Source organism: Aquimarina penaris, assembly GCF_040786285.1.
In the GTDB taxonomy this organism is placed as follows: Bacteria; Bacteroidota; Bacteroidia; order Flavobacteriales; family Flavobacteriaceae; genus Aquimarina.
This window is the reverse complement of the sequence record NZ_JBFMKQ010000001.1, coordinates 1,730,147-1,787,817: the sequence shown is the minus strand read 5'-3', so window position 1 is coordinate 1,787,817 and position 57,671 is coordinate 1,730,147. Positions and strand designations below refer to the sequence as shown.

At 35.5% G+C, this 57,671-nt stretch carries 50 protein-coding genes (2 of these 50 running past the window's edge); 24 read left to right on the top strand and 26 right to left on the bottom strand.

The window, feature by feature from the left end; all coding sequences use genetic code 11:
• The 8 genes from ABW637_RS07425 to ABW637_RS07390 form a co-directional block, all read left to right on the top strand.
• Positions 1-406, top strand: the final stretch of a protein-coding gene (locus ABW637_RS07425; RefSeq protein ID WP_367584018.1) for a bifunctional metallophosphoesterase/BamA family protein. The gene continues 3,134 nt to the left of window position 1, outside the view; 406 of the gene's 3,540 nt are visible here — the last part of the coding sequence; its start codon lies beyond the left edge, outside the window; it ends in the stop codon at positions 404-406.
• 56 nt (positions 407-462) lie between these two features.
• A complete protein-coding gene (locus ABW637_RS07420) occupies positions 463-2,073 on the top strand; it encodes a glutamate synthase-related protein (RefSeq protein WP_367584017.1) in 1,611 nt (536 codons plus the stop codon).
• Entirely contained in the window at positions 2,057-2,590 is a 534-nt protein-coding gene (locus tag ABW637_RS07415) for a putative outer membrane beta-barrel protein (RefSeq protein WP_367584016.1), read from the top strand. The genes ABW637_RS07420 and ABW637_RS07415 overlap by 17 nt, the downstream gene beginning before the upstream one ends.
• A gap of 54 nt (positions 2,591-2,644) precedes the next feature.
• Complete coding sequence (locus tag ABW637_RS07410; RefSeq protein WP_367584015.1) at positions 2,645-3,394, top strand: hypothetical protein; 750 nt, start codon at positions 2,645-2,647, stop codon at positions 3,392-3,394.
• 5 nt (positions 3,395-3,399) lie between these two features.
• The gene (locus ABW637_RS07405) at positions 3,400-3,783 is read left to right on the top strand and encodes a DUF2721 domain-containing protein (RefSeq protein ID WP_367584014.1); all 384 of its coding nucleotides are present in this window, start codon (positions 3,400-3,402) and stop codon (positions 3,781-3,783) included.
• A gap of 19 nt (positions 3,784-3,802) precedes the next feature.
• Positions 3,803-5,758: a thiamine pyrophosphate-binding protein gene (locus ABW637_RS07400; protein WP_367584013.1), complete on the top strand. Its 1,956-nt coding sequence runs from the start codon at positions 3,803-3,805 to the stop codon at positions 5,756-5,758.
• A 25-nt stretch (positions 5,759-5,783) separates the two neighbouring features.
• The gene (locus ABW637_RS07395; RefSeq protein ID WP_367584012.1) at positions 5,784-7,025 is read left to right on the top strand and encodes a cation:proton antiporter; all 1,242 of its coding nucleotides are present in this window, start codon (positions 5,784-5,786) and stop codon (positions 7,023-7,025) included.
• Positions 7,026-7,161: 136 nt separating this feature from the next.
• The gene (locus tag ABW637_RS07390; protein ID WP_367584011.1) at positions 7,162-8,052 is read left to right on the top strand and encodes a hypothetical protein; all 891 of its coding nucleotides are present in this window, start codon (positions 7,162-7,164) and stop codon (positions 8,050-8,052) included.
• A gap of 91 nt (positions 8,053-8,143) precedes the next feature.
• Here the strand turns inward: ABW637_RS07390 and ABW637_RS07385 are convergent, their stop codons facing one another.
• Positions 8,144-9,028: a carbohydrate kinase family protein gene (locus ABW637_RS07385; RefSeq protein ID WP_367584010.1), complete on the bottom strand. Its 885-nt coding sequence runs from the start codon at positions 9,026-9,028 to the stop codon at positions 8,144-8,146.
• A gap of 11 nt (positions 9,029-9,039) precedes the next feature.
• Complete coding sequence (locus ABW637_RS07380; RefSeq protein WP_367584009.1) at positions 9,040-10,887, bottom strand: glycoside hydrolase family 13 protein; 1,848 nt, start codon at positions 10,885-10,887, stop codon at positions 9,040-9,042.
• A 247-nt stretch (positions 10,888-11,134) separates the two neighbouring features.
• On the opposite strand from ABW637_RS07380, the gene ABW637_RS07375 reads away from it, so the two are divergent.
• The 3 genes from ABW637_RS07375 (at position 11,135) to ABW637_RS07365 (ending at position 14,887) form a co-directional block, all read left to right on the top strand.
• Positions 11,135-12,193 carry a sensor histidine kinase gene (locus tag ABW637_RS07375; protein WP_367584008.1) on the top strand — a complete coding sequence of 353 codons (1,059 nt, stop codon included), beginning with the start codon at positions 11,135-11,137 and terminating at the stop codon, positions 12,191-12,193.
• Complete coding sequence (locus tag ABW637_RS07370) at positions 12,177-12,905, top strand: LytR/AlgR family response regulator transcription factor (RefSeq protein WP_367584007.1); 729 nt, start codon at positions 12,177-12,179, stop codon at positions 12,903-12,905. The genes ABW637_RS07375 and ABW637_RS07370 overlap by 17 nt, the downstream gene beginning before the upstream one ends.
• Before the next feature lie 128 nt (positions 12,906-13,033).
• Positions 13,034-14,887: a T9SS type A sorting domain-containing protein gene (locus ABW637_RS07365; protein WP_367584006.1), complete on the top strand. Its 1,854-nt coding sequence runs from the start codon at positions 13,034-13,036 to the stop codon at positions 14,885-14,887.
• 62 nt (positions 14,888-14,949) lie between these two features.
• On the opposite strand, the gene ABW637_RS07360 is transcribed toward ABW637_RS07365, so the two are convergent.
• Positions 14,950-15,819 (bottom strand): bile acid:sodium symporter family protein, encoded by an 870-nt coding sequence (locus tag ABW637_RS07360; RefSeq protein ID WP_367584005.1) that lies wholly within the window; start codon positions 15,817-15,819, stop codon positions 14,950-14,952.
• A 188-nt stretch (positions 15,820-16,007) separates the two neighbouring features.
• Here ABW637_RS07360 and ABW637_RS07355 point away from each other — a divergent pair, with 188 nt between their 5' ends.
• From ABW637_RS07355 to ABW637_RS07305, 11 genes are all read left to right on the top strand, one after another.
• The gene (locus ABW637_RS07355; RefSeq protein ID WP_367584004.1) at positions 16,008-16,946 is read left to right on the top strand and encodes a hypothetical protein; all 939 of its coding nucleotides are present in this window, start codon (positions 16,008-16,010) and stop codon (positions 16,944-16,946) included.
• A 34-nt stretch (positions 16,947-16,980) separates the two neighbouring features.
• Positions 16,981-17,739, top strand: coding sequence for a glycoside hydrolase family 25 protein (locus ABW637_RS07350; RefSeq protein ID WP_367584003.1), 759 nt, complete (start codon positions 16,981-16,983; stop codon positions 17,737-17,739).
• A gap of 184 nt (positions 17,740-17,923) precedes the next feature.
• Entirely contained in the window at positions 17,924-19,516 is a 1,593-nt protein-coding gene (locus ABW637_RS07345; RefSeq protein ID WP_367584002.1) for a solute:sodium symporter family transporter, read from the top strand.
• Positions 19,517-19,536: 20 nt separating this feature from the next.
• Positions 19,537-21,348, top strand: a complete 1,812-nt coding sequence (locus tag ABW637_RS07340) for a glycoside hydrolase family 36 protein (RefSeq protein WP_367584001.1) — start codon at positions 19,537-19,539, stop codon at positions 21,346-21,348.
• A 1-nt stretch (position 21,349) separates the two neighbouring features.
• Positions 21,350-24,430 carry a beta-galactosidase, LacZ type gene (lacZ, locus tag ABW637_RS07335; protein WP_367584000.1) on the top strand — a complete coding sequence of 1,027 codons (3,081 nt, stop codon included), beginning with the start codon at positions 21,350-21,352 and terminating at the stop codon, positions 24,428-24,430.
• Between the two features lie 165 nt (positions 24,431-24,595).
• The gene (locus tag ABW637_RS07330) at positions 24,596-26,866 is read left to right on the top strand and encodes an aminotransferase class III-fold pyridoxal phosphate-dependent enzyme (RefSeq protein WP_367583999.1); all 2,271 of its coding nucleotides are present in this window, start codon (positions 24,596-24,598) and stop codon (positions 26,864-26,866) included.
• 101 nt (positions 26,867-26,967) lie between these two features.
• The gene (locus ABW637_RS07325; protein ID WP_367583998.1) at positions 26,968-27,942 is read left to right on the top strand and encodes an NAD(P)-dependent alcohol dehydrogenase; all 975 of its coding nucleotides are present in this window, start codon (positions 26,968-26,970) and stop codon (positions 27,940-27,942) included.
• Positions 27,943-27,966: 24 nt separating this feature from the next.
• Positions 27,967-28,572 (top strand): methyltransferase domain-containing protein, encoded by a 606-nt coding sequence (locus ABW637_RS07320; RefSeq protein WP_367583997.1) that lies wholly within the window; start codon positions 27,967-27,969, stop codon positions 28,570-28,572.
• Positions 28,573-28,622: 50 nt separating this feature from the next.
• Complete coding sequence (locus ABW637_RS07315) at positions 28,623-29,861, top strand: helix-turn-helix domain-containing protein (protein WP_367583996.1); 1,239 nt, start codon at positions 28,623-28,625, stop codon at positions 29,859-29,861.
• Positions 29,862-30,000: 139 nt separating this feature from the next.
• Positions 30,001-30,525, top strand: coding sequence for a DoxX family protein (locus ABW637_RS07310; protein WP_367583995.1), 525 nt, complete (start codon positions 30,001-30,003; stop codon positions 30,523-30,525).
• Positions 30,526-30,553: 28 nt separating this feature from the next.
• Complete coding sequence (locus ABW637_RS07305; protein ID WP_367583994.1) at positions 30,554-31,036, top strand: hypothetical protein; 483 nt, start codon at positions 30,554-30,556, stop codon at positions 31,034-31,036.
• Positions 31,037-31,095: 59 nt separating this feature from the next.
• Here ABW637_RS07305 and ABW637_RS07300 read toward each other — a convergent pair whose 3' ends face one another.
• The 20 genes from ABW637_RS07300 to ABW637_RS07205 all read right to left on the bottom strand — a co-directional run bounded on the left by ABW637_RS07300 (position 31,096) and on the right by ABW637_RS07205 (position 49,895).
• A complete protein-coding gene (locus tag ABW637_RS07300) occupies positions 31,096-33,159 on the bottom strand; it encodes an alpha-ketoacid dehydrogenase subunit alpha/beta (RefSeq protein WP_367583993.1) in 2,064 nt (687 codons plus the stop codon).
• 74 nt (positions 33,160-33,233) lie between these two features.
• A complete protein-coding gene (locus ABW637_RS07295) occupies positions 33,234-34,307 on the bottom strand; it encodes a branched-chain amino acid aminotransferase (RefSeq protein WP_367583992.1) in 1,074 nt (357 codons plus the stop codon).
• A gap of 213 nt (positions 34,308-34,520) precedes the next feature.
• Positions 34,521-35,804 carry a dihydrolipoamide acetyltransferase family protein gene (locus tag ABW637_RS07290; protein ID WP_445012715.1) on the bottom strand — a complete coding sequence of 428 codons (1,284 nt, stop codon included), beginning with the start codon at positions 35,802-35,804 and terminating at the stop codon, positions 34,521-34,523.
• Positions 35,805-35,919: 115 nt separating this feature from the next.
• Complete coding sequence (locus ABW637_RS07285; protein WP_367583990.1) at positions 35,920-36,516, bottom strand: acyltransferase; 597 nt, start codon at positions 36,514-36,516, stop codon at positions 35,920-35,922.
• 82 nt (positions 36,517-36,598) lie between these two features.
• Complete coding sequence (locus ABW637_RS07280) at positions 36,599-37,351, bottom strand: enoyl-CoA hydratase/isomerase family protein (RefSeq protein ID WP_367583989.1); 753 nt, start codon at positions 37,349-37,351, stop codon at positions 36,599-36,601.
• Positions 37,352-37,395: 44 nt separating this feature from the next.
• Positions 37,396-37,707, bottom strand: a complete 312-nt coding sequence (locus tag ABW637_RS07275; protein ID WP_367583988.1) for a GIY-YIG nuclease family protein — start codon at positions 37,705-37,707, stop codon at positions 37,396-37,398.
• A gap of 47 nt (positions 37,708-37,754) precedes the next feature.
• On the bottom strand, positions 37,755-40,250 hold the full coding sequence (gene paaZ / locus ABW637_RS07270) for a phenylacetic acid degradation bifunctional protein PaaZ (protein WP_367583987.1): 2,496 nt from the start codon (positions 40,248-40,250) through the stop codon (positions 37,755-37,757).
• Between the two features lie 3 nt (positions 40,251-40,253).
• Entirely contained in the window at positions 40,254-41,462 is a 1,209-nt protein-coding gene (locus tag ABW637_RS07265) for a 3-oxoadipyl-CoA thiolase (protein WP_367583986.1), read from the bottom strand.
• Between the two features lie 67 nt (positions 41,463-41,529).
• Positions 41,530-41,895, bottom strand: coding sequence for a four helix bundle protein (locus ABW637_RS07260; RefSeq protein WP_367583985.1), 366 nt, complete (start codon positions 41,893-41,895; stop codon positions 41,530-41,532).
• A gap of 69 nt (positions 41,896-41,964) precedes the next feature.
• Positions 41,965-42,513 (bottom strand): hypothetical protein, encoded by a 549-nt coding sequence (locus tag ABW637_RS07255; RefSeq protein WP_367583984.1) that lies wholly within the window; start codon positions 42,511-42,513, stop codon positions 41,965-41,967.
• 18 nt (positions 42,514-42,531) lie between these two features.
• Entirely contained in the window at positions 42,532-42,960 is a 429-nt protein-coding gene (locus ABW637_RS07250; RefSeq protein WP_367583983.1) for a PaaI family thioesterase, read from the bottom strand.
• Between the two features lie 88 nt (positions 42,961-43,048).
• Complete coding sequence (locus ABW637_RS07245; protein WP_367583982.1) at positions 43,049-44,221, bottom strand: 3-hydroxyacyl-CoA dehydrogenase NAD-binding domain-containing protein; 1,173 nt, start codon at positions 44,219-44,221, stop codon at positions 43,049-43,051.
• Positions 44,222-44,295: 74 nt separating this feature from the next.
• Positions 44,296-45,075 carry an enoyl-CoA hydratase-related protein gene (locus ABW637_RS07240; RefSeq protein ID WP_367583981.1) on the bottom strand — a complete coding sequence of 260 codons (780 nt, stop codon included), beginning with the start codon at positions 45,073-45,075 and terminating at the stop codon, positions 44,296-44,298.
• 4 nt (positions 45,076-45,079) lie between these two features.
• Entirely contained in the window at positions 45,080-45,448 is a 369-nt protein-coding gene (locus tag ABW637_RS07235) for a VOC family protein (RefSeq protein ID WP_367583980.1), read from the bottom strand.
• 1 nt (position 45,449) lies between these two features.
• Positions 45,450-45,953: a 1,2-phenylacetyl-CoA epoxidase subunit PaaD gene (gene paaD / locus ABW637_RS07230; protein WP_367583979.1), complete on the bottom strand. Its 504-nt coding sequence runs from the start codon at positions 45,951-45,953 to the stop codon at positions 45,450-45,452.
• Positions 45,954-46,006: 53 nt separating this feature from the next.
• Positions 46,007-46,762 (bottom strand): 1,2-phenylacetyl-CoA epoxidase subunit PaaC, encoded by a 756-nt coding sequence (gene paaC, locus ABW637_RS07225; protein ID WP_367584460.1) that lies wholly within the window; start codon positions 46,760-46,762, stop codon positions 46,007-46,009.
• A 72-nt stretch (positions 46,763-46,834) separates the two neighbouring features.
• Positions 46,835-47,119: a 1,2-phenylacetyl-CoA epoxidase subunit PaaB gene (gene paaB / locus ABW637_RS07220; RefSeq protein ID WP_367583978.1), complete on the bottom strand. Its 285-nt coding sequence runs from the start codon at positions 47,117-47,119 to the stop codon at positions 46,835-46,837.
• Positions 47,120-47,182: 63 nt separating this feature from the next.
• Positions 47,183-48,139, bottom strand: a complete 957-nt coding sequence (paaA, locus tag ABW637_RS07215; protein ID WP_367583977.1) for a 1,2-phenylacetyl-CoA epoxidase subunit PaaA — start codon at positions 48,137-48,139, stop codon at positions 47,183-47,185.
• Positions 48,140-48,151: 12 nt separating this feature from the next.
• Positions 48,152-49,225 carry a 1,2-phenylacetyl-CoA epoxidase subunit PaaE gene (gene paaE, locus ABW637_RS07210; RefSeq protein WP_367583976.1) on the bottom strand — a complete coding sequence of 358 codons (1,074 nt, stop codon included), beginning with the start codon at positions 49,223-49,225 and terminating at the stop codon, positions 48,152-48,154.
• A gap of 103 nt (positions 49,226-49,328) precedes the next feature.
• On the bottom strand, positions 49,329-49,895 hold the full coding sequence (locus ABW637_RS07205; protein WP_367583975.1) for a TetR/AcrR family transcriptional regulator: 567 nt from the start codon (positions 49,893-49,895) through the stop codon (positions 49,329-49,331).
• Positions 49,896-50,032: 137 nt separating this feature from the next.
• On the opposite strand from ABW637_RS07205, the gene ABW637_RS07200 reads away from it, so the two are divergent.
• Positions 50,033-50,470: an META domain-containing protein gene (locus ABW637_RS07200; RefSeq protein ID WP_367583974.1), complete on the top strand. Its 438-nt coding sequence runs from the start codon at positions 50,033-50,035 to the stop codon at positions 50,468-50,470.
• A gap of 42 nt (positions 50,471-50,512) precedes the next feature.
• Here the strand turns inward: ABW637_RS07200 and ABW637_RS07195 are convergent, their stop codons facing one another.
• Complete coding sequence (locus ABW637_RS07195) at positions 50,513-52,186, bottom strand: T9SS type A sorting domain-containing protein (protein ID WP_367583973.1); 1,674 nt, start codon at positions 52,184-52,186, stop codon at positions 50,513-50,515.
• A 116-nt stretch (positions 52,187-52,302) separates the two neighbouring features.
• On the opposite strand from ABW637_RS07195, the gene ABW637_RS07190 reads away from it, so the two are divergent.
• Positions 52,303-54,063 (top strand): aromatic amino acid hydroxylase, encoded by a 1,761-nt coding sequence (locus ABW637_RS07190; protein WP_367583972.1) that lies wholly within the window; start codon positions 52,303-52,305, stop codon positions 54,061-54,063.
• 3 nt (positions 54,064-54,066) lie between these two features.
• Here ABW637_RS07190 and ABW637_RS07185 read toward each other — a convergent pair whose 3' ends face one another.
• Both ABW637_RS07185 and alaS read right to left on the bottom strand, forming a co-directional pair.
• Positions 54,067-55,023 (bottom strand): GSCFA domain-containing protein, encoded by a 957-nt coding sequence (locus ABW637_RS07185; protein WP_367583971.1) that lies wholly within the window; start codon positions 55,021-55,023, stop codon positions 54,067-54,069.
• Positions 55,024-55,080: 57 nt separating this feature from the next.
• Positions 55,081-57,671: the 3' portion of an alanine--tRNA ligase gene (gene alaS, locus ABW637_RS07180; RefSeq protein ID WP_367583970.1), read on the bottom strand. The gene runs 43 nt beyond the window's last position; 2,591 of the gene's 2,634 nt are visible here — the last part of the coding sequence; the start codon falls outside the window, past its right edge — the gene reads right to left on this strand; it ends in the stop codon at positions 55,081-55,083.

The window sequence follows — 57,671 nt, the reverse complement described above, 5'->3', positions numbered from 1 at the left end:
CAAATTATCCAAAAATGGAAAATGGGTACTGGCGACCAAGATTGCCGGTGAAGCAATTCTAGGAGATAATTTTGAATTCTATCATGCTGCTCAAATTGGCGGAACCCAAAGTCTAAGAGGCTATAGAAATGAACGATTTACAGGTAAATATTCGGCATATCAAAATACAGACCTTCGGTTTCAAATAGGAAAATTCAAAACAAGTTTTATTCCTTTAAAATATGGAGTCACAGGAGGGTTTGATTATGGTCGTGTATGGATAGAAGATGATAACTCAGATAAATGGAACAACAGTGTAGGAGGTTCTTTTTGGGTAAGTGGCTTAGATACTTTTACCGGAAATGTGGGATATTTTTCTAGCTCAGATGGAGGCAGAATTGTCTTTGTTCTTGGTTTTGCCTTTTAATTGAAAAGAGATTCGAAAATACTTTCGATTCGCTAATAAATCATAAAAACACACAAATGAAACAACCTGTTGTAATTGCACAAATCAGTAACTTAGAAAACAAAAAACCGGCCCATGCCCTGGTAAATGGATTAGATCTGGTCATCATAAAATTCGACAAAGAAATCTCTGTATTGTACGGAAGATGCCTACATAGAGGCGCTCTAATGGCCGACGGGCATATTGATGGTGACAACCTCATTTGTGGAGTACATGGCTGGGACTATCGTTATGATACAGGAGTTTCAGAATATAACAATAATGAAGTTTTACATAAGTTTAGCTCCAAAACTGAAGGAGATAATGTATATGTAGATGAAATTGAAATCAATGACTATCTCGAAAAATATCCGCAACCTTTTAATAGAGAGGAGTACCTTGGTGCTTATGCAGATACACATCCCGAAGATACTGAGCCATATACCGGATACATTAAAGAATTGGCTAAAAATGGTCTAAAAAACCTTGGACATCATGGTTTTTCGGCATCAATGGGTGTGGATCGAAATACCTTGCCTAAATGGGGTGATATTCAGTTTTTACCCGCACAATTAGCAAGTAGACCTTTATTAGATCATGAAGAAGTAGCGAGTAAAGTAGTGATTGGTCCTAATGCTAAAAAACCACTAACCATTGATATACCTCTATTTGTAAGTGACATGAGTTTTGGAGCACTTTCTCGAGAAGCGAAAATAGCATTATCCAGAGGTGCAGAAATGGCAGGAACCGGAATCTGTTCTGGTGAAGGAGGAATGCTTCCACAAGAACAAGAAAGCAATACTAAATATTTCTATGAGTTAGCATCGGCCCAATTTGGGTTTTCTTGGGACAAGCTTGATAAAGTACAAGCCTTTCATTTTAAAGGGGGTCAAGGAGCTAAAACTGGAACCGGCGGACATTTACCTGGAAATAAAGTAAGTAAAGAAATTGCTGAAGTTAGAGGACTTAAACAAGGGCAAACCGCAATTTCTCCTGCTACTTTTCCTGATTTTCATGGCGTACAGGATTTTAAGTCTTTTGCAGAAGAAATAAGAGAACGTACAGGTGGTATTCCTATTGGATTTAAAATTGCCGCCAGTCATATCGAAAAAGATATTCAATTTGCATTAGATGTTGGTGTAGATTATATCATTTTGGATGGTCGTGGCGGAGGAACAGGCTCGGCACCCACTATTTTAAGAGATAATATCAATGTCCCTACTATTCCGGCTTTAGCAAGGGCCAGAAAGTATTTGGATAAAGTGGGTGCATCCCATGTAACTCTGGTTATAACAGGAGGACTACGTATTGCCGAAGATTATGCAAAAGCAATGATGTTGGGCGCAGATGCAATTGCTGTATCTAATGCAGCAATACAAGCTATTGGTTGCTTAGGAATGCGTGCCTGTGGCAGCAATAATTGTCCAGTGGGTATTGCTACACAAAAAGAATCTCTAAGAAGCAGATTGATTATAGAATCTTCTGCAAAACAATTATACAATTATTTCGACGCAACCAATAACCTAATAAAGGTAATTGCAAGAGCCTGTGGGTATGATGATATTTCAAAATTTAATCATAATGACCTTTCTACATTTGATCACGACATGCATCACCTAACAGGTATAAACTATGCAGGAGTTATGTAAACATATAAAACCTGGTGCCGTCCTATTATTATTTTTAATTACAATTCCTTCAACAGCACAACAGGGATGGATGTTAGGAATTGCTCCATCAATAGAATTGAATGAAAACCTATTGGGAGCGAACGTACGACTATATTATGGCCCAAATGACCATTTTTGTTTTGGCCCCGAGGTAACATTTTTTCCATACCAGGAAATTGATAACGAATATGAATTAACGGTTACAGAATTAAATCTTAATGCCCATTATATTTTTGAATTAACACACAAATTGGGGATATACCCTCTCACAGGACTCAATTATACCATTGAAAAAGAAAGGTTGGTCGAAGAATCCGACGAATTTAAAGAAGCAACCGAATTCGGCCTCAACTACGGACTAGGGATACATTATTACTTAGGAAGTCTTTATGCTTTTACAGAGTTTAAAGGAGTAACCGGTAAACTTAATGATGAATTCATTTCGATAGGTGTTATTTTTTCGCTTTCAGGAGGTAAAGAAAAACAGGAACATTAATATTCGATTAAAAAAACGTAACAAACCATATATCACTCAATAAACCAATAAAATATGACTACTCAAATGCATTTGGCAGCACAATATTTAGCAGCCGCAGGAATAAGTTTTGTAGAAAAGAAAGAAGATGACAGCCATACTAATTTAGGGTTTTCAACTTCAGAAAAAAGTATGTTCACACACCCTTTAGATAAAGAAGGCCATACACTATCTCTCAACTATCAGCACTTTACATTAGAATGGAATTCAAAAAGTTCAAAAAAATCGTTACGATTAGACGGTACCACACATTCAGAAATTTTAAAATGGATTCATGAAAGAGCCGTTGAAGCAACCCTTGAGAAACCATTTCAGTATGATTTACATTACGAGTTGCCATACACAACCATTACTGATGACTTTACTTTTAAGCTTCATGATGTAGCACGATTGCGTGAATTAACAAACTTTAGAATACTAGCGCAACTTACCCTGGAAACTTTCTTAGAAAACCAACAATTAAAATCAGGTATTAGAACCTGGCCGCATCATTTTGATACTGGTGCTTTTGTGTCTCTAGATGATAATTCAGGGTTGACTATAGGGTTAGGCCTGGCTATTCCGGATACCATGATAGACGACTATTACTTTTATATGAGTGCTTACAAAGGACATGACGGATTAGACACCTCAAATCTTAGTTCATTAACAAACGGTAAATGGTATAACGAAGGATTTAAAGGGGCTGTTTTGCCAGTAACGGGTATTGATGAAATCACAGCTTCTACTTTTTTTGAGGAAGCCCTTGCTGCGTACAAAAAATAAATACAATGGAACATTGGTATATCCCTGCAACTATTATCCCTGGTATAGGACTTTTGATATTGTCTACCTCTAATCTTTTGGTTAATCTCAGTACAGAACTTAAAACATTGATTGCAGAAGTAATTATTGATCAAGATCTTATTAAGCAAAAGCTTAAACAACTTAAATTACTAAACAGCGCTATGGTTTTTTTATATGCTGCTGTTGCCCTTTTTGTGATTTCTGCATTGATTTCGGGAGTGTATAAAAGTGTAGAAACCAATTTCGATTCAGCTATTTATATAACGATAACGGGTATTATTAGTGCTCTTTTAGGTTTGATCGCCCTAATCATGTATTCTTTTAGAGCCGTAAAAATTAGACAAGACCAATTTAATAACAAATGTTAACACCTAAAAACAACTAATCATGACTTCAAAAAAGGAAACAGTATGGTACAAAGTATTGAATAACAAAGATAAGCTTCCTGAAGGAAGGGTGCAAACCGTTACTGCAGGTCATCAAGGTGTTTGTTTAACGCATTTCGAAGGAAAATTTTCGGCTTTGGATAATCGATGTCCTCATCAAGGAGGACCATTAGGAGAAGGATCTATCGAGAATGGATTACTTCGTTGCCCATGGCATGGCTGGGATTTTCATCCTTGTACCGGATTACCACCTGGAGGTTATGATGACGGTGTAACCACTTTTGAAGTTAAAGAAGAAAATGACGCTATTTTTGTTGGTATTCCTGAAGAGCCTAAACATGAGGAAACCATTTCTGATGTAATGATACAAACCATGGTAAACTGGGGTGTAGATACTGCATTCGGGATGGTCGGACACAGTAATCTGGGGGTTGCCGACGCCATGCGGCGACAAGAAAAAAAGGGTAATTTAAAATATTTTGGTGTTCGTCATGAAGGAGCTGCCGCATTTGCTGCTTCAGGTTATGCAAAACTTACGGGTAAGCCGGCAGTTTGCTTTGGGATTGCTGGTCCCGGAGCTACCAATATGTTTACCGGTATGTGGGATGCCAAAGTGGATCGTGCTCCTTTACTTGCAATGTCTGGGCAAGTAAATACACAGGTAGTCGGTACAGGAGCATTTCAGGAGGTAGATCTGGTAAAAGCATTTAATACCGTGGCCGAATTTAATCACGCAGTACACTTAAACTCTAATCATAGTGAATTGATGTCCTTGGCGATAAAACATACGCTCATAAAAAGAGATGTTTCGCATTTAACATTTCCTGATGAAGTTGCATTCACTAAAAAGCCTTCCAAAGAAGAAGCTCAAACTCCAGAAAACAGGATTACACCTTTCAATATATCGCCACCCAGAGAAATGGTCGAAAAAGCGGCTTCGATGATTTTATCTGCTAAAAGACCTGTAATCATAGTCGGACACGGAGCTCGTTTTAATATGTCAAGCATTATTGCATATGCCAAAACATTGAATTGCCCTGTCATTACCACGTTTAAGGGTAAGGGGTTAATTGCCGATCATCACGAATTAGGATGTGGTGTTTTAGGAAGAAGTGGAACCCCCATTGCTTCATGGTTTATGAATGAGAGTGATTTACTCGTTGTTTTCGGGGCTTCTTTCTCTAACCATACGGGTATTACTCCCAAAAAGCCAATAATACAGGTTGATTTTGACCCTATGGCGTTGAGTAAATTCCATAAGGTGGATGCTGCTTTGTGGGGTGAAATTTCGGAAACACTAGAAATTTTAGAACAGAAAACTAAAGGAAAAACAAACACAATAGACCAACGCCCTGAAATTGAAGAACGCTGGAAACTTTGGAAAGAAGAAAAACAAAGTCGTCTTCAGGACAATAGTAGTAAAGGATTAAGTTCTATTGCGGTTTTTGACGCAATGAATAAGGTTACTCCTAAAAATGCGGTAATCGCAGTAGACGTAGGAAATAACACCTACTCGTTTGGAAGATATTTTGAACCAAAAAATCAATCTATATTAATGTCTGGTTACTTGGGTTCTATAGGGTTTGCATTGCCTGCCGCTATGGGTGCTTGGGCCGCGCAAGGACACGAGCGACCTATTTGGTCGGTCTCAGGAGACGGAGGTCTGGGACAATACCTAACCGAAATCACAACTTTGGTAAAATATAATATGAATATTAAACATGTTGTCCTCAATAATTCCGAATTAGGTAAAATATCCAAGGAACAACGTGCAGCAGAACTAGATGTTTGGCAGACATCATTAAAAAATCCAAGTTTTGCACAGTTTGCAGAAAATTGCGGTGCACTAGGTGTAAGAGTTGAAAAACTCGAGGATTTAATACCTGCTATGGAGAAAGTCCGGGATCATGATGGCCCGGCTCTTTTAGAAGTAATAACCGATGTGAATCTTATATAGTTTTATATCTAAAACCCTAGAAAGCATGTTACAATCCTTCAGTATAATTTTTGCTATTGCTGCTTTTTTCAACTTTGTAAATTATAAGTGGCTTAAGTTACCCACTACAATTGGATTAATGCTAATGAGTTTGACTACCATTTTAATAATAACTATTAGCAAAGGTATTATCCCCGAGTTTTATCAGTTTTTTTGTGATATAGTTACCAATTCTGATTTTAGATCGCTCCTTCTGGATGGAATTTTGAGTTTTCTTCTCTTTGCAGGAGCATTGCATGTAAATATTGATGAGTTAGCTAAAGAAAAATGGCCTATTCTCTTATTTGCCACAATTGGAGTACTATTATCTACTTTTATTGTAGGAGGATTAACTTATGGAGCTGCACAATTGATTGGTATTGAGTTACCTTTTTTACATGCCTTGTTATTTGGGGCATTAATTTCACCCACTGATCCAATTGCAGTAATGGCTATTTTAAAAAAGGCAAATATTGCCAAAAGCCTAAGCATCAAAATCGAAGGAGAATCTTTATTTAATGATGGTATTGGTGTCGTCGTTTTTTCTGGAATTTTAATTCTTGCCGGCATGGGAGAACATCATGCAGAAGGGTCTGTTAGTGTTGAAATTGGTAAATTGTTCATAGAAGAAGCCATCGGAGGAATAGTATATGGTGCTTTGCTTGGTATTATTGGATATCAATCTATCAAATCTGTAAAAGACAACCCTCAATTAGCAGTAATGATAAGTCTTGCCATTGTTATGGGTGGGTATGCATTCGCCTCTCTGATTCATGTTTCGGGTCCTTTGGCTATGGTAGTTGCAGGAATGATTATTGGCAATAAATTAAACATAGCGACTAATAAAGGCCCTACACGAAAAATGATTAATGAAATCTGGGAAGTATTGGATGACGTATTTAATGGTATCCTATTCGTACTTATTGGATTAGCAATCCACTTGCTAAAATTTGATCAGGATCATTTGACTCTGGGTGTTATAGCAATTGTAATTGTATTAGTTTCGCGATTTATCTCGGTTTTTATCCCCTATTCTTTATTAAAACATTCTGAAAGCAGTCCAATTAAAACCGTAACAGTATTAACCTGGGGAGGGTTACGAGGTGGTATTTCTATTGCATTAGCTTTGAGTTTATCCGACAACTCTTCTTCCGAAGTTATATTATATATCACCTACACCGTTGTGCTGTTTTCTATTATTGTACAAGGGCTTAGTATAGGAAAATTGGTCATGAAATTATATAACTAAAGGATAGTAACTTAAAAAAATACCGAAAGTATCTACCCTAAAAATATAACATAAATCATTCCTTATATTGACAATTAGAATATGTGCTTTCATATATTTTTTTTTACTTTTAATCGAGTAACTTTTACCGAAATCAATGACAAAATCACTTGACCTACAACACAAATTAGTTTCTATTTTAAGGCTCTCTACTTTCCTAATTTTCCTTGGCAGATCCTATCAGCATATAGTTTGGGATGCTCCATATCGAGCCTTTTTGTGGGACGAGGCTATCCTAAAAGGAGTCATTGAAAATATTCTTGATATAACCTGGAATGATTATGTTACTAGTCTCTCTGTTGACAGTTCTATTTCATTTTCTATAAAAATGATTGGTGTGTTTTATCTGCTTTGCGCTATTGTTACATTAATGATAAAACCCAATATGAAGAAACTTGGTAAAATATTTTTATTAGGAGGAAGTATTGGACTTTTCATTCTGGCATTTTTATATTGCAAAGAAAAGTTCTTTCATGTTGGTCAATTTTTTGAATACACCATTCAAATATTGAGTCCTGTGTTGCTATATATGGTAATGTTTACGTCTATTGAATTTAAAAAAATACGTTTAATCGCTCTAATTGCAATTGCACTTACATTTAGTTGTCATGGCTTGTATGCCATAGGGTATTACCCAAGACCAGGAACTTTTATTGATATGACATTAAACACGCTACATGTCAACGAACCCAGTGCTCACTTAATGCTTAAAATCGCCGGAATTCTTGATTTTATAGTGGCAATCGCTATTTTTATTCCCAGAATATCTTATGCTGCATTAATCTATGCTTTTATCTGGGGAGGGTTAACCGCTATAGCTCGTTTAGTCGGTCATTTTCATTTTGATTTCTTATGGAACACTTTTAGCCAATGGACATGGGAAGTCCTCATTAGACTCCCTCATGCATTAATCCCTTTATCAATAATTATTGTTGATCGCCCTGAAACTCTTTTTTGGAAAAAGATTTCTTTTAGAAAAAACTCATAAACCATTAACTCGCACGAGTGAAGAATAATACCAAATAAGCTGTCTAAAATTACTTTTAGACAGCTTACGCAAAAAAATGACGAATTTATTTTTAATAATATTTCAGGTATTCATTCTCTAAAAGTTCTTCAGATAAAGATTCACTCGCTATATGTTCTGATTGAATACACAAACCACCAGCAAGAGTTCCAAATTGCATACATTTCTCTATTGAATATTCTTTTGAAAAACCATAAAGAAATCCAGAGAAAAAAGCATCACCTGCCCCATTGGTATCTTTTATTTTATAATCTCTAATTGCTGAAATTTCTATCCAACCTTCTTTGGTCAAAGCACTCGCTCCTTGTTTTCCATGTGTACAAACCACTAACTTCTTTCCCTGGTCAATCATCTGCTGCATGAATGGTTTATAGTTCTTCAAATTATCAGAACTTAGAAAAATATAATCAGATGAATCAATAAAATCTTGATGATAGCTACTTTCCCCATCATAATCATGTAAATCTGTCCATATTTCTACTTCATTGGTTTTACATGATGGAAGTACATTTCGGCAATAATTGGAAATATTGACAATTACAAAATCTGAAGATTGTATATGCTCATCGAACATAGAATACTCGATTTCTGGATTGTCTGACATGGGATTCATAAAAATAGAAATGCGCTCTCCTTTCTTGTTCATCAAATTCAAATGCCTTTCGGTACCTTTTGGATCAAGATCATACATAAAATTTAGATTTGGGTGGTCTAAATATGTTTTGATCTTTTCTCCATAAATATCTTTTCCTATCATAGAGTGAAAAGTAACATCAAATCCAAGTTTTGAAAGTGTTACTGCCTTACCCGCTCCTGTATTACCCACAGTCTCCTTAAACTCACAATGATGTATCGTTGTTGGTATAGGTTCTGGAAATTCATCTAGATGAATAACCGAATTATAGGATACTCCACCAATATTGAATATTTTTTTCATATTCTAAAGTATTATTTGGATAACTCTATAATTAGGGCAGTATTTTTTGCTACGCTTATTTTATCCAGCTTATTCACCTTATTTCTGGTTATAATATCTATCCCTGTAGAATATCCATTCAAAGACTCATTGAAACGTTCTAAGCTAAATTCTTGTATATCCTTATTACTATTATTAATAATCACCATGGTACTTTCTGTTTCGGTAGATCTAAAATAAACATATATGTTATCTAATGGTTGATAATGGGTAAGTTTCCCTTGATGTATTGAAGTTGCGTTCTTTCTCCAATTCAGTATGGTTTTGATGTAGCTAAATACTTCATTTTCTTTAGCCGTTCTCCCCTCTTTGGTAAAAGCATTTCGAGTATCTCCTTGCCATCCACCAGGAAAATCTTCTCGTAATTGCCCATCAGGTTTGTCTTTCTTCATTAAGATTTCATCTCCATAGTAGAGTTGCGGAATCCCTCTAACGGTTAATGTGAATGCCATACTTAATTTTAGTTTATCGACATTTCCGTTCAACAACCCCAAAGTACGACCTTGATCATGATTGCCGTTAAAAACTTTATTATTATATGGGTTTCCATATACAAAATCCTCGGCCAAGGTTTCATATAATGTAGTAATATTTCCATCTTTCCCAAAGGCATTAATCATGGCATAATACAGAGGATAATCACTTATACTATTTACATATGAGGTATACCCATTTCGATTGGTATTTTCATTATTCCAATATGACAAATACGAGGTTTTACTTGCCCAAGTCTCGGCCACCATATAAAAATCGGGATATTCTTTGGTTAATGCCTGCATCCATCTTGCCATAGCCCCTTGATCTGGATAAGGATAGGTATCCATTCGTATACCATCTAAATTAGCATATTCAACCCACCAAATTGAATTTTGGATCATATAGGTTTCGAGATATTTATTCTCCAGGTTTAAATCCGGAAGGTTAGTGTCAAACCAACCTTTAGTCAATAGGTCAAAATCACTTTTGGATGCATGTGGATCCGAGGCTATAATCGTCGAAAAATTGCTATACGTAAACTTTTCCCATTGGTTTAGCCAATCCTTAGATGGTAAATCATTCATCCACCAGTGACCCGATCCACAATGATTAAATACTTGATCCATGATTACCTTCATTCCGTTTTTATGACTCTTATCTACCAAAGTCTTAAAATCATTATTAGTTCCAAAACGGGAATCGGTTTTGTAAAAATCAGAGATCCCATACCCATGATAAGAATATGCCGGTTGATCATTTTCTAAAAACGGATTTAACCATAACGTTGTTACTCCTAACTCCTCTATATAATCAAAATGATCTAGAACACCTTTTAAGTCTCCCCCATGTCTACCATTTTCATCTTTCCGATTTATTTTTTCAAGGGTATCTTCGGTAGAATCATTCGATGAATCTCCATTAGCAAATCGATCTGGTGTAATCAAATAGATAACATCAGACCCATTAATTGCTTGCCCTTCATGTACTCGTTTCGATCTTGACTTCAGCTCATATTTATAGCTAAAATGTTTATTGTCATCTTTAAAATTTATAGTAACCATTCCGGGTTTAGTAGCTTCAGAAATTTCAAGATTTAAGAACAAGTAATTCGGGTTTTCGACCTTGTTTACACTTTGTATGGTTACCCCAGGATGATCAATTACTACTTTGGCATTATGGATGTCATCGCTATGAATCAATACCTGTAGATTAGTGTTTTCCATTCCTACCCACCAAAATGGCGGTTCAATATGTTGTATGGTTTTAGCATTTTGTGAATTCATCTGAAACGTCCAAGCTATGGATACTATAATCAGAAGTAGTTTTTTATAAGAAAATTGCATTGTAAAAAGTATTTGTTCGAGGCACTAGTTACTTTAGACAATCGCAAATCACAAATCGATTATACATACTACTACTTACAAGGACAAACAACTCTTTTACCCACTCTTTTTGATTGTATTTCGATAAGATTACCATTTATTAATAACTTCTGTAATCCGTGATAGATTACTGGTTATTCGTCCTTAATTTTGTTATTTGACCAGAATTTTTCAGATTTTAGCTGCTCTATTCTGTTTATACATAGTAATGACGCATTTTTACATAAAAAAAATAGTTTCGAAACGAATAACAAGACATATTCTTTATTGGATTGGTCTTATTGTTTTTTTCGGAATTACCTGGGGAACCTATGACAATGATTATGTAAGATCCTTTACTATACAATCCTTCGGGTTACCTGCCAGAATGATACTTGTTTATATCTCTTTGTATGTATTGATCCCTAAATTCTTTAGTAAAAGGAAATTTTTCACGTTCACGGTTTCATATCTATTACTTTTATTAACGGTAAGTATCTGTATACAACGTCCAATTATTTTCTTTTATGTAGAGCCTGCATATTTCCCCGATTGGCATAGTTCGGGATATTTTACAATTACCGAATTGATGAATACAATTCTAGATGTAAATATTGCGGCCGTAATTCCCCTAGGGATAAACTTTTTTAAGTTTTTTTATAATGCGCAACAAAAAACATTGACTCTTGAAAAAGAGAAACTGGAAGCAGAATTAAACCAACTTCGTAATCAGGTACATCCGCATTTTCTTTTCAATACTTTGAATAATCTATATTCATTAATCATCAAAAAATCTGATAGCGCAGAGACTGCTGTTCTTACTTTATCTGGATTGATGCGCTATATGTTGTATGAGGCTAATGTTCCTAAAGTGCCTTTATCTAAAGAAATCGAATATCTTAAAAACTATGTAGGTCTCGAAAAATTGCGGTTTGAAGATCATGTTGATATTAGTTTTAATACAGAAACAGATGCAGCGTATGCGATATCCCCTTTTTTATTAATTCCTTTTGTTGAAAATGCTTTTAAACACGGCATTACTTCAAATAAAGAATCCTGGATAGTAATTAGTATCATAACAAAGAACAAAATACTAAGAATGCAGGTTGAAAACGCTAAATTACCCAATCAAAAACCAAGTTTTGAAGGAGGAATTGGATTTATTAACGTAAAAAAACGACTTGATTTATTGTATCCTGATAATTACTCATTACATACACAAGATAATGAGCTATCCTATGAAGTTATTCTAAAATTAAATCTTGAAACAAATGACACCAAGAGATAAAATAACTTGTATTATAGTCGATGATGAGCCTTTGGCCAGAGATATTATAGAGAATTATATTTCTCGAATAGATAACCTCGAACTAATAGCAAGTTGTGGTGATGCTGTAGAGGCCTTCAATCTTATTGCCAAACAAAATATCGATCTACTATTTTTAGATATCCAAATGCCAGAAATCACTGGGATTGATTTTTTAAAGGAATTAAACCCAACTCCCAAGGTTATTTTTACAACTGCCTATAGCGATTATGCTGTAGACGCTTTTAATCTCGAAGCTATCGACTATCTATTAAAACCGATAGCGTTTTCAAGATTCATGAAATCAGTACATAAGGTATTTAAAGAGCTAAACCCAATAGATACGTTACCACCAAAAAATGATCAAGAAACAGGTTATCAAGACGCTTTTATCTATCTGAAAGTTGAAAAAAAGATGTTAAAGATATTTCTGAAAGATATTCAATATATCGAAAGTCTTCGGAATTATATAAAAATCAAAACTATAGATAGAGAAGTTACAGCTCTAAAAAGCATCTCTTCTATCGAAGATATACTGCCTACTAAGAAATTTTTACGCGTTCATAGGTCATTTATAGTTGCTATAGATTTCGTCGATGCTTTTTCTCCGAGTGAAATTGAGATTAAAGGTATAAAAATACCCGTTGGCAGAAATTACAAAGAAACGGTAAAAGAAATATTAGGATACTTTTAAACATCAAAAAAATCAACATAATATCATGATATACAGATATTTATGTTAAAATCATATTAAAGTAGATTTCAGGGTTAAGAATTAAATTCTCTTTTCAAGTACCTTAGTAAGAACTTAAAACCTTAACCATGAAATATTATAAAAATGATTCTCTAAAAATGCTGTTTGTAGCATGTTTGACTTTATTAGCTAGTACCACAATGCTAAGTCAAACTGTTTTCGTAGATGTTTCTAATCAAATTCCACAAGTGCCTCCTAATGGTACCGATACAGTAGATTCTGATCTTGTCGATGTCGACGGAGATGGTGATCTGGATATTTTTCTTGCAGAAGGAACGGCTAGTATTGCCGGTCGTGCCAATCGCCTTTTATTAAATGACGGCTACGGTAACTTTGTAGATGCTTCGCAGAGTAATTTGCCTTTTTCTCCTTTTCCATTGAACAGTACGAGTGCAGATTTTGCAGATTTTGATAACGATGGTGATATGGATATCGTGGTTGCCAATCTGGGACCAACACAATTGCTACTCAATGATGGAGATGGAATTTTCACCGATGCAAGTAACACTTTGCTTCCAACACCTCCAACTAATATTCTTGATGATATTTCTACAGAAATTAGTTTTGAAGATATTGATAATGACGGTAGACTAGATATTTTTGTCACCAATGAAATTCCTCCCATACCAGACATTGGACCAGGAGGGTCACAAAACTTTCTTTACATGCAAAGTACAGACGGAACTTTTACCGATGAATCTCTTCTTCGCTTACCCAATGTAAAAAATCAAAGTGCAAGCTTTGCCTTTGGTGATATTGATGGGGATGGAAACAACGATTTAATCGTAGCCAATGTAGGACAAAATCAGGTTTTGATTAATGATGGTAATGGTTTTTTTATCAATGAAACCGAAACCCGAATTACACAAGAAATTACGGCAAGTCGGTCGGTAGTTTTATCAGATATCGATGGAGATTTTGATCTTGACCTTATCATTGCCAATAGTAACTTAGAACAAAATCAGGTTTTTATTAACGATGCTAAAGGTTTCTTTACTGAAAATACCACAAATGCACTGCCATTAAAGAACGATACCAGTAGTGATGTAAAACTTTTTGATTTTAATTTTGATAGGCAACCTGATATTATTTTTGCCAATTCAGTTCCTAATCCAATGGGACCAGCCAATGGAGGACATCCATTAGCCCCTGCTCCAAATGTTGTCTATCTTAATAATGGCGCAGGCATTTTTACAGATGCCTCTTCAGAGTTTTTACCCGAAAATGAAGGTATTAGTTTTGATATTGAAATAGCAGACATTAATGGCGATCGTCTCGAAGATATATTCGTATCAAATGCCAATGATGGTCAAGAACAATTGTACATTCGTGATATCATACCACCTACTCAATTCGAAAGAATCATACCTTTTACATCTTGTCTTGTTGAAAATGAAGATGGAACCTTGACAGCGACCTTTGGGTACTCTAACCTTAATGACACAGCAGTATACATCCCCGAAGGCACTAGAAATAAATTGATTCCTAACCTTGTCGACTCTAAAAATGATCAACCCGTTATCTTTTTACAAGGCACTATTAATGAAGTGTTTACTGCTACTTTTAATGTCGGAATGGCCTGGAAAGTAAATAATAAAATAACAATTGCCAGCAGCCGAACTCCTAAATGTAATAATGATAATGCTTCTGGAAATTCAATACTTAGTATTGGCAACTATCCTAATCCTTTCTCTACAACTACAACAATCAAATACACTTTATCTGAAATAAGTAATGTAAAAATCTTGATTTATGATCAATCAGGAAAAACAATTGAAACGATTTCAAATTTATCGGTTACCATAGGTGAACACGAGATAGAAATTGATGCTACTGCTCTACAACTTAAACCAGGTGTATATTTTTATAAAATCACTACTGGTAAACATAAAGCCGTTAAATCTTTTGTAGTCAACAGATAGGCATATTATCAGCAAGTCATACATAAACCGATAGATTTTATGGCTATCGGTTTATTTTGAACTTAGCTTTTATGTAAAGCCCTACTTTTCTTAATTCCGAAATAAATAGCAATACCACCAGTAAAAAACATTAAAAAGCTATATACCGCTGGAGCTATAGCAAACGAAGTATTCCCTATCAAAACAACGGCTATGGTTATCGCCAAGGTACCGTTTTGAATTCCAGATTCTATTGCAATTGAAATAGCACTTTCATTCCTTATTTTAAAAATCCTAGCAGAGTAATACCCTACAAGCATCGTAATACCATTTAAACATAAAGCAACTATTCCCGCTTGTTGAAAATAAGAGACAAAATTGTCTTTTTCTTTTAAAGTAATTCCTATTATTACCATGACCATCACAATACCAGAAGCAACCCGAACAGGTTTTTCCATTTTTAAAGCAAACTTTTCTTTATACCTTCTAATGGTCATACCAATACACACCGGTATAACCGTAATTATCAAAATCTGAACTATCGTATTAATAATATCCAACTTAATTATCTGCCCTTCATCTAAAAAATGTGTCAGTGCAAAATTTACAATAAAAGGTATCGTTAAAATAGAAACAAAACTACTTATCGCGGTTAAAGTAACCGATAATGCAATGTTTCCTTTTGCCAAATGACATATTAAATTAGATGTCGCACCACCCGGACATGCGGCTAAAATCATAATTCCTACTGCTACTTCTGGTTGTAGAGGGAATAAAGAAGCCAAGGCAAATCCTAATATTGGTAGGATTAGTATTTGATTTGTTAATCCTATGACTACAGCTTTCGGATATATAAATATTCTTTTAAAATCATCAATAACGAGTGACAATCCCATCCCTAACATGATGATGATGAGTGATGCTGCTAAAATAATTGTTGATATACTATCCATATGTAGTTATGATTAAACAAGCAATATAAAAAAATTCATGAGATATTCTGATACGGCTCAATTTAGTAAACCTTATTTTTTAACATTGAACTCTAAAACAGAATATGAAAATTACATTCTTCTTATCATATTTTTTTCTACTTTAGAGTTGCACAAATAACTATACCAACTTTAGAACCAACTACACAATGAATAGTACTCTAATACTCGTTAATCTTATCAAAAAAGATAAGATTTGGATCATTATCCTTACTCTAATTCTAGTCATTGTAGCTTTTAGTAATGTATTAGTAAACCCTGCAATTGATTTTTTATATGGTGTGAATAGTGATATGATGTTAAGTCTTGGCGTTGCACTTGAATTAAAAAGTATAGCCACCAGTATTGATAATTCTAATATCCCTTTAGTTGGAGGACTTGCCGTAGAACTCACCGATATATTTGCCCGAGCAATTGATTACCTTACCTTTTCTAATATCGTAATTGCGATTCAGGCCATCTTAGTAAAGATGGGGAAATCACTACTCTTCAAATTACTCCCGCTTATATTTCTTGCAGGTATATTCTTAGAAAAATATAAACAACTCGCCCTAAAACTTTTGATTGTAGCATTGTTAATCAATCCTGGGCTTTCATTATATGTTAATGGAATTCATTATGTATCTGATAGCATGGAATTAGATCTGGGTTCTTCTCTACATGAACATTTATCTGCCATTAAAAACAAATACGAAAAAAAGAGAAAAGAGGTACTATCAAAACAAGAAGCCCGAAAAAAAAGGCAATTAGAAAGAGCTAAAGAAAAAGGACGAAAAGATATTAGTACATTCAAGAAAGTTGAAGATGCCGTGGTAAATAAAGTTGAAAATGTTGGTATACGCGTTGAAGAAGGGTTTTCTGAAACTTTAGAAGTCCTAAAAGAAGGTAAAAAAGAACTGATGAAACTCATTATCAATATGGTTAGTAATCTTATTGTCCTTTTCTTGATTTTACCTTTGTTATATTTCTATCTTATGGGTTTTGTGCTTAAAAAATTCTTTCATTTTTCTGGGTTAAGCAAGCTTCAAACAACCGAAATAAAAAACTTGAAAGAACTTGGAGGCGATCTAAAAGACACTATTAAATAGCTTTAAAATACTCTTAATCAATAACCTATATCAAATGAAAAAGATTCTACCCTATGCACTACTAGCATTATTTTTAAATATTTCTTGTAAAAAAAATCATAATGTTAAAGAGAAAAAACAAGAACAACATCAAGATCAATGCTATACCGAAAAAAAAAGAATTGAGACCGAACCTTCTATTTTAGGAATAGACATTTCTCATTTTCAAAACAATATAAAATGGCATGAGATCAAAGAGGATGGCGTTAATTTTGTCTATATTAAAGCTTCTCAAGGTACTCATTTTAAAGATCCAAAATTCAAAGCGAATCATGCCGCGGCAAAAAATGAATGTCTATATCGAGGAGCATATCATTTCTATGAAACAGGTAAAGATCCTGTAAAGCAAGCACTCAATTTTGTAGAAGCTGTTAATGAATTAATTCTAGGAGACCTCCCACCAGTTTTGGATTTAGAAGAATTAGGGGTAAAAACACCTGTGACTATAGAAATGTATGAACACAATACTTTGTTATGGTTAAAAACGGTTGAAGAAAAACTCGGAGTTAAACCTATGGTATACTCCAATCCGGCTTTTGCAAATAAATATTTAAATCATCCCGAATTTGCTAAGTATAATTTATGGGTAGCAGAATATACAAAAGAAAAATCCCCTAAAGTTCCAAATACATGGAAAAACGTAGGTTGGACTATCTGGCAACGAACAGATCGTGAAAAATTAGAGGGTATTGGGAAAGTTGATTATGATATATTTCAAGGAAATGCCGAAGCATTTAAGAAGTTATTAAAATAGTAATATAGCACCTATACTTTTATAAATCAATCGAATAAAAATATTAAATGTATTTTTTACGTTAATTATTTTTTTTAAGTTTGATAGACCTATGGTATAACTACCAGTATGACCACTTTAATCCAGGTGAGTCTTTATTAAATGATTGTCTTTGGCTATCATAACCATTTAATAAATCGTGCTTATGCTTGCTGTTTCAACTTTTATACTTTTTACATTACTAGTTGCCTATATCTCCTACCGAAAAACCAAAGGCGAAGCTCTTAATACCTCTGATGGGTACTTTCTGGGAGGAAGAAGTCTGGGATGGTTCGTAATTGGCGGATCTCTTTTTCTTACTAATATGAGTGCCAACAACTTTATTGGTGAGAATGAGCAAGTGTATATTGATAGTGTAGCTGTGATGGCTTGGGGGATGACCTCTATTCTATCATTAATAATCGTTTCAGAGTTTATTTTACCAATTTATCTACGTAATGGTTCTGTAACCACCCCAGATTTTTTAGAAGATCGATTTGATCCAAGTATCAAAAAATGGATATCCATCATTTTTCTGGTAGGGTATGTAATCAATATGATGCCACCTGTCTTATATGCAGGGGCAGTGGCCTTTAATGGAATGTTTGATCTCTCTGGAGTCTTCGGTTTAAGTAATTGGGCCACTATCTGGATTTTGGTATGGTCTATTGGGATCGTAGGGAGTATCTATGCCATTTTTGGCGGTCTTAAAGCAATTGCGGTCTCAGATGCCATAAACGGAATCGGATTAGTAATCGGTGGATTATTAGTTCCTTTTTTTGGATTGCTTTATATCGGTGACGGAAGCTTTTCTGTTGGTTTGGATATGATTATGACTCAAAATACTGAACATCTTAATGCTATTGGAAAACCTGATTCCCCAGTACCATTTAGCACTTTATTTACAGGGATGCTACTCGTAAATCTAAACTATTGGGGTACCGAACAATATATTATGCAACGTGTACTAGGGGCAAAAAATCTCGCTGCAGGTCAAAAAGGTATTGCCTTGGCGAGTGTTCTTAAGGTAATCTCTCCTATTTTATTGAATATTCCCGGGCTTATTGCGCTTCATATTTATTTCAACCTAGAAAACACAGCAGAGGTATATCCAAGACTAATCGGTGATGTCATGCCCGAATATTTAACAGGATTTATGGCTGCCATTATTTTTGGTGCTGCATTGACTACGTTTAACTCAGGCCTTAATAGTTCCAGTACTTTGTTTATGCTTAATATTTATAAACCTTATCTAAAACATAAGAATAAAGAAATTGGCGATATGACATTAATTAAAAGAAGTAAATATTTACAAGTCTTTTTAGCAATGACCGCCATGTTTATTGCACCATTTATTGCCTTTGTGGACGGTGGTTTTTTTGATTATATCCAGAAGGTGGCCGGATTTTTTAGTGTACCCATTTTTACAATTTTATTTGTGGGGTTTGTAACCAAAAAAGTGCCGCCACTTGGGGCAAAAGTCGCCTTGATATTTTTTATTACCTGTTATGGCCTTACACAATTGGTTTTTGACACCGGATTGCATTTCTTACATATTATGGCGATTTTATTCGTAACAAGTACCGCGATCATGCTGCTTTTTGGGAAACTATATCCTATGGAAATTCCATACAAACCTATAGATAAAAAATTGGTAGATATCAAGCCCTGGAAGCATCGACATATGGTTTCTTTTGTTCTTGTAATTATAGTAATTGCAGCTTATATTTTCTTTTCTCCATTAGGTGTTGCAACCTAAAAAACTTATGACTTGTTATTATGGCGAACTTAACTACAAAAGGATGGAATTTTATACAGGAAGTAGGTCAAGATGAACTTCCACACGGTGGGATATCTATATATTCTAAAGAAGAAGCATTGGGTTTCAAATTATCAGGGAAAACCGAACAACTAGAAAACAGCCTTTTTAAGGTAATTATCAGATTACATGCATCGACATCTAAAAATACAAAGCCAATTAAATTGGTATGGAAAGTTCCCGCAATCAATGTAAAAGGTACCTGGACTAGTAATTATGAAAGTGACAGACGTGTGTACGCCGAATTTGATGCAGAACGCATGCTGGTATCCCGAGCGGCTTATGAAGCTCCTGTAATCTGTCTTTACGATCACAATAGTGATAACACACATACTTTTGCATGTTCTGATGCCATCAACACACTATCATTAGGTGCAGGACTTCGTGAAGAAGATGGCTGGGTATATTGCAATGTAATCGTATTCAAAGAAAGTGTACCTGATTTTACCAAATATGAACTTAGTATTCTATTAGACTATCGTAAGCAGCGTTATGAACATTCATTAGCCGAAGTCTCTAATTGGTGGGCATCTTTTTACAAACCAATGTTAGTGCCAGAAGTTGCCAAATTACCTATGTATTCTACCTGGTATTCTTATCATCAAGATATTACTACCGATGGTTTACTTCAAGAGTGTAAAGTTGCTTCAAAAATGGGCTACAAGAGTATTATTGTTGATGATGGTTGGCAAACCGATGATAGTAATCGTGGATATGGGTACACCGGTGATTGGCTCCTCAAACGATTTCCAAACATGGCCAACTTTGTAGCCCAGGTTCATGATTTGGAGATGAAAGTACTTTTATGGTATTCGGTTCCTTTTTTCGGAAAACATTCCAAAGCTTTCCAACAATTCAAAGGTAAGTTTCTTCATTTTTCTGAAGAATTTCAGGCTGCCATTATAGACCCCAGATATCCAGAAATTAGAGCATACCTCATTAACATATATATAAAAGCTCTAAAAGATTGGGATTTGGATGGTTTTAAACTCGATTTTATTGATCATTTTATTCCCTATGACGACACCATATTGACCGCCGAAGATGGTAGAGATTATGCCGCCATTGGTCCGGCAGTTGATCGATTAATGACCGATGTGATGTTAGCTTTAACAGCCATAAAACCTGACATTCTTATTGAATTCAGACAGCATTATATTGGACCAGCATTACGAAAATGTGGAAATATGTTTAGAGCCCATGACTGCCCAAATGACGCTGTGACCAATAGAAAACGAATTATTGATCTACGATTACTATCCGGTACAACGGCAGTACATTCGGATATGTTTATGTGGAACTATGATGAACCAGTCGAAATAGCAGCTTTACAGTTTGTGAATATTTTATTTTCAGTTCCTCAATTATCAGTAAGATGCAATGAAATTTCAGCAGCACATCAACAAATGATTAGTTTTTATACCGAGTATTGGATAAAAAATCGAAATGTACTACTTGATGGTGATTTAATGGCTTCGGGGCCTTCAGAAAATTATCTGTTAATTAAGGCAACTTCCAAAGAAAAGGAAATTATTACCATACATGCTAATATTGCAATCGAACTATCTGGTGAAACAGATTGTATTGATATTATTAATGCCAAAACTTCAGAGCATATTATTCTGAATGCTATAAACGATCACAAAACCTATCAAGTGTTTACTTATGATTGCCTGGGAAATGAAGTTAAGGGCAATATTAAAACACTTAAAAAAGGTTTGACTTCTGTAAAAGTGCCCATATCGGGAATGATAACTTTAGCTGCGATCTAAAATGAAAACCGAAATCAATTTTGATAGTACTAATTTTTGGGAAAACCCAAAAGTCTTTAATATTGGTCAGGAAACGCCTCATGTCAATATGTTTCCTTACACAGATATCACATTTTTGCTTCAAAATAAAAAAGAAAACTCTCCTTGGTACAAACCTCTTAACGGAAGTTGGAAATTTAAGTATGCCGATACTCCTAATAAACGACCGAAAGGTTTTCAAGAAGCTGATTATGACACCTCATCCTGGGGTGACATTAAAGTACCGGCAAATTGGGAACTAGAAGGTCACGGAGTTCCGATTTACGTAAATGATCGCTATCCTTTTCCTAAAAACCCTCCTTTCATTCCTCATACTAATAATCCCGTTGGTTCTTATAAAAAAACGTTTGCCATACCAGATCAATGGGCAGGAAAACAAATCTACATTCATTTTGGATCGGTAAAATCTGCAGCACATTTTTGGGTTAATGGCACGTGGATTGGGTATAATCAGGGTTCGATGACTCCCATTGAGTTTGACATTACGAAACATCTACAAAAAGGAGAAAATACGATTGCAGTAGAGGTATATCGTTGGTGTGATGGTTCATACTTAGAGTGTCAGGACTTTTGGCGCTTAAGCGGAATGCAGCGTGAGGTATATTTGTTCTGTAGAAATCCGATCTATATTCAGGATTTTTTTGCCAAAGGAAACCTAACTTCAGATTATGTTCATGGATTACTGAGTGTGGATATTTCTCTTCAGAATACAACACAAAACCCCTGGAATGGAACCATACGCTGCGAGCTATATTCATTAACCAAAGAACTCTTATTATCTACCAATATACCTTGCAAATCCCTATCAAAAAATGCTTCTTTCTCTATACAAGAACAACTAAACCATCCATTGCAATGGACCGCCGAAACACCAAATCTATATCAACTCTCACTAACCTTATTTGATCAGAACAATAGTATTCTGGAAGTTGTGGGTTGTAAAGTGGGATTCAGGAAAATCGAAATCAAAAATGCACAACTTTTGATCAACGGAAAAGCAATTACGGTACGGGGTGTTAATCGACATGAACATGACGAAGTCACAGGTCGAATCATTACCGAAGAAAGTATGATTCAGGATATCAAACTGATGAAACAGTATAACATCAACGCTGTGCGTAATAGTCATTATCCCAATGCTGCCAGATGGTATGAGTTATGTGACGAATATGGTTTGTATGTGGTTGATGAGGCAAATATTGAAACTCACGGTATGGGGTCTAATTATTCTACACCCTACGATGAATCTGTACATCCTTGCAATTTACCAGAATGGAAAGCAGCGCATTTAGACAGAGTACAACGTATGTTTGAGCGTACCAAAAATCACCCCTCGATCATTATTTGGTCTCTGGGAAATGAAGCGGGAAATGGGCCCAATTTTAAAACAGCCTATGAGTGGGTTAAATCTAAAGATGACTCAAGACCTGTGCAGTTCGAACAAGCCGGTGAAGAAGAGAATACAGATATCGTTTGCCCCATGTATCCAACTATAGAGCAAGTCCAAACATATGCCTCCCAAAAAAACGAAAGACCCTACATCATGTGCGAATATGCACATGCCATGGGAAACAGTGTGGGTAACTTGATTGATTATTGGGACTTGATCAATACACATCCGGTTTTGCAAGGTGGTTTTATTTGGGATTGGGTAGATCAAGGCATTGCTGCTTATACCAAAGAGGGTCAAAAATACTGGAAATTTGGTGGCGATTTTGGGCCTCCCGATACGCCAAGTGATGGCAATTTTTGTATTAATGGATTATTGTTCCCTGATCGTACTCTTCATCCTGCGATATGGGAAGTAAAGAAATGCTATCAACCCATAAATTTTAAAGTTATAGATCTCAAAAATGGTATTATCGAAATTAGTAATGACTTTGATTTTATTTCGCTATCACACTTCGAAATCAAATGGGAAATACTATCTTCTGAAGGAAAGATCTTAAAACAAGGATACCTTCAGAATCCGGATATTAATTCAGGGGAATCGAAGCACTTTGGATTTGATTTTAAGATCGATCTTGAATCGAATATCCAGTATTATTTAAATTTCACCGCTATATTTCAAGGAAAAAAGGACACATCAATTCCTTTTGGTCATGAAGTAGCAAAAGCCCAATTTTTATTGTGTGATAGGTCTAAAACAGATATCAAAAAAGAAAGCTCAAACGGAAAGCTTTCGATAGTAGAAAGCAAAGAATCTTATCTTATCTCTCGAAATAATTTTGAAGTTTCTATCGATAGATCAACTGGGTTACTTACCTCCTATACATACAATCAAACCGAATGCATTGCTGGAACTGTACACCCAAATTTTTGGCGAGCACCCAATGATAATGACTTTGGCAACCAAATGCCAGATCGTACCAAAATCTGGAGATATGCTGGACAAAACTCTGAATTAAAACATGTTAAAATCGATCAACAATCAGAAAAACAAATAACTATTGTAGCAGATTTGTATCTCCCAGATGTAGATTGTGATTTTAAAATGACATATACAATTACCGCCAATAGCAGGGTTATTATAGATTGTGATTTTAAAACAGGAAAGTATTCTTTACCCGAATTACCTAGGCTTGGTTTATATTTTAAACTACCTAATTCTTTTAAAGATGTAGAATGGTTTGGCAGAGGTCCTTTCGAAAATTATGTAGATCGCAAATATGCAGCGCACCTAGGTCGATATAAGAAAAAGATAGATGATATGGGGCATGAGTATATCAGCCCGCAAGAAACAGGCAATCGAGAAGACACAAGTACATTGGTGCTAAAAAATACGAGTGGAGTGCATCTCGAGATTTTGAGCCATTCAACCTTTGGTTTTAGCGCTCTACCTTATAGTCCAGAAACCTTAACACAAGAACAAAGAGGAAGTATGCATAACATTGATCTCAAAGAAGACAACGAAGTTTCTATTTGTCTGGATCATTTTCAAATGGGTATAGGTGGTATTAATTCATGGGGAGCTTATCCCTTAGACAAGTACCGTTACAAAGCCGATAATTATAGGTTTTCATTTAGTTTTAGAGGAAAGTAATTGATTTTACGTTTTCAATTTTTGGTGAATTTATTTTTTATATTTAGGCTATATGGTTATAAAAAGGTAACTATATAGAATTGTTGTAATACATCGGGTATACCAGAAATTGAAAGAAAAACTTAAGAATATCATGAAAAAATAACTTTACTCAATTATTTAATAATGAATAAGCTTTTAGAAATAGAGTTTGGGTTTTATCCTTGTGAAATTAAGAGGATTGATGGCTATGACAATGCCAATTATATCATTAAAAATAAATTAACCAAGTATATTTTTAAGACATACAATTACGATAAAGAACTACTTGCAATTCTTGAAGCAGAAAACAAAGCACTCCTCTTTTTGCAGAAAAAAAGTGAGAATCAATTTCCAAAACCAATTTCATTTATAAATGGTGACTTTATCAAGACATTAGACATAGATGGAAGGCCAACTATTTGTAGGATGCTCTCTTTTCTTGATGGCGAGTTTTTAGGAGATAAAAAACCTACAAGAGATCTATTTCACTCACTTGGGTTTTTTCTTGCCCAAATGAACCTTAAATTTCAAAAATTTAATAATTATACCCTCAAAGCGAGGCAATGGGAATGGGATATCCAATATCTAAGTTTAAACAAAAAATACCTTGAAGATATTACAGATCCAAATGGCAGAAGCGTGGTTAGCTATTTTTTTCACCAATTTGAAGAAAACGTAAAGCCATTGTTACCAGAATTAAGAAAGCAGATTATTCACAATGATGCTAACGAATGGAATGTGCTAACTAAAAATGGAAAAGTTTCTGGAATTATTGATTTTGGTGATCTAGCCCACTCACATTTAATTAATGAACTGGCAATATCCATAACATATGCTTGCTATGACAAAGAAAATCCCTTAGAATGGGCACCTATTATTCTAAAATCATATCACGATATTCTTCCTGTTGAAGAAAAAGAAGTAAAGGTCTTATATTATCTGATTGCGGCTAGACTTTGCATAAGTGTCTGTAATTCTGCTCATTCAAGAAAAACAAACCCCAATAATCAATATGCGGCTATCAGTGAAGAATCTGCCTGGAAAATGCTTTACAAATGGTTAAAAACTAGCCCCATAACTGCAGAAAATCTATTTAGAAAAGCCATTGGCTTGCCAATTCAAAAGACGCAAACAACCACCGAAGAAATCAAAAGAAGACATCAATATATAAGCCCAATTTTGTCATTAAGCTATGATGATCCTATTTCTATGGCTCGTTCGGCATTTCAATATATGTATGATATCCATGGAAATACTTTTTTAGATGCATATAATAATATTCCTCATGTAGGGCATTCACACCCAAAAGTTGTAGCTTCAGGACAAAGGCAAATGGCAAGGTTAAATACAAATACTCGATATATTTATGATCTATTAGCTAGGTATGCAGAAAAGTTATTATCGAAATTTCCGGATTCTCTCAATAAAGTTTACCTGGTCAACTCAGGAAGTGCAGCAAGCGATCTGGCTATGAGAATGACATATGCCCATACCAGGTTAAAAAAAATAATGATAATGGAGCATGGATATCACGGAAACACACAAATAGCCATAGATATAAGTGATTATAAATTCAATAATCCAAAAGGACAAGGGCAAAAAGATTATATACTAAAAACTCAAATTCCTGATACATATCGAGGTAAATATACTGGTGATAATGCTGGTTATTTATATGCTAAAGAAGCTATTAAACAAATAGAGAATTCTTATTCACCCATCGCAGCATTTATTACTGAATCAATTGTAGGGTGTGGAGGACAAGTTCCTCTTCCTAAGGGATATTTAAAAGAAATATATCCAATAATTAGAAAACAAGGAGGAGTCTGTATAAGTGATGAGGTTCAAACAGGTTTTGGGCGTTTGGGAGATCACTTCTGGGGATTCGAAGCTCAAGATGTTACCCCAGATATTGTAATTATTGGAAAACCAATGGCCAACGGTCATCCAATGGGAGCAGTAATAACAACAGAAGAGATCGCTCAATCTTTTAGTAAAGGTGTGGAATTTTTTAGTTCATTTGGCGGTAACCCAGTGTCATGCGCTATTGGATTATCTGTACTGGAAGTGATTGAAGAAGAAAAATTGCAAGAAAACGCAAAAATTGTTGGTGAATATTATAAATCACTTTTGTTAGCACTTAAAGTGAAATACGATTGTATAGGTGATGTAAGAGGATCTGGCTTGTTTTTGGGAGTCGAAATAATTGAAGGAAAAAACCATAAACCTGATATGAAATTAGCTCATTATATCAAAAATGGATTAAGAAACAAATACATTCTCATTAGCACTGATGGACCCTACGATAGTGTCCTCAAAACAAAACCGCCTCTATGTTTTACAAAAGAAAATGCAAAAGAAGTTGTAGATGCCATTGATGAAGTATTAAAAACATATTACAAAAATGCGTCCTAAAATTGCATTAAAAAGCTGTTTAACCGGAATGTTATCTACAATTCTTAAATGTAACAATTACTCTTCTGAATCGTCATCCAAGCACATAAAAGCTAACCAAAATGAAAGCTATTGTATTTGAGAAATATGGATTACCTGGGAAGGTTTTAAAATGTAAAGAAGTAGCAAAACCTATTCCTAAAGAAAATGAGGTACTGATAAAAATCCAGGCTACTACAGTAAATGATTATGATTGGAGTCTTGTACGGGGTAAACCGTATTTGTTAAGACTAATGTATGGATTATCTACCCCAAAGTATAGAATTTCGGGAATGGAACTATCGGGTACAGTAGAAGACATTGGATCAAATGTAGAGAAATTGAAAGTCGGAGATGCCGTATTTGGAGATATCTCAAAATATGGATTTGGGACTTTTGCCGAATATATTAGTATTCATGAAAATGCCGTAATTAAAAAACCAGATGACCTAAGTTTTGAAACAGCTGCTGCTATTCCTCATGCCTCAACTCTTGCGCTGCAGGCACTTCGAGATATTGGGGAAATCAAGGAAGGACAGAAAATTCTAATTAACGGGGGTGGTGGCGGTGTTGGAACAATAGGACTGCAATTAGCAAAACTTAAGAACTGCGAAGTAACAGGAGTTGATTCTAGAGAGAAACTGGATATGATGCTATCACTCGGTTTTGATTATGTTATTGACTACAAAAAGGTAAATTTCACAAAGACAGAAGAACAATATGATATAATTCTGGATTGTAAAACGAACAAATCCACATTTTCTTACCTAAGGGCTTTGAACCCAAATGGTAGATATGTTACTATTGGTGGCAATCTCTTCAACTTAATTAGAATACTATTTTGGGGTAAATTTGTTCCCTTATTCTCAACAAAAAGACTTCAAATACTAGGCCTGAAACCAAACGAAGGTTTGGATTATATCTGCGAACTTGTAAAACAAAATAAAATTAAACTCAAAATTGACGGCCCATATCGCTTAGAAGACACCCCAAGTTTAATTCAGTATTTTGGTGATGGAAAGCATAAAGGCAAAATTGTAATAAAAATGAGAGCATAGTAAACATATCAGATACAAATAATCATGACAAAAAATAAATCCCAAGAAAGCTTATACTGGTCACAACGATATACCGAAAATCGTATCGGTTGGGATATTGGGTATGTTGCCACCCCTCTTAAAGAATATATCGATCAATTAACTGATAAAACCATCAAAATTCTTATTCCCGGGGCAGGAAATGCTTATGAAGCAGAGTATCTTTTTCAACAAGGATTTCAAAATGTTTTTGTGTTGGACATCTCTCCAGAACCACTAGACGCTTTTGCAGAAAGAGTTCCTGATTTTCCGAAATCACAACTCTTACTCGCTGATTTTTTTACGCTAGAAGGGAACTATGACTTAATCCTTGAACAAACTTTTTTCTGTTCGTTCATCCCTACTCGCAAAAATAGAGCGGCCTATGTTGCACAAATGGCCAATCTTCTAAAACCTGAAGGAAAACTGGTGGGGCTTTGGTTTGATATTCCTCTCACAGAGGACATGGAAAAACGACCTTTTGGCGGAGATAAAGAACTCTACTTATCCTATTTAGAAACACATTTTAATGTCCTAACTTTCGAGAAATGTTATAATTCTATTACTCCTAGACAAGGAAATGAACTTTTTGGTATTTTAAAGAAAAAATAAGGCATCCTACCGAAAATAAATCATTATTAGAAAACTTATATCTTTGAGATATGACCTTTTTGTATTTTTTTTCTTTTCCAGATTTTAACCTCTATAGTACTCCACTCTTAATTCTGGTATTACAAGGATTGATATTTTCTGGGTTATTATTTTCAAGATATCATCAAAAAAGAAATATTTCAGATGTATTATTAGGTATAATATTGCTCATAACCTGTTACCATCGTACCACATATACGATAGGTTTTATGGGATGGTATGACACATTTCGTAATACGAAAATCAATTACTATTTAGTGAATTTGTCCCTTTTTATGGCTCCTTTACTTTATTTTTATGTAAAATCGGTAACCACTTCAGATTTCAGGTTGACAAAGAAGGGGTACTATCATTTTATACCTGGCGTACTTTATTTTCTTTTTAAGATGGTTGTTCTCGTCTATGATTCAACACAACCTGGTTTTGATGATACACAAAACGGCTATTTAGTGGTCAACTTACAATGGAAATATGTCGAACCTATTTTAACTATACTCACCATATGCCAAATGCTTTTATATTTGGCTTTCACATTTCAATTATACTATTTGCACAGACGCAATATTCAACATTTCTTTTCGAACACATACAAATTAGAACTAAATTGGATACGCAATTTTCTATACATTTATTCTTTTCTTTTCATTTATGAAATCATGCAAATCGTTATCAACCTTTCTATTACAGAACTGAGTTGGAAACAAAAATGGTGGGAACAATTCTTTTCGGCCCTGGCAATTATATATATTGGTATTAAAGGGTACTTTACCAATACGATAAAACTTACAAATCTCAATTATGGAAACTCGAATGCTATTTTTCATAATTACATTCTAGGATCTGAAGTAGTACCTACTAAAAAAAAAATCGGAACTAAAGAGCAATCCGCTGATTTTATAACCAAAAAGGAACTCCTAGAGAATTTTATTGAAAACGAGAAACCATATCTCAATCCAGATCTTAATCTTGTCGAGCTTTCCAAAAAATTAGGTATGACCAGAGGTGAACTTTCTGAGTTGATTAATGAAGGTTTTGGATTGAATTTTAATGATTTCATCAATCAATATCGAGTAGATGCCGTTAAACAAATGCTGGCCAATGGCAAACATCAACAATTATCATTGTTGGGTATTGCTTATGAATGTGGTTTCAATAGTAAAGCGACATTTAACCGCGTATTCAAAAAAATCACCCAAACCTCCCCTACCGAGTACCTGAAATCTATTACTGATCAAACACTTCTAGATTAACATTTACATCGTATTCTTCTTCATTTAGATAAAAAAGAGACGACTCAAATCGTATTTGAGACGCCCCAATACAGTATGAGGCGATGATCTCGTAATGGTTTTGCAATTTTGACTCGTTCAATCATAAAAACCCATTACGATGAAAACTATATTCTTAAAAATAATCGCCCCAACAATTCAAGCCTCCTGGATCGCAGATTTATCATTTGCTATCCCACGTATTTTATGTGGACTCTTTTTAGCTGTTAATTTCGGTAGTAGCAAATTTGGAATGCCGTGGACTCCAGCTGATAGAAATTTATCGCTTTTTGAAGTAGCAGAATGGTTCCCCAAAGACATCGCCGAATATGGAGGTATTTTTGCACTCGCTCCAGTATTTTTTGCCTGGATGGGTGCTGCAAGTGAAGCAATCGGAGGTATTTTTCTTGCTCTTGGGTTAAAAACCAGAGTCGCTTCATTTTTTATTCTATGCACCATGTTGGTTGCTATTTTTTTCCAAAAATGGGATCAAGGCCTCTGGGGAATGCTCCCTGCAATGGGTTTCTTATGGGTATCCATCTATAATGTAATATTAGGATCAGGGCGATTTGGGTTGGATTATATACTCTCAAAAAGAATTGAAACATCCAAATATTTTAATACCCCTATCAAAGAAATCATCTAAATCATTTATCAAAATAAATTAAAAAATCATGAAAACAATTTTATTAAGTATCAGTCTGTTATTTACTACAATTAGTATCGCTCAAAACACTGTTCAAATCTCAGATCTTGAAGTATTACAAGGAAACTGGCAAGGTGAGTTAATGTATATTAATTATAGTGACAACCGTGAAGTAACATTACTATCTACATTACAAGTAGAAATTAAAAAAGATAAACTTATTGGTAAGATTGGGTATACCAATGAGCCTAGCGCTAATGGGAAGTTTGTTATAAAACTTAAAGAAAACGGAACATTTATCAACGATGAAGAAATCATAACAAGATCAAAACTCGATGATGGCTCCTTAAAAATCACAACAAAATATGACGGAAGCGATAATAACAAACCTGCTACAATATTTATTACGTACGTCATAGACAATACTAATTTTACAATGACTAAAGAGGTTCTTTTTAAAAATGCAACAGAACGCTTTGTCCGTAATAAATATACATATACGAAATTATAAGTACTCGAAAAAATCAAAAGGTAAATAGAAATCAATGTATAGTTTCTATTTACCTTTTTTTAATATCTCAATATTTCTTCGATCTTAGTTTTTACTTTTTCAGTAGATGGAATCATAGTTTGTTCTAATGTACTGTTTAAAGGAATTGCAGGCATATTTTCTGATCCAATAGTCATCACAGGTGCATCTAAATATTTAAAACACTCTTCCTGAATTTTTCCTGCTAAAGCTCTTGCAAATGAATTATTGCTTGGTTCTTCGGTCACCACAAGGCATTTTTTCGTTTTCTTAACCGATTCCATGATTGTTTCTTCATCCAAGGGATATAGTGTGCGCAAATCGATAACTTCTACTACATCTTGTATATCTTTTGTAGCATTTAATGCCCAATGCACTCCCATTCCGTAGGTGACTACAGTCAATGTTTCTTTTTCTTCTTGTGGCCAAATTTGCTGTACAATATTAGCCTTCCCAAAAGGAAGAATATAATCTTCAGAGGGTTCAATGGTTCTTGCTGCATCTGTTCCTTTTACTTTTGACCAATACAATCCTTTATGTTCTAAAATCACCACAGGATTTGGATCGTAATACGCGGCTTTCATCAATCCTTTAAGATCTGCTCCGTTACTTGGATATGCAATCTTAATTCCACGGATATTCGTAACCACAGATTCTACCGAAGATGAATGATACGGACCACCACTACCATACGCTCCTATTGGCACGCGCAAAATCATAGAGACCGGCCATTTCCCGTTAGATAAATAGCAAGATCGACTTACTTCAGTAAATAATTGATTCAATCCTGGCCAGATATAATCAGCAAATTGTACCTCAACAATTGGTTTTAACCCTACTGCAGACATTCCTACCGTAGACCCTACTATAAAAGCTTCCTGAATGGGTGTATTAAATACACGTTCATCTCCAAATTTCTGAGCCAGCGTAGCGGCTTCTCTAAACACGCCTCCAAGTCTTCCTCCAACATCCTGACCATATAGCAAACACTCTTTATGTTTCTTCATCAATTCTTCGACCGCAAACAAGGCACAATCGACCATCACGACTTCCTCTTTATCCGCCGGAGATCGTTCTCCCGTTTCTTCGATAATAGGTGTTGGTGCAAAATCATTGGTAAACAAATCTTCTGGTTTTGGATCTTCGGCTTTCAAAGCTTCCGATAAGTCTTTTGCCACAGTGGTTTTCGCTTCAGCTTCAATAGCATTAATTTCAGCTTCTGTAAAACCATTATCTAATAATTGGTTTCTCAATACCGGATACGGATCTCGAGAACGAGCTTCTTCAAGGTCATCACGATACCATTCCATACGCACTCCAGACGTATGATGATTCAACAATGGAACCTTGGCATGTACAAGTATCGGTCTACGTTCTTCACGTATCGTTTTAATAACTTTTTGTATTGCAAGGTAACTCTCGGTAAAATTAGCTCCATCAATAGAAATAGCATCTAATCCGTTGAATCCTGCAGCATACTCAAAAGCATTTTGTGCACGGGTTTCTGCTTCGTTAGCCGAAATATCCCATCCGTTATCCTGTACCAAATATAAAATGGGTAATTGCTTTAACGCCGCCATCTGGAATGCCTCTGCAATTTCACCTTCGGTTACCGAAGCATCGCCTAATGAGCAAAGCACCACAGGCATATCTTTTAGATCATTATCTTCTAGTCCAACCAACTCTTTATACTGCATTCCTAAAGCGACTCCTGTTGCCGGAATTGCCTGCATCCCAGTTGCCGATGATTGATGTGGTATTTTGGGTTTATCATCATCGCGTAAACTTGGATGACTATAATAGGTTCTTCCACCAGAAAAAGGATCATTTTTTTTAGCCAACAATTGCAACATCAAATCATACGGTCGCATTCCGATTCCTAACAGCATAGCATCATCACGATAATACGGAAACGCATAATCTTGCGGTAATAGTTGCATTGCCGTAGCGATCTGGATCGCTTCATGCCCTCTAGATGTTGCATGTACATATTTAGAAACCGTCTTGAAGTTCTCTTCATACAGCTCTGTCATCGATTTGGCTTTGCAGAGCGTTAAAAATGCTTTTTGTAGTACTTCTTTTGCTATTGTTTTTTCGGCTAACATTTCTTTTTCATTTTTGATCTAAAATTTACGGGCTTCGATATCCGTAATTCTTAATTCTACATTCGTAAATTATTTTACCCTACCTTCTCTTCAACATCCACAGGAATAATCCATCCATGGATATCCTTTCGTTTTTGAACTTTAATTTCGTCTAATGCATTTTTCATATCTCGGCTAACAGGATTTGAATCTGGTAATGTGATCAACTCATCTTTATAACCAATAGCCTCTACCATAGCAATTGCTACTGCAGTACCTGTTCCAAAAGCTTCTTCTAGTATTCCTTCTTTAGAAAACTGAATGACCTCATCAATAGTAATTGGACGCTCTTCAACCTCAAAGCCTTTATCTTTTAGTAATGTAATCACACTATCTCTTGTGATTCCTTTTAAAATCGATCCACTGGTACTTGGGGTAATAAATTTACCCGCTACCTTAAAAAAGATATTCATTGTACCCACTTCCTGTACATATTTATGCTCGTTTGCGTCTAACCACAATACTTGATCATATCCTTTGGCTTTGGCTTTTTCTGTAGGTAAGATAGCGGCGGCATAATTTCCAGCTGCTTTTGCTTCTCCAGTTCCTCCATCTGCTGCCCTTATATATTCAGTTTCGGCATATAATCGGATCTTTTTTGTAAAAAATGGTCCTGCAGGAGAACAAATCACAATAAACTTATAACTTGTTGCAGCTCGCATTCCTATAAAAGGTTCATCGGCATACATAAATGGTCTTAGGTATAAAGCACTTCCTTCTTGTGGTGGTATCCAATTATGTTCTACCCCAACAATCTGTTTTACCGCTTCTACGAAAAGTTCTTCTGGCACCGATGGCATTCCCATTCGTGCAGCACTGTGATTAAAACGTTTTGCATTTTCTTCTGGTCTAAATAATAAAGGTGTCTTATCCTGACCAACAGTGGCTTTCATACCCTCAAAAATTGCTTGCCCATAGTGCAATGCCATCGCAGCCGGGTGCGTTGGGATTAACTCTAAAGGTTCTATCCTTGGGTTTTGCCATGCTCCATTTTCATACTCACAGATAAACATATGATCTGTGAAGGTTCTTCCCAAAGGAATGTTATCAAAATCAATATCTTTTAATCCTGAATTTGAAGTTCTTGTAATTTTGATTTCTGGTTCCATTTTGTATTATTTAGGGCGCATCCCTTCGGGTCGGGCTATCCGTGCTACATGGTAGCTAACTTCTATCCCTTGCGCGCTTAGGTATTTATTATATTTTCTATTCATTTCAGGAGAGAGGTAATAAAATAAAACAACCCCTCACCCTAACCCTCTCCCAGAGGAAAGGGAACATATTTACTTTAATCGTAATTCTACATTCATATTCGTAATTCTTTAAATTTCTCTATTTATATCAAAAGCTTCTAGTTCATCACCTACCTTGCGTAAAAATGAACCTCCTAAAAATCCATCTACTACGCGGTGATCAAATGATAAAGACAAATACATCATACTTCTAATTGCTATTTCATCACCTTTATCTGTTGTAATGACCTCAGGCCGTTTTTTAATGATTCCTAAAGCCAGAATTGCAACTTCCGGTTGGTTAATAATCGGAGTTCCCATCAAACTGCCAAAAGTTCCCACATTAGAAATAGTAAACGTACTTCCTCCTATTTCATCTGGTTTCAATGCATTATTTCGCGCACTATTCGCTAAGTGGTTTACATTTTTAGCCAATCCTAAAAGATTTTTTTCATCAGCATTTCTAACCACCGGAACGATAAGATTACCACTTGGTAAAGCCGTTGCCATACCCACATTAATATCTTTATGCACCACAATTTTTTTATCATCTACCGAGACATTAATCATTGGATACTCCTTAATTGCTTTGGCTACTGCCTCTACAAAAATGGGAGTAAAAGTTAATTTCTCTCCATGCATATCCTGAAACTTCTGCTTCACCTTGTTTCGCCAGTTTACAATATTGGTAACATCTACTTCGATGTAACTTGTCACATGCGGAGAAGTGTGCTTAGAATACACCATATGATCTGCGATCATACCACGCATACGATCCATCTCTACAATACGATCTTTTCCTTCTACAAAAGAAATAGGTGGTGCATTGTATGACAATTTTGAAGTTTGAACCTGTGGTCTACTGGGTAATGGATATTTTCTATTCTTAAGATATTGCATCACATCACTCTTACGAATTCGCCCATCTGCTCCTGTACCAGGAATGCTCTGTACTTCTTCTATAGTGAGGTTTTCTTTTTGTGCGATACTAATGACTAAGGGAGATAAAAATGCATTGTTTGTGGATGAACCTTGTAACTTAAATTGCCCTCTCTGTCCTCCGGACTTCTCTCCCAGAGGGAGAGAAGCTTTTTCATGTTTTTTATCAAGAGAAATTTCAGAATCTAATTCCTTAGATTTTGATTTTCTCATTGCTAAGTCCTTATCCGCATGTATTACGGCGATTACCTTTCCTACCTCAATAACTTCATTAGGCTGACAACGTATTTCTGCAATTACACCATCACATGGAGAAGGGACTTCAGAATCTACTTTATCCGTAGCCACTTCGAGGATAGTTTCGTCCTCTAGTACCGTATCACCAACATTCTTTAACCAATTAAGAATGGTCGCTTCTGATATGCTTTCACCCATTTTGGGCATTTTTAATTCTATTGTTGTCATTTTGGTTAACTAATGTTCGTTAGTTTAATATTTTATATTATTATCATGGATCCCAGATCAAGTCTGGGATGACAAATTCATAAACTTATTTGCTTTTAAACTCTTCCAAAGTCCTGTAAAAGGCCTCTTGTGTTGGTCTATCCTTTGGTATTTCTCGTAACGGTTCTACTTCTTGTAATGATTCATAACAATCTGCTGGCAACTGCTGATATAATTGAGTCCCCTTGGTTTTCCAGGCTATCATTTCATCACTCACTTCTTTGATAACTTTGGCAGGATTTCCAACAATTAAGCTGCGCTTAGTAAAAACAGTATTTGCTTTTACAAAAGACATCGCACCAACAATACATTCATCACCAATCTCTGCATCATCCATAATCACAGTATTCATACCAATCAGGCAATTGCGGCCCAGATTTGCACCATGGATTACGGCTCCATGACCTACATGGGCGCTTTCTTTGAGTACAATCGACTTACCCGGAAACATATGCACAGTACAATTTTCTTGCACATTGACTCCATCTTCAAGGATAATTTCGCCCCAATCACCACGAATTGCAGCTCCTGGGCCTATGTAACAGTTTTTGCCGATAATCACATTACCGGTTACTGCAGCCAAGGGGTGCACGAAACTACTTTCGTGTACTACGGGTATATATCCTTTGAAACTGTAAATCATTTCTATTATAGATTTTTGAATTACGATTTACGATTCTAACTCTTCAACGAAAAATCGTCAATCTAAAATCGCGCCTCTTAAATTACTTGAACCGCTTCAATGTTTCTTTTGTAAATTCACTTAGTGCTAATCTTCCACTAATTACCGCTCTATCTGCTAATAGTGTATCCCAATGCTCTGTTCCTTCCCAAAATACCCTTTTCATCTCCTCCATTGCCTCTGGATTATAGGTACATAAGTGTTCTGCAAAAGCTTTTACCTCAGCATCCAACGTTTCAACATCTTCAAAGACCTTGGTAAATAATCCTTTATCTCTCGCCCATTCTGCATCATAAAATGAGTTTGCATCAATGGCTATTTGTGTCATTGCAGATAGCCCTATTTTGCGTTCTATAGCTGGTCCCACTACAAATGGGCCGATACCAACGTTAAGTTCGCTCAGTTTGATCGATGCATATTTTGTTGCCATACAGTAATCAGTTGCCGCTGCTAATCCTACTCCACCTCCAACAGTTTTTCCTTGTATACGTCCAATTACGAACTTTGGACATTTGCGCATTGCGTTGATTACATTGGCAAAACCAGAGAAAAATATTTTTCCGGTTTCTGCATCACTAATATTGATTAATTCTTTGAAACTTGCTCCTGCGCAAAAGGTCCTGTCTCTACCACTTTTTAGTACAATTACTTTAATATCATTATTCTCTCCAGCTTCGGTAATTGTTTGTGCTAATTTTGCCAGAATATCTCCTGGTAATGAATTATGGGCAGGATGAAAAAACTCTATGGTTCCTACTCCATTTTCTATATTGATATTTACGTATGGGTCACTCATCTTATTATTATGTCAGTGCGTGCTTGTTGCGCATTCGGTTTAAGCTATTCTTTATTATATTTTGTAAAATCCCAATCTATACTTAAATCTATCCATTCTGGATTTAACTCATTTACTTGGTTAATCTTCCATTGTTTTTTCCATTTTTTAATGGTCTTTTCTCTTCTAATCGCAACTCTAATATCTGAATGCTCTTCAAAATACACTAATTTCTTAATGTTGTAACGTCCAACGTGTGTTCCAAAAGTTGCTAACTTATGCTCACTCATCCGTCTTTCAATATTATTTGTCACTCCTACATAGAAAATATGATTTCTTTGGTGTGTAAGAATATATGTATAATAATTTTTAGACATTCCTTTTTAATTTCGACCGAATGCGCAACAAGTGCGCATTGACGTTATTAGAGTATCCCAAATTGTTCCAAGTGATGGTTTAAATGTTTCACATTCAATAAATCCCACTCGAACTTATTCATTTCTCCAAAGACAGCATTCTTAGTTATCGCATCTGGATTTTCTTTAAAATATATTTCAAACTCATTATAGGCCTCTAATAATTTAGCTTTAGCAGAAGTAAGATCCTCGTGAATCAAATCTTCTAATGCTCCTTCTCTCATTAAAGGATGATACACATCCCTTGGCATCTGTTTATGATTATAAATCATTTCCTGTACTCTCTCCAAATATTTCTCTGGAGTAGCTATTTCAAAATTTTGAATCTGCCCCGCCCCAATTCTGATTGTTTTCTCAAGATGCTCTACCATATGTTGAGAAGTCATCGTTCCCCATTTTGGTTTTGTATCTTCTTTTAGCTTTGCTAAATATCCTTCAATATTAGATCGATCAACTTGTATAAATGGTGATTTTTTCTGTACCATTGTCAAAATGGTGGCTATTGCAGCTAACTCATCTTCTTGATCAAAAACTTCGACAAACCATTTTGCAATTCCACTTGGGAGCTCTTTCCCTCTATGATCACGATCTATTTTCTGCTTACAAGTTAATCTAACATACACAGTATCGTTATGATAGATTGGTCTTAGGAATCTACATTCTTCTAGCCCATAATTGGCGGCTACCGGTCCTTTATTTGGATACACAAATAATCCTGCTGCCGCTGCCAGAATGAAATATCCGTGTGCAGTACGTTTTTCAAAAATACTTCCATCCAAAGAAGTGATATCTGTATGCGCATAAAAATGATCCCAGGTAAGATTTGCAAAATTGATAATATCGGTATCGGTAACTGTACGCTTATGCGTTTTAATAGACATACCAGGTTCTATATCCTCCCAATGATATGCAAACGGGTGTTTGTCTGATTCTTTATAGGCCGAATTTGCCTGATAGATCCCTGTAATCTCTGTAAGTGTTGTTGGTGTTCCTTGGATTGCACATCGTTGCATATAATGCTTAATGCCTCGCATACCTCCCATTTCTTCTCCTCCCCCTGCACGTCCAGGGCCACCATGTGTAAGCATTGGTAATGGAGAACCATGACCCGTACTTTGCTTGGCATTTTCTCGGTTTCCTACTAAAATACGCCCATGATGCGAAGCCGCTCCTACCACAAACTCTTTGGCAATTTTATCATCATATGTAAAAATAGAAGACACCAAAGACCCTTTACCCATTTGGGATAATGTAATTGCGTCATCTAATGTATCATAAGGCATTATTGTAGACACCGGACCAAAAGCTTCAATCTCATGAACATCAGTATTCTTAAATGGATGATCTTCTCTTAATAAAATTGGAGGGACAAAGGCACCTTTTTGTGCATCAGCTCCAATCGTTTCAATTTTATCAAGATTACCATAGACCATTTGGGCTGTTTTGGCAATCGCAGAAACATTATTCTTAAAACTTTCTACTTGCTGCTTGCTCGCTAAAGCACCCATTCTTACTTCTTTTAGTCTTGGGTCTCCAATGGTCACCTTATCTAATTGTTTCCCTAAAGCTATTTGCACATCTTCAACAAAGTCAGAAGGCACTATAATTCTACGTATTGCCGTACATTTCTGACCAGATTTTACAGTCATCTCTTTGCGTACCTCTTTGATAAACAAATCAAATTCTGGCGTTCCCGGTACTGCATCTTTTCCTAATACCGAAGCATTAAGAGAATCTGCTTCCATAGTAAACGGAACTGATTCTTCAATCAATCTAGGATGCGCTTTAAGAATTCTTCCTGTGTGCGCAGAACCTGTAAAAGTTACCACATCCTGAGATTCAACGGTATCTAAGATATTTTTAGTCATACCACTTAGTAACTGTAATGATCCTTCTGGAAGAATTCCTGAATTTATGATCACACGAACCACAGCTTCTGTTAGATACGCAGTTTGCGGTGCTGGTAGTACAACAGCTGGTACTCCTGCCATCCAATTTACTGCACATTTCTCGAGCATTCCCCAAATGGGAAAGTTAAAGGCATTGATATGCACTGCTACTCCTCTTTTAGGTACTAGAATATGATGTGCCATAAACCGCCCTCCACGAGAAAGATCAATAGGATCACCCTCTACATGATACGGTTGATTTGGGAAAAGTTTTCTCAAGGATGCATTGGCAAATAAATTCCCGAAACCACCTTCGATATCAATCCAGCTATCTACACGAGTGGCACCAGAACGGTAACTCAGCTCATAAAATTCTTCTTTGCGTTTGGTAAGGAACAATGCTAATTTTTTCAGCATATTACCACGTTCCTGGAAAGTCATTTTTCGAAGAATTTCTCCACCTTTGGTTCTACCGTATTGCAGTACTTCTGGAATATCTAATCCTTCTGTGGTTGACACCCCTATAATTTCTCCTGTAACGGCATCATGCATTACGGTTCCATCTCCTGAACCCGATACCCATTTTCCGTTTATGTAGCTTTCTAATTTTTTCATCAATCAGAGATTTGTGTTTTCTATTATACAAGCGTATCCTTGGCCAACGCCGACACACATGGTGATTAAGGCATAACGTTTCTTTTGTTCTTGTAATTCTAGAGCTGCAGAATATGCAATTCTGGTTCCTGTTACCCCTAGTGGATGTCCTATTGCAATAGAGCCTCCGTTAGGATTTATTCTTGGGTCGTTATCTGCTAATCCCCATTCTCTAATACATGCTAACGCCTGAGATGCAAAGGCTTCATTAAGCTCAATAACATCTATATCGTCCATGGTGATTCCTGCTTTTTCTAATGCTTTATTAGAAGCTTGCACTGGGCCAATACCCATAATTCTTGGTTCTACACCTACTACTGCTGAACTTACAATTCTGGCAATAGGTTTTAGATTATATTTTTTTACCGCATCCTCGGATGCAATTATTGTTGCTGCAGCACCATCATTTAATCCTGAAGAATTCCCTGCGGTCACGCTACCTTCTTTTTTGAAGGCTGGTCTCAGCTTTCCTAATATTTCTTTAGTCGTAGTCGGCTTTACAAATTCATCATTGGTAAATTGAATTGGATCTTTTTTTCGTTGCGGAATTTCGACTGTTGTAATTTCTTTTGCCAGTCTACCAGATTGTTGAGCTTTGGTTGCTTTCATCTGGCTCCTGTAGGCAAAAGCGTCCTGATCTTCACGAGAGATATTATATTTTTCCACCAGATTCTCGGCAGTATTACCCATACCATCGGTGCCATACAATTCATGCATTTTATGATTTACGAAACGCCATCCAAAGCTAGAATCATACATTTTAGAATCATTTCCAAAAGCCGATGAAGGTTTAGCGATCACATAAGGGCCACGGGTCATATTTTCGACTCCACCAGAAACAAATAAATCTCCGTCACCTGCTTTAATCGCACGATTTGCATGAATAATAGCTGATAATCCAGAACTGCAAAGGCGATTTACCGTCTCTCCAGGAACGGTAAAAGGTAATCCTGCTAATAAGGAGCACATACGTGCTACGTTACGATTATCCTCGCCAGCCTGATTTGCGCACCCCATGATCACATCATCATAGGCTTCTTTTGGGATATTGGGATTATTTTCAACTAATTTTTGAATAACCAGCGCCCCTAAATCATCAGTACGAACTGCTGATAACGTACCTTTATAATTTCCGATAGGAGTACGAACTCCGTCTATGATATATGCTTCCATTAAATATCGAATTTTGAATTTTGAATACTGAATATCGAAATATACCTCAATACAATATTTATGATTGTCATTTGCTTTTGTTTTTTGAAGTTCGAATACTTGTTACGAAAATCGCAATTAGTTCATTATTTTCTTTTAAAAGATCTTCTTGATCCTTGCTTTCTTTAATTAATTTCGCTCCTTTTTGAATTTTTAAGTTTACAAGTGATTCTCTTAATTCTTTTAGACATAATTTCATTTTATGCTGAAAGTCACGAGAAGATTCTGCACTTTGAGCCTCACCATAATTTAATGCAGCAGATGTTGTTGATCGAATCAATTGTTTTGATAAATGTTGAGAGGCATAGCTTCCATCTAATTTCCCATTTGCCAAAATAATAGCAATTGAAAATTGAATTAACCTAGCTTCTATATCATATTTTTTTTCTTTCATTTATTTAATCAATTCCAAAAACAAAAACTTCATTATTCATTATTCTCTTGCTCTGTATTCGTTATTGCTTTACTTAAGTTTAGCCGATAATACCGCTTTTTCAATTAGTGGTAAATATTTTGATTCTTCTGCTTTAGGGTAAAATGATGATATCATCATTGTTTTATCTCCAGCCGGTAATGCGTGCATCATCATGATCATCTCATCACCAACCTCATCTACCATCATCGATTTTTGTTGTAATACTATTCTACCTTCTATTTCTATTTCTTCAATACCAACAAGCGTATACCCTTCTTGGCTGGGTTCTTTTTCTAATTGTTCTTTTAACTGACCATAGGGTTGAGGAGCAAGCATAGTCATAATCCCTGCCGACATATCTTCGGTTACTCTATTACTACCGTTATCAATCACAAAAACAGTTTCATCGACATCGATTTTAATTTCAGAATTGAATACATCGTTAAGAGTTTGGGCAGCCTCTTCTTGCGAAACCTCTTGAGTTTTTTCTATAGTTTCAGTTCCCGTTCCAGAAAGTGTTTCTGTTTTGGATTTGGGTTCTTTTCCACAAGAAACAACTAATAAAAGGACCACTATTGTTACAAAATACTTTCTCATTTATTAATTTTTTAGGTTTTATTCCCAATCTTTATTCGTTCGATATACTACACCTTTAAATAGTGCTACAATTTGATCTCCGCGCTTCACCTCAACTATATTAAATCCGATTTTGGTTTTAGCTATATCGGTCACTGCTTCGGCGGTTAAAAAATCTCCTTCTTCTAAAGCTTCAATATGATTGATCGAAGTTTCAATAGATACAGCGTATTTACCATGCGTATTGGCCGAAAAACCAAAAGCTGTATCTGCCAAGCTATACGATATTCCTCCGTGTGCTTTGCCCATACTATTCAACATTTCCTTTCTAACGGTCATCCCCACTTTACATCTACCTTTTTCAACTTCTAAAACCTGAATACCTAACCATTGGCTAAAGGCATCTTGTGATAGCATCTTTTCCGGGATGGTTTGTGAGTCCTTCAGTATGTGAGATTTTGAGTTCATTTACTATTCATTTTTGACTTTAGATGCCTTTTAAAAGAGGTTATCATTTTACGCTCTTAAATATTACAATCACTAATTAACTCATCTCTCACCTACTCACCAACTTATTAAAAAATGTTTTATTTTCCCTCTTCATTTTTCTTAATAAAGGACTGCATCGATAGCGATCTTCTCGATACTCGTCATACAACTTATCCAGTGTATTCACGCACCAATCCATTCCTTTTTCATCTGCCCAAGCTAATAATCCCTTAGGATAATTTACTCCTTTGGTCATGGCATTATCAATATCTTCTGCTGAAGCTATATTCCAGAATAGTGCATCAGCCGCTTCATTGATTAACATCACAAGTACTCTATCAAGTATATAGTTTGCAAGTACTGCATCTTCTTTAGGAGCTTGTTTGACAACATTATTACCATACTCATAATAACCTTTACCCGATTTTCTTCCAAGATACCCTGCTTCAGATAATCTCTTTTGGGTAAATGAAGGTTTATATCTTGGATCGAAATAAAATGCATTGAAAACAGTTTCAGTAACCGTATAATTGATATCATTACCAATGAAATCCATTAACTCAAAAGGGCCCATTCTAAAACCACCAAGCGTTTTTAAACTCCAATCAATAGTGACTACATCTGCTATACCTTCTTCATAAATCCTTAAAGATTCCCCATAAAAAGGTCTCGCAACACGATTTACAATAAAACCAGGGGTATCTTTGGCTATAGCTACAACTTTTTTCCAACCTTCTATGATCTGTACAACCTTGCTCGTTATATCTGAAGACGTTTGCACTGCCGGAATTACTTCAACCAGTTTCATTAATGGTGCCGGGTTGAAGAAATGAATCCCAATACAACGTTCGGGTTTTTGCAAGGACGAAGCTATGGATGCTATAGACAGAGAAGAGGTATTAGAAGCTATAATAGTATCTTCGGAAACATAGCTTTCTAATTCTGAAAACACTTTCTTTTTAATCTCCAAGTCTTCTATGATTGCTTCAATGGTAAGGTTTGTATCTTTTAAATTTTTTAAAGAATCAACATAAGAAATATTATTCTGGATACGATCTTTTTCAGCGTGATCGATCCTTCCTTTTTCGATTAATCGGGTAAGAATTTTTTCCAGAGCATGCTTACTCTTATCCAATGCTTCTTGCTTTGTATCAAATACTTTCACTTTACAACCAGAAGTAGCAGCCACTTGTGCAATACCGCTTCCCATAGTTCCTGATCCTATTACGCCTACAATCATATTTTTGATTTAATAATTACGATTGACGATTTTAGATTTTCTTTTCTGAATTCGTACTTCGTAAATCGTACTTTTTATTTGCCTTTAAATACAGGTTTTCTTTTTTCTATAAATGCATTTACGCCTTCTGAATAATCTTCACTTTCTGCAGCTTCTATTTGCAAGTCTGATTCTAAAGCTAATTGCTGTTCTAGAGTGTTTACCAAAGACTGATTTAATAATCTCTTGGTTAATCCTAAAGCTTTTGTTGGCATTTTAGCCATTTTTGATGCTAGTTTTGCCACTTCTTCTTCAAAGGTTTCAGCAGAAAATACTTTATAAAGCATACCTAATTGTTCTGCTTCATTTGCACTTACTTTATCTCCTAACATCATCAAAGCAGAAGCTTTTTGCAAACCAATTAACCGAGGCAAGAAGAAAGTCCCTGCACTATCAGGAATTAATCCTATCTTACTAAATGCCTGAATGAAACTCGCCGTATCAATAGCTACCACTATATCACAAGCCAACGCAATATTTGCTCCGGCTCCAGCTGCAACACCATTTACAGCCGCGATAATAGGTTTTTCGATCGTTCTTATTCTTTCCACTATTGGGTTATAGTGCTCTTCAAGTATTTTTCTGAAACCAGGGTTTAATTCTGGAGATGTTACCTCATTGAGGTCCTGACCTGCACAAAATGCTTTTCCGTTACCGGTAAGAACTATAGCCCTTACCTCATCATTAGTAGTACAATCATCTAATGTTTTTTGTAACAATAAAGCCATTTCTCTATTGAAACTATTGAAGGTTTCAGGGCGGTTTAGTGTAACTCTCGCTACTCCATTATCAATTTGCAATTCTATTGAAGGCATATTTTTAATCTTCTATTTTAAATTCTGGGTTATAAATTATTCCTATAATATTATTCCATGGGCATTTTACAGATGCTACTACGATTTCTCCTCCTACATTAGTTGGTTTTTCATGTTCGGTTGCTCCTAAATCCAATAATTTTTGATATTCGGCATTTATATGTTCAATACCCCAATAGGAAAGTACACTATCAGATTTTTTATCTTCGTTAGCTTCTTCTTCTGGAAGTAATCCCAGCTCATATCCACCAATATTGAACCCTACATAAAAAGGTTCATCAAAATAAGGCTTCTTACCAAAAGCCTCAGCATACCATTTCTTGGCTTTATCAAGATCACTCACTTTATATATTGTTGTTCTTAGTCCTAACATATCATTTTAAACATTTAAAATAATCAAAAGGCTCCAGGCACTCCTCGCATTGAAACATTGCCTTACAGGCAGTAGAACCAAACTGACTTACCATTTTTGTGTTGGTTGAACTACATTGAGGGCATTTTACAATCTTTTTATTACCAAGCAACGCTTCTTTATCGGCCTCTTCATCAAGCGGAGCCGCTATTCCGTATTCTTCTAAAGCTTTTCTACCTCTTGGAGTAATCCAATCTGTTGTCCATGCAGGAGATAAGACCAGACCAACTTTTGCTTTCATATTTTTTTCTTGAAACGCAGCAATTATATCCTCGCCGATTACATCCATAGCAGGACAACCACTATACGTTGGAGTAATTTTTATTTGAACTACATCATCTACTACATTTGCAGAACGAACCACCCCCATATCCATAATGGACAATACAGGGATTTCTGGATCTGATATTTTTTCCAGAACCGAAATTAAGTTTGGATCGATATGTTGTTCTAATTCTACTGTCATTTTTTTTAATATGGATTCCAGCTTACGCTGAGATGACAACCTCTATGATGGTATCACCATTTCATATTTGGATATGTACGTTGCATATATTGTAAATCAGCAAGTAAATATCCCATATGCTCACTATGAATTCCTTGCTTACCTCCTTTTTGAAACCATTTGGTTTCGGGGATGGTTAATGTAGCTTCCTCAAGTACTTCGCCTATTCTTTTATAATACGTTTCTTTAAGTTTTGTAACATCAACTCCTATTCCTGATTCAAAAGCCATTTTATCGTCTTCAGTCATATGAAATAACTCATCGGTAAATCCCCAAAGACCATCTACAGCATCCTGAACTTTTTGATGGCTGTCTTTGGTACCATCTCCTAGTCTTTTTATCCAATCTGAAGAGAATCGTTGATGGTAACTTACTTCTTTGATTGCTTTTTTTGCTATAGCAGAAAGTGTTTCATCTTTACTGTTTTGTAATTCTTGTAACAGCAAAAGGTGAAATACATCATAAAAAAATTGCCTTGTGATTACATAACCAAAATGTCTGTTTGGCTGCTCTACTAGTAAAACATTTTTATATTGTCTTTCAATTCTCAAGAAAGCAATATCATCTTCGGTTTTTTCATCTTCTGAAAGTTGAGCCGCATACTGATAATAGCTTCTTGTTTGCCCCAAAAGATCTAGTGCCATATTGGTTAAAGCAATATCGGTTTCTAGATTAGGTCCATGACCACATAGTTCTGATAAACGTTGACCAAGAACTAGTGCATTATCCGCTATCCCGTAGATATATTGTATTATATTTTCGTTTTTCATCATTTAAAGTTTGCTTTTAATTAAGCAGATCCTACCCTTCGACTCCGCTTGGGGTGACTTCGCTCTTGCCCATCACATATGTTTTACCTCATCTGGTAAACTATAAAACGTAGGATGTCTATATACTTTATCCTGAGCTGGTTCAAATAATTCTCCGTTGTTTTCGGGATTAGAAGCCGTAATGTTTTTAGATGCTACCACCCATATACTTACACCTTCGTTTCGACGTGTATATACATCTCGAGCATTTTCTAATGCCATTTCTGCATCGGCAGCATGAAGGCTTCCAAAATGACGGTGTTCTAAACCATTTTTACTTCTTACAAACACTTCCCAAAGTGGCCAATTGTTTTTCATATCTCTCAGCCCTCACCCCCAGCCCCTCTCCCAAAGGGAGAAAGGAGTAAGCAAGGAATTTATTTAAATTGCTTTTTTAAGCTTTTTATCTTCTTGTTTTTTAGAATAAGCCATTGCTGCATCGCGAACCCATTCTCCTTCTTCCCATGCATTTACTCTTGCAGATAATCGTTCTTTATTACAAGGCCCATGACCCTTTACTACCTGCCAAAACTCTTCCCAATCAATTTCACCAAAATCATAGTGCCCTGTTTCCTCATTCCATTTTAAATCTGGATCCGGAATAGTAAGTCCGATTAAATCCGCCTGCGGAACAGTTTGATCTATAAATTGTTGACGCAACTCATCATTAGTTTTCCGTTTCAGTTTCCATTTCATAGATTGTTCTGTATGCACAGATTCTGCATCTGTAGGCCCTAACATCATTAATGAAGGCCACCACCACCTATTCAAAGCATCCTGAGCCATTTCTTTCTGCTCAGGGCTACCCTCGGCCAGTTTCATCATAATTTCAAATCCTTGTCGTTGATGAAAACTTTCTTCTTTACAAACACGAACCATCGCCCGAGCATATGGCCCATATGAAGTACTACAAAGTGGTACTTGATTAATAATAGCTGCACCATCTACTAACCAACCGATAGCACCCATATCTGCCCAAGTAATTGTTGGGTAATTGAATATACTCGAATACTTTGCTTTGCCCGTATGTAACTGCTCGTACAGTTCTTCTCGTGAAATACCTAACGTCTCACAAGCACTGTACAAATACAATCCATGACCAGCCTCATCCTGCACTTTTGCAAGCAAGGCGACTTTTCTTCGTAACGAAGGTGCACGGGTGATCCAATTGCCTTCGGGCAACATGCCAACAATTTCTGAATGTGCATGTTGAGAAATTTGTCGAATATGTGTTTTTCGATATTTCTCTGGCATCCAATCCTTAGGTTCAATTTTTTCGTCTCGAGCAATTCTTTGCTCAAAAATTTCCTCTAAATTCTTTATTTCTTTTTCACTCATAATGTTTGAGTTTTATACATCAAAATCAACAACTACTTTTTCGGTTGTTGGAACTGCCTGGCAAGAAAGCACTAAACCTTTTGCCACCTCGTCTTCTTCTAATGCGTAATTTATTTTCATTTCGACAGTACCTTCTACCACTCTACATTTGCAAGTACTACAGACTCCCCCTTTGCATGCGAAAGGCAAATCTGCACCTGCACCCAAGGCTCCGTCTAGAATATTATCATAATCATCATCCATTTCGAAGTGAAATTCCTTTCCTCCATCGATAATGGTAACCTCGGTTCCTTCAAACTTATGTTCTATTGCTTCTGCAGCTCTTTTCTTATCCTCTTCGGTAACACCAGAGAAGAAAAGTTCATAGTGAATTTTATCACTAGACAGACCAGCCTTTACCAGCTCATCTCTAATTAGAAATATCATTTCTTCAGGTCCGCAAATAAAACATTCATCAACATTAGTAACATCAATTATTTTATCGGTTAACTCTTTTATTTTTTCACTTGTAAACCTTCCATTAAGTAATGGAATATCACGCTGTTCTTTAGTTAAAAAATAAAATATTTCTAAACGTCCAAAATATGTGTTCCTAAGTGCTTCTATCTCTTCTTTAAAGATAATTGATTTAGCGTTTCGATTCAAGTAAAAAAGCTTGAAAGTACTGTTTGGCTCTGCTGCTAAATGAGTTTTTATAATAGATAAAATTGGTGTAATACCACTCCCTGCGGCAAAAACAACATAATTCTTAGCCGTAGAAGGATCTATTTCAACAAAAAAACTACCTGTAGGAGGCATTAATTCTACAACATCTCCTTCTTTTAATATATCATTTGCATAATTTGAAAACACTCCCCCTTTGATTCGCTTTACGGCTACTTGCCATTTATTTTCAATAGGACTAGAGCAAAGAGAATAGGAACGTCTCACCTCTTCACCATTAACAGATGCCTTAAGAGTAAGGTGCTGACCTTGTTTATACAAAAAATGTTCTCTTAACTCTTCTGGAATGTCAAAAGTGATAGACGCACAATCCTTAGTTTCTTTATTGACTTCAGAAACCTGTATGGGATAAAAATCTGTCATAAGTTTTGTTTAACTATAACGTTATAGCTAAACAAAACTAACGATTGTTAGTTTTATACACAACTAATTGTTTGTTAATTTTAATGATGCCAAACAACATCAATTAGACGATCCCCTTAAGTAATACAGATATCATATCATGCTTTAATATGTCTGCATCAATATCTTTTTGAGGATACCACAGATAGAGTGTCCTTAAAGTAGAAAGTGTAGAAAACACCATAATCTCAATGTTACATGGCTTTATTTCTGATTTATTGACGCCATTTTGCACTATATTTCTAAAATTCTCTTCATAATCATGTCGCATTTTTTCAAAATGCTGAAGATTTTCTTCTTCAAGATGCATCCAATCACTATTAAGTGAAGCTAATCCATCTGCATTTCGTAAAGTAACATCTATATGTAGGCCAATAATCTTTTCTAATTTTTGGATTGAATTCTCATTCGAGTTTACAATTTGATTCATCCCTGTCGTAAATTCTTCTGCAAGCTCTATTATAATCGTAGACAAAATCTCCTGCTTTGATTGGATATGATTATACAAGCTAGCAGCTTTAATTCCCATAGCTTTTGCTAAATCTCTCATGGTCACTGCGCTATATCCTTTTTCTTTAAAAAGAATGGATGCTGCATTGATAATTTCTTGCTTTCGGCTTTCAGGTTTCATTAATTGGCATCTATTTATTCCCCATAAAAATAGATTTTAATCTTTTATAAAATATGTTTTTGCAATTAAAAACCCAGATTATGATAAATTTGTTACTTTAACACCCTCCTTTCATTCATAAAAAAGAAGATGTACACATGAAATATCTAATCCTTACTTTATTCTTTCTAACCTTTGCCAACGCGAATACATGTAATCAAAAAAGTCAGAAGATCGCTGAGAAAGAGGAAATAAAAACCCAGGTTACACAAAAAAATAAATTTTTTATAAATTTCCTTAACGGAAAAAATGTTTCTGAAGAAAAACTTCATATCACTATTGATGAAGAGCGTAGCTCTGTATCTGGTTATTCTGGTTGCAATACATTTTCTTGCAAATACACTACTGAAAAAGAGTCTATTTCTTTAGGTTATCCTATGGCATCTAAGATGCACTGTCCAAAAAAAACAGCCTTAGAGCAAGAATTTTTTAAATCACTTGCTGAAGTTAAGGTCAAAATCATTAAAAAGGATTCCCTACTTTTAAAAGATAATAAAGGAGCTGTATTATTTATTGGGATAAAAACACCTCAATAAATAGCACAGCTCTCCTTTACAGCAAAATACTATGATTCTGTCTTAGAATTTTTGACTAATTATTATTTTCTTAGTAAACGAAGTACCGTTAGAATTTTCTATATACACAAAATACATTCCCGACGATTTATCGGTCACATTAACATCTTCTTTTTCACTAATCACTTTACCTGAATCCACCAGTGACCCAGAAATATCATAAATCGAATACGTTACTATGTTATTAGGTATTGTATTAGAAATAGTTACTACCGCCTTATTAGGTTGAAAAAACAAGACAACTTCTTCTGTTTCTTCTTCGGGTGTTGGAGGAGTAGGATCTGGAGGCGTAGGAGGTGTTGATCCATCTTGAGCAAGTCTATCTAGTGTTGTAGCATTCGTTCCTTCTGGATCCAACCATGGTTTTAAACTATTTGAATCTGTATCACCAAAATCCCATGAAGTATCAAATCTACCATAAAAATCCGGCAGATTGTTATCATCGGTTCCATTACACGCGGCACTACCACCTGCAAGTTGGCCTATTATTCTACCATTTGGATCAAAAATTGCCGAACCCGATGATCCTCCTTCTGTTACTCCTATATCCCAATCTTCAATTTGCCATGTCTCTGTTTGTGGTTCTCCATTAAAATCTAGTAAAAATTTAGTTGGAGGGATATCTTCTCGGCAAACTTTCATAATATCTCCCGCCGGATGATGGATCCCCACAACAAAGTCTGGAGCATTACCTGTTCTATCCCAACCAGCCCAAATTAGATTCCAAGCTGCATCAAGCCCACCATCTAATTGAAGTAACTTCATATCTGATTTTGGATTAGAAGCCAATACAGTTGCACCACTAGTCGTTTGATCCTCTGCAGCATCTTCACTGGCTAAAGTTGTTCCACAAGAAGGGTCGGGGCTAATCCAATTAAATCGAAATGCCCAGGTGGATGTAGAACCAGATTCGCAATGATTAGCCGTTAAAAAATAAGGAGCTTGATCATTGCTTGTATTATTTATTAATGTTCCCGTACACACAAATTCATTAAGAATAATAAATCCAACCGATCTTTTTAGTTCATCCTTTAGGGCATCAAAATCTGCTCCCACAGGGCAATCCACATCGTGATTACAATCTCCTGAGCTACCCAATGCTTTTTGCTTAACCATAGCATCAGTTATTGAGCGATATCCATGGATAACCTTTGCAATATTTAGTCTACCCTGACCTCTTACTGAAGCTGGTTCAAAATATTCTAACCATACATTATCACCTTCAACCAACCATGTTCCCAACATTTCATCCGGTCTGTTAAAGATATTGGTATATGCCCCAAGTACATCTGTTCTATCATTATTATAAACATATAGAGTTGCTCCTCTAGGGACTCTATAAGTGTCGAAAATAAAATTTATAGATTTAGCTCCATCAGATATGATATTAATGCGCCACATTCTATCACCATTTTCGAATTCATCCCAAACACCTGAATTATTTAATCCAAGATTCACTTTTAACTCATAACCAAATCTATATGGTGTAGCTCGGTCTTTATCATTTACAACATCTTCAGCCTTAATTTTATTCAAATCAAAGCTCTTCATAAGCATAGGGGCAATACTTTTTTTATTTACTATACTCCAGCTATTCGGTTCTCCCTCATTAGTAACCTGCGCATTAACAAATAACACGCTAAACAATCCTAATATTACTATCAACTTATATCTCACAGTCTTTTTTTTTAGATCAATACAACAAATTTAACTATTTAAAGATACTTCTATATTAAAATAAAACTATTAATTTCCCATTTATAGTATTTTTGAATTAAAAAAATAATTCCCACATGTCCATCAATATAGAATCTAACCCTTTACTAGACAGGCTTCCTCCTCATTTAAAACAATTTATAAAACCACAAAATTATGAGGAGTATACTGCAATAGATCAAGCTGTTTGGCGATATGTAATGCGAAAAAATGTTACCTCTCTTAGTAAAGTAGCCCATGATTCTTATTTAAACGGACTTAAGAAAACAGGTATTTCTATTGATGAAATCCCAAGTATGTATGGGATGAATAGGATTTTAAAAGAAATTGGCTGGGCGGCAGTAGCAGTAGATGGTTTTATCCCTCCTAATGCTTTTATGGAGTTTCAAGCCTACAATATCCTTGTTATTGCGTCTGACATAAGACAACTAGAAAATATAGAATACACTCCTGCGCCAGATATTATTCACGAAGCAGCAGGACATGCGCCTATAATTGCTAATCCGGACTATGCAGAATATTTAAGGCGTTTTGGTAAAATTGGTTGTAAAGCAATTTCTTCAAAAAGAGATTATGAACTCTATGAAGCTGTGCGCACACTTTCGATTTTAAAAGAAGCTCATGATACAAAACAAACAGATATAGAAGAGGCCGAAAAAAAGGTAGAGGTACTACAACATCAAAAAGAAGAACCTTCGGAGATGGCTTTGATACGCAATTTACATTGGTGGACTGTAGAATATGGTTTGATTGGCACTGTAGATGAGCCTAAAATATATGGAGCTGGCTTATTATCATCGATAGGAGAAAGCGAATGGTGCATGACTGATCATGTAAAAAAACTCCCTTATTCTCCTGAGACTGCTTTCCAGGATTTTGACATTACTAAACCTCAACCTCAGTTGTTTGTCACTCCAGATTTTGCATACTTATGCCAAGTTTTAGAAGAATTTGCAGATACAATGGCTCTAAGAAAAGGCGGCCATCGAGGACTTGCAAAATTGATCGAATCAGAAAATATGGGAACCATTGAATTAAGTACTGGATTACAGGTTTCAGGCATTTTTACTCGCATGATCAAGAATGAAGACAACGAAGTTATTTATTTTGAAACATCAGGACCTACTGCACTCTCATTTAGAGAAAGAGAATTAATTGGCCATGGAATCAATACTCATCTCAATGGTTTTAGATCACCACTAGGAAAATTAAAAGGTATTAATCTTGCTATAGAAAACATGTCGCCAAGAGATCTAAAAGCATATAACTTTTATGATGGAGAATATATAGAATTCGAATTTGAAAGCGGAATCACTGTTGCCGGAACCAACATAACTGGGATACGAAATATTAAAGGAGAGTTAATTTTGATTCAATTTAGTGAATGTACTATTAAATATAAAGACGAGTATCTCTTTAAACCCGAATGGGGTACTTTTGACCTAGCAGTAGGTAAAGAAATTGTATCAGCATTCTCAGGACCGGCAGATGACTATTCTTTTAACTTAATTACCCATAACCCTGCTTCGACAACGGTAAAAAGAAATTACAGCACCTCTGAAAAAGAACTACACTCCTTATATCAATCGGTAAGAAATATTAGAGAAGGTGCAACCACTAAATTCTCTTTAGAAGCTGTTTTTGATATCATAAAAAAAGATCACGTTAATGACTGGCTATTACCTTTAGAAGTTTACGAACTCGTCTATGACAGGGATGAAAATTTTGCTTCACAAATCATAAATCATTTAAAAAATATAAAATCAAAAGAACCAAAAATCAAACACCTAATAGATAGTGGATTGAAGATAATTAACAATAGTTCTACAACAGCTTAGATCTTATGAATTACTAAAATCCATAAAGGGATATTCTTCTTTAAGCTTGTTTTTTTTATTTTCTAAATTTTGAAGGAAAGTAAGATGCTGTTCACTATTAGGATTAAACGGACGATGGGATACTCCTTTTTGAATTTCTTCTACTCTTGTCATCGTTTTCTTAGCTTTTTCGGAAATCCATACCGATGAAAAGCGCTCCCAAATATACTGAATTGCTGTTTCATTAGGGTGAATCATATCGGATCCATAGAATCTATAATCCCTAAGTTCGTCCATCATTATTTCATAAGAAGGAAAATAACTTAGGTTTTGACTATTACTTATAGTTTGATGTATTGCTGCAATTAAATGAGATTTACTCCTGTTATTCTCTACAAACCCATCTTTGCTATGTCGTACAGGAGAAACCGTAAATACAATTTGAGTAGACGAATTAAGACTTTTGATTAAATGCATACAGTTTTGAAGACTTTGACTAATATCATCAATCGACAAAAGGCTCTTTTCAAATTCTTTCTGCGGAATCTTATGGCAATTTGCCACAAACATATCCAATGCCTTCAATCTATACACCCAGGCTGTACCTAAAGTAATAAAGACATGTGTTGCAGATTGTAATTTTTCTTTGGTAAGCGTTAAAGCTGCATTTAGATCCGAAAGCAATTGCCTTTGATTAGAATTACTTAAAGAAGAATGTGCATCAAAACAGTGCCATCTTTCATTATGATAAAACAAATCAGAATCTACATAGTGCTCATCCTGACTAGCCATCCACAAAAATGTTTCGATTGCCTTAGGGTGAAACAAAATTCCAAAGGGGTTGATATTATTTTTGAATTTATGGTATTCAAATTTTTCACCTATATTTTCTGCAAAACACGATCCTAGCATCAATATTTCGGACTCATAGTCAATTTTTGACCCTTGAGTCGGTAGCGATATTTTGGTTTGTAGATTCATATAGCCCCACACCCCAACCCTCACCCCTAAGGGAGAGAGGGAGCTTTTTTATTAGTATTACTTTAAATATTGTTTCGCATTCTCTAATGCTTCTTTGATTCCTTCTGGGTTTTTACCTCCTGCAGTAGCAAAAAATGGCTGTCCACCACCACCACCTTGGATGTATTTACCTAATTCTCGAACTATTTGCCCAGCATTAAGTTTTTTCTCATCTACCAAATTTTTAGACACATAACAAGACAACAAGGCTTTACCACTTTGCTCTGCTCCAAATACTACTACAATATTTTCGAGTTCTCCTCCCAGTTCAAAAGCTAAATCTTTAATACCAGCTGCATCAAGGTCTACTTTTTTCGCTAAAAATTTGATTCCGTTTATTTCTTCAAATTCAGATTTAAGATCTCCTTTTAAGTTTTTGGCTTTATCTTTAAGTAATGATTCGATTTGTTTTTTAAGACTGATATTTTCCTCTTGTAAAGATTCAATTGCTTTAACAGGGTCTTTTACATTCTTAAGGGCTGCTTTTACCTGATTATAAGATGCCGACTGAGTAGTAAAATACTCCTTAGCAGCATCACCTGTTATTGCTTCAATACGTCTAACCCCTGCGGCTATTGCACTCTCTGAAGTGATTTTAAAATGCCATATATCGCTAGTATTCTGTACGTGTGTTCCTCCACATAATTCCATAGATTCACCAAATCGAATTGCACGCACGGCATCGCCATATTTTTCACCAAACAAAGCAATAGCGCCATCCGCAATTGCCTGATCATAAGATATGCCACGTTGTTCATCTAATGGAAGATTTTCTCGAATTCTAGCATTTACAAAATCTTCAACTTCTTTTAATTCCTCTGTACTAACTTTAGCAAAGTGCGAGAAATCAAACCGCAAATTACCACTATGCACCATTGATCCTTTTTGTTCTACATGGGTTCCTAAAATAGATCGAAGTGCCTGATGCATTAAATGTGTCGCAGAATGATTTGAAGCGGTTCTTGCTCGTTGCTTACCATCTACAACAGCTTTAAACTCACCTTCTATTTTTTTGGGTAAACTTTTAGAAAAGTGAACAATCAGGTTATTCTCTTTTTTAGTATCCACAATATATACAACATCTCCATTAGTTGCTTCTAGATACCCTTTGTCTCCGACTTGCCCTCCTCCTTCGGGATAAAAAGGTGTTTTATCAAAAACCAATTGATATAGTTCTCCTTCTTTTTTACTAATCACCTTTCTGTAGCGAGTAACTTTTACATCTGCAGAAAGGCTATCATACCCAATAAAACCTTCTGGAGTATCTTTAATCAACTCTTCCCAATCACCTGTTGAAACCTGAGAAGCTGCTCTTGACCGTTCTTTTTGTTTCTGAAGTTCGATTTCAAAAGCTTTTTCATCTAATGTATATCCTTGTTCACTTAAAATTAGGGCCGTTAGATCGATAGGAAAACCAAAGGTATCGTATAATTCGAACGCTTTCTCTCCTGAAACCACTTTGCCTTTAGTCTTTTTAATAACAGTATCTAAAAGAGATAATCCTTGATCTAGTGTTCGCAAAAAAGAGTGTTCTTCTTCTTTAATCACATTCACTATTAAGTTTTTTTGCGCTTTTAATTCCGGAAAAGCATCACTCATCTGTTTACTAAGTGTTTCTACCAGCTTATAAATAAAAGGTTCCCTGGTATTCAAAAAAGTAAACCCATATCGAATCGCTCTACGTAAAATCCTTCTTATTACATAACCAGCACCTGTATTACTAGGTAATTGACCATCTGCTATCGAAAATGAAACTGCTCTTACATGATCTGCAATCACTCGAATTGCGACACTTACCTTGCCATCTTCATCTGCAGGCAGGCTATTCTTATCATAAGTAGTATTGGTAATCGTTTCAATCTCTCTAATCAAAGGAGTAAAAACATCGGTATCATAATTGGATTTAACACCTTGTAATGCCATACACAAACGTTCAAACCCCATTCCTGTATCTACGTGCTGTGCAGGTAGTTTTTCTAATGACCCATTCGCCCTTCTGTTATACTGCATAAAAACCAGGTTCCATACTTCTACAACTAAAGGATCATCCTGGTTTACTAATTCACGACCAGGAACTCTCTTTTTTTCTTCTTCGGATCTAAGATCAACATGAATCTCTGAACAAGGACCACAAGGGCCTTGATCTCCCATCTCCCAGAAATTATCTTTTTTATTACCCATGATGATGCGATCCTCGGGAACAATTGCGTTCCATAAATCATACGCCTCCTGATCCATCTCAAGGCTTTCATCTTTTGCACCTTCAAACACTGACACATATAGTATGTCTTTATCAATACCATATACCTCGGTTAATAACTCCCAGGCCCACTGGATTGCTTCTTTTTTAAAATAATCTCCAAAACTCCAGTTTCCAAGCATTTCGAACATGGTATGGTGATAGGTATCCATACCTACTTCTTCTAAGTCATTATGTTTACCACTTACTCGTAAACATTTTTGAGTATCTGTAATTCGATTATTTTTAGGGGTACCATTACCTAAAAAATATTCTTTGAATTGATTCATCCCAGCATTTGTAAACATCAAAGTAGGGTCATCTTTGATTACCATTGGTGCAGATGCCACGATGCTATGTTTTTTGGACT

Bases quoted from the DNA above. Each gene is read 5' to 3' on its own strand.
- ABW637_RS07385 (WP_367584010.1), bottom strand. From the start codon at position 9,028: ATGAAAAAAATATTCAATATTGGTGGAGTATCCTATAATTCGGTTATT.
- ABW637_RS07205 (WP_367583975.1), bottom strand. From the start codon at position 49,895: ATGAAACCTGAAAGCCGAAAGCAAGAAATTATCAATGCAGCATCCATT.
- ABW637_RS07380 (WP_367584009.1), bottom strand. From the start codon at position 10,887: ATGCAATTTTCTTATAAAAAACTACTTCTGATTATAGTATCCATAGCT.
- ABW637_RS07395 (WP_367584012.1), top strand. From the start codon at position 5,784: ATGTTACAATCCTTCAGTATAATTTTTGCTATTGCTGCTTTTTTCAAC.
- paaA (WP_367583977.1), bottom strand. From the start codon at position 48,139: ATGAGTGAAAAAGAAATAAAGAATTTAGAGGAAATTTTTGAGCAAAGA.
- ABW637_RS07185 (WP_367583971.1), bottom strand. From the start codon at position 55,023: ATGAATCTACAAACCAAAATATCGCTACCGACTCAAGGGTCAAAAATT.
- ABW637_RS07275 (WP_367583988.1), bottom strand. From the start codon at position 37,707: ATGTCTAAAAATTATTATACATATATTCTTACACACCAAAGAAATCAT.
- lacZ (WP_367584000.1), top strand. From the start codon at position 21,350: ATGAAAACCGAAATCAATTTTGATAGTACTAATTTTTGGGAAAACCCA.
- ABW637_RS07260 (WP_367583985.1), bottom strand. From the start codon at position 41,895: ATGAAAGAAAAAAAATATGATATAGAAGCTAGGTTAATTCAATTTTCA.
- ABW637_RS07265 (WP_367583986.1), bottom strand. From the start codon at position 41,462: ATGGAAGCATATATCATAGACGGAGTTCGTACTCCTATCGGAAATTAT.
- paaD (WP_367583979.1), bottom strand. From the start codon at position 45,953: ATGACAGTAGAATTAGAACAACATATCGATCCAAACTTAATTTCGGTT.
- ABW637_RS07410 (WP_367584015.1), top strand. From the start codon at position 2,645: ATGACTACTCAAATGCATTTGGCAGCACAATATTTAGCAGCCGCAGGA.
- ABW637_RS07405 (WP_367584014.1), top strand. From the start codon at position 3,400: ATGGAACATTGGTATATCCCTGCAACTATTATCCCTGGTATAGGACTT.
- ABW637_RS07345 (WP_367584002.1), top strand. From the start codon at position 17,924: ATGCTTGCTGTTTCAACTTTTATACTTTTTACATTACTAGTTGCCTAT.
- ABW637_RS07420 (WP_367584017.1), top strand. From the start codon at position 463: ATGAAACAACCTGTTGTAATTGCACAAATCAGTAACTTAGAAAACAAA.
- ABW637_RS07235 (WP_367583980.1), bottom strand. From the start codon at position 45,448: ATGTTAGGACTAAGAACAACAATATATAAAGTGAGTGATCTTGATAAA.
- ABW637_RS07305 (WP_367583994.1), top strand. From the start codon at position 30,554: ATGAAAACAATTTTATTAAGTATCAGTCTGTTATTTACTACAATTAGT.
- ABW637_RS07250 (WP_367583983.1), bottom strand. From the start codon at position 42,960: ATGAACTCAAAATCTCACATACTGAAGGACTCACAAACCATCCCGGAA.
- ABW637_RS07415 (WP_367584016.1), top strand. From the start codon at position 2,057: ATGCAGGAGTTATGTAAACATATAAAACCTGGTGCCGTCCTATTATTA.
- ABW637_RS07390 (WP_367584011.1), top strand. From the start codon at position 7,162: ATGACAAAATCACTTGACCTACAACACAAATTAGTTTCTATTTTAAGG.
- paaE (WP_367583976.1), bottom strand. From the start codon at position 49,225: ATGACAGATTTTTATCCCATACAGGTTTCTGAAGTCAATAAAGAAACT.
- ABW637_RS07300 (WP_367583993.1), bottom strand. From the start codon at position 33,159: ATGTTAGCCGAAAAAACAATAGCAAAAGAAGTACTACAAAAAGCATTT.
- ABW637_RS07375 (WP_367584008.1), top strand. From the start codon at position 11,135: ATGACGCATTTTTACATAAAAAAAATAGTTTCGAAACGAATAACAAGA.
- paaC (WP_367584460.1), bottom strand. From the start codon at position 46,762: ATGAAAAACGAAAATATAATACAATATATCTACGGGATAGCGGATAAT.
- ABW637_RS07310 (WP_367583995.1), top strand. From the start codon at position 30,001: ATGAAAACTATATTCTTAAAAATAATCGCCCCAACAATTCAAGCCTCC.
- ABW637_RS07280 (WP_367583989.1), bottom strand. From the start codon at position 37,351: ATGAGTGACCCATACGTAAATATCAATATAGAAAATGGAGTAGGAACC.
- ABW637_RS07200 (WP_367583974.1), top strand. From the start codon at position 50,033: ATGAAATATCTAATCCTTACTTTATTCTTTCTAACCTTTGCCAACGCG.
- ABW637_RS07285 (WP_367583990.1), bottom strand. From the start codon at position 36,516: ATGATTTACAGTTTCAAAGGATATATACCCGTAGTACACGAAAGTAGT.
- ABW637_RS07340 (WP_367584001.1), top strand. From the start codon at position 19,537: ATGGCGAACTTAACTACAAAAGGATGGAATTTTATACAGGAAGTAGGT.
- ABW637_RS07330 (WP_367583999.1), top strand. From the start codon at position 24,596: ATGAATAAGCTTTTAGAAATAGAGTTTGGGTTTTATCCTTGTGAAATT.
- ABW637_RS07350 (WP_367584003.1), top strand. From the start codon at position 16,981: ATGAAAAAGATTCTACCCTATGCACTACTAGCATTATTTTTAAATATT.
- ABW637_RS07370 (WP_367584007.1), top strand. From the start codon at position 12,177: ATGACACCAAGAGATAAAATAACTTGTATTATAGTCGATGATGAGCCT.
- ABW637_RS07245 (WP_367583982.1), bottom strand. From the start codon at position 44,221: ATGATTGTAGGCGTAATAGGATCAGGAACTATGGGAAGCGGTATTGCA.
- ABW637_RS07320 (WP_367583997.1), top strand. From the start codon at position 27,967: ATGACAAAAAATAAATCCCAAGAAAGCTTATACTGGTCACAACGATAT.
- ABW637_RS07325 (WP_367583998.1), top strand. From the start codon at position 26,968: ATGAAAGCTATTGTATTTGAGAAATATGGATTACCTGGGAAGGTTTTA.
- ABW637_RS07295 (WP_367583992.1), bottom strand. From the start codon at position 34,307: ATGGAACCAGAAATCAAAATTACAAGAACTTCAAATTCAGGATTAAAA.
- ABW637_RS07290 (WP_445012715.1), bottom strand. From the start codon at position 35,804: ATGGGTGAAAGCATATCAGAAGCGACCATTCTTAATTGGTTAAAGAAT.
- paaZ (WP_367583987.1), bottom strand. From the start codon at position 40,250: ATGAAAAAATTAGAAAGCTACATAAACGGAAAATGGGTATCGGGTTCA.
- paaB (WP_367583978.1), bottom strand. From the start codon at position 47,119: ATGAAAAACAATTGGCCACTTTGGGAAGTGTTTGTAAGAAGTAAAAAT.
- ABW637_RS07360 (WP_367584005.1), bottom strand. From the start codon at position 15,819: ATGGATAGTATATCAACAATTATTTTAGCAGCATCACTCATCATCATC.
- ABW637_RS07190 (WP_367583972.1), top strand. From the start codon at position 52,303: ATGTCCATCAATATAGAATCTAACCCTTTACTAGACAGGCTTCCTCCT.
- ABW637_RS07355 (WP_367584004.1), top strand. From the start codon at position 16,008: ATGAATAGTACTCTAATACTCGTTAATCTTATCAAAAAAGATAAGATT.
- ABW637_RS07365 (WP_367584006.1), top strand. From the start codon at position 13,034: ATGAAATATTATAAAAATGATTCTCTAAAAATGCTGTTTGTAGCATGT.
- ABW637_RS07400 (WP_367584013.1), top strand. From the start codon at position 3,803: ATGACTTCAAAAAAGGAAACAGTATGGTACAAAGTATTGAATAACAAA.
- ABW637_RS07240 (WP_367583981.1), bottom strand. From the start codon at position 45,075: ATGCCTTCAATAGAATTGCAAATTGATAATGGAGTAGCGAGAGTTACA.
- ABW637_RS07255 (WP_367583984.1), bottom strand. From the start codon at position 42,513: ATGAGAAAGTATTTTGTAACAATAGTGGTCCTTTTATTAGTTGTTTCT.
- ABW637_RS07315 (WP_367583996.1), top strand. From the start codon at position 28,623: ATGACCTTTTTGTATTTTTTTTCTTTTCCAGATTTTAACCTCTATAGT.